Here is a 55,655-nt window from a genome sequence, read left to right as displayed (position 1 = left end):
GCTCGCTTAGCGCGGCTTTGAGCTGTTCAAACCGCCAGAAATCCTCGGCCAGGCCGAACTGCGCCTGCGTCCAGGGCAGTGCCTGGTGCTGCAGCCAGTCGAGCACCTGCGGCACCAGCTCATACAGGCGCATCAGCTGGCGACCGAGCATGGGCACCAGCACCAGCAAGAGAATCAGCAACAGCAGGCTGAACAGGCTAAATACCAGCACCACGGCCCAGGTCCGCGACAGTTTGTGCCGTTCCAGACGATCGACCAGCGGGTCGCCGAGGTAGGCCAGCAGCATGGCCACCAGGAACGGCGAGAGAATCGGTGTCAGCAGATACAGCAGCCAGCAGAACAACACCAGCCCAGCCAGCCACATCCAGCGGCGTGAATCGGTCATATCAGGCTCTCCGCCTTGATTTAGCAGTTAACTGGGAGCTGGCAGCGAACTACCAGCGAAAGCGCAACAGGTTGACCGCTGCTGATGTCGGTGTAGCCCCAGCTGCAGCGCTGGCATCCAGCGGCGCGGCATCTGCCGGAACTTCCTGCAAGCCGGCCAGGCCCAGCTGGGCGCGCAGCTGTTCGGCGCTGGCGTTGACCTGCCAGGTCAGTTGGTCGCCCTTGACCTTGCTCAGCCGCGCAGCGAAGGGTTCGAGCAGTCGCGCCAACTCGGCATAGCGGGACAGATCGGCGCCCTGTACCTCGACGACCATTGCACCAGCGGCACCTGGCTTGACCACGAAACGCGGTGCCAGGCGCTCGCTGACAGCCAGCAGCACGGCATCGGCCAGGGCTTTCTGGTCGATACCCTGAGCCTTGCCCTGCTCGCGGCTATCGCCCAGCCACAGGCGCCATTCGGCTTGCCATTGACCGTCGGCCTCGCGTGCCTGCACAGCGAGCAGGGCATCCGCGGAGTAGCGCTCGGAAGCTGGCTGCAGCGCGTCGGGCTGGCTGGCGCTAAGGTTTTCCGCGGTCGCCACCAGTTGTTCCTGCAGATCCGCCAGTGGCAGGCGCAGCGGCAAGCCACGATTCTGCGCGGCCTGTTGCAATGGCGCGGCGGCTTCCTGGCCGTCACCGACCAGGTTGGCGCCCTCGACGCCAGCATTCAGCCACCAGGCCAGGATCGATGGCCGGTTAGCCCCCCACAGGGCCAACCCAGCTTGGCGCAGCTTGTTGTCGGTGGTCAGCGGATCGAAGTCCACCACCAGGGTTTCGCCTTCGTAGACATAGCGGCTGACCAGCTGCTGCGGGTCCTTGCGCACCCCTTCCAGGGCTGGCGATTGCAGCGCCTTGGCATCGCCAGTGAGGCGCAGCACAAGGGTTTCCAGGGCTTTGCCCAGGGCCAGCGTGCGCTCTTCCGGCTGCTGGCTGGTGACCGCTTCGCGCACCTGATAGAGGCCGCTGACCGGCTCGGCGAAGGACGGCAGGCTGAGCAGCGCGCAGCACAGGGCAAACAGACGAACGAACAGGCGCATGGTGAGTCTCGAAGGCTGGGGGTTGTGCGACAGGCGCACGTGAAGGGCTATACCTTAAACAGCCGCCGGCCACCCGGCAACCGTCGGGGCCGGTGGCCGCTGGCGGGCAAGCCTGATAAAATCGCGCGCCTTCGCAGACCGGCATGCCTGTGGGCACCACCCAGGGCCGGTCGCCACTCGAACTTCCCCCTTTAAAGGCCTGAACCCATGAGCAAGCAACCCTCCATCAGCTACAAGGACGCCGGTGTAGACATCGACGCCGGTGAAGCCCTGGTCGAACGCATCAAAGGCGTCGCCAAGCGCACCGCGCGCCCGGAAGTCATGGGTGGCCTGGGTGGTTTCGGCGCTCTGTGTGAAATTCCCGCCGGCTACAAGCAGCCGGTACTGGTCAGCGGCACCGACGGCGTCGGCACCAAGCTGCGCCTGGCGCTGAACCTGAACAAACACGACAGCATCGGCCAGGATCTGGTTGCCATGTGTGTCAACGACCTGGTGGTGTGCGGCGCCGAGCCGCTGTTCTTCCTCGACTACTACGCCACCGGCAAGCTCAACGTCGACGTAGCCGCCACCGTGGTCACCGGCATCGGCGCCGGCTGCGAACTGGCAGGCTGCTCCCTGGTAGGTGGTGAGACCGCCGAAATGCCGGGCATGTACGAAGGCGAAGACTACGACCTGGCCGGCTTCTGCGTCGGCGTGGTGGAAAAGGCCGAGATCATCGACGGCTCGAAAGTCGCCACGGGTGACGCACTGATCGCCCTGCCTTCCTCCGGCCCGCACTCCAATGGCTACTCGCTGATCCGCAAGATCATCGAAGTAGCTGGCGTCGATATCGCAACCACCCAGGTGGCTGGCAAGCCGCTGACCGACCTGCTGATGGCGCCGACCCGTATCTACGTCAAGCCGCTGCTCAAGCTGATCAAGGAAACCGGCGCGGTCAAGGCCATGGCCCACATCACCGGTGGCGGCCTGCTCGACAACATCCCGCGCGTGCTGCCGCAAGGCGCCCAGGCAGTGGTCGACGTGGCCAGCTGGACCCGCCCGGCGGTGTTCGACTGGCTGCAGGAAAAAGGCAACGTCGACGAACACGAGATGCACCGCGTGCTCAACTGCGGCGTCGGCATGGTCATCTGCGTCGCCCAGGACCAGGTCGAAGCGACCCTGGCCAGCCTGCGCGCGTCCGGTGAAGCTCCGTGGGTGATCGGCCAGATCGGCGTAGCAGCCGAAGGCGCTGCTCAGGTCGTGCTGAACAACCTGAAAGCCCACTAATGGCCGACTGCAATGTCGTGGTGCTGATTTCCGGGTCTGGCAGCAACCTGCAGGCCCTGATCGACAGCATCGCCAAGGGTGACAGCCCGGCCCGCATCCGCGCGGTGATTTCCAATCGCGCCGATGCCTACGGACTGGAACGCGCCAAGCAGGCCGGCATCGACACCCTGGTCCTCGACCACAAGCAGTTCGACGGCCGCGAAGCCTTCGATGCCGCGCTGGTCGAGGCCATCGACGGCTTCGATCCGCAACTGGTGGTGCTCGCCGGTTTCATGCGCATCCTCAGTGGCGGCTTCGTCCGTCACTACGAAGGTCGCCTGCTGAATATCCATCCCTCGCTGCTGCCCAAGTACAAGGGCCTGCACACCCACCAGCGCGCGCTGGAAGCCGGTGATCGCGAGCATGGCTGCAGCGTGCACTTCGTGACCGAGGAACTCGATGGCGGCCCACTGGTCGTACAAGCGGTAGTCCCGGTACAGGCTGACGACACGCCAGAGAGCCTGGCGCAACGCGTGCACGCCGAAGAACACCGCATCTATCCCCTGGCGGTCAGCTGGTTTGCCAGTGGTCGTCTGCGCCATGCTGCTGATGGCGCCCTGCTCGATGGCCAGGCCCTGCCAGCCAGCGGCCATATCATTCGCAACTAGGAGACTCCATGCCCCGCGTCCTGTTGTTGCTACTCGCCTTATTGACCCTGCCGGTGCAGGCCCTCGAACTGAAACCGTTTGCCGCGAGCTACACCGCCGACTGGAAACAGGTACCGATCAGTGGCACCGCCGAACGCAGCCTGAAAGCCCTGGACAATGGGCGCTGGGAGCTGACGTTCGAAGCGGCCATGCTGGTCGCCAGCCTCAGCGAAGTCAGCACCTTCCGCGTCGAGAGCGACACCTTCCTGCCGCTGACCTACCGCTTCGAACGCAGCGGCCTGGGCAAGGCCAAGCAGGTCGAGCATGACTTCGACTGGACCGAGAAGCAGGTGCTCGGCAGCGATCGTGGTGAGCCGGTGCGTTTCGCCCTCAACCGTGGCATGCAGGACAAATCGACCTACCAGCTGGTGCTGCAGAAAGACGTCGCCGCCGGTAAGCAGAGCATGAGTTACCAGGTGGTCGACGGCGACGAGATCGAGGTCTACGACTTCCGCGTGCTGGGCGAGGAGCGCGTGCGCACTCAGGCCGGACTGATCGACGCAGTCAAGGTCGAGCGCGTGCGCGATCCGACCCAGAGCAGCCGCAAGACCGTGCTGTGGTTCGCCAAGGACTGGGACTACCTGCTGGTGCGCCTGCACCAGGTGGAAAAGGACGGCAAGGAATACCAGATCATGCTCAAGGACGGCACGGTGGGTGGCCGCACCGTCGAAGGCATCAAGAAGTAAGCACTCCTGCGGCAAACGAGCCGGGCAATGCCCGGCTTTTTTCTGCCTGGCGAAAATACCCTAGGCTGGTCAGTGAGCCATCAGGGGAAAGCGCCATGAACGACAGCTACCAGCCCATCGCTTGCGATCTCTATGACTACCTGGAGATCGCCTGCCTGCACCATTACCACCTGCGCATCGAGCTGACCGATGGCAGCGAGCTGCAAGCCGAGGCAGTGACCACGGAGATTAATGCGAGCAAGGAGGAGTTCTTCATCGTGCGCGGCGCTGCGGGCGAGCAGCGCCTGCGCATGGATCGCCTGCTGGCCATCACGCCGCTGGATGCGGGTGCCAGTTTCGGTCGGGTGCTCTTGGGTAGTACGCGCTGCTAACAACGCAACCCGGCAAACACCCTACGCGAGGCCCAGTTGTAGCCCGGATGCAATCCGGGAGTGCCATGGCCTGTTTCCCGGATTGCTCCGGGCTACGGCTACTCACTTAAGCGTTTTGCGCCCCTCTCCCTAACCCTCTCCCACAAGTGGGAGAGGGGACTGTCCGTGTTGCCAGAAAGCCATGATCCCATTGCCGGGCCACTGCATGTGCCGCAAAGAAAAACGCCGCCTTCCAGGAGATAGAAGGCGGCGCTTTCCTTAAGTGAACAGCGTTAGGGCATTGCCCGGCTTTTTCACCTATTCGGCATCACCACATCAGGTCGTCCGGCACCTGGTAGGCGGCGTACGGGTCGTCGGCATCCGGCGCTTCGGTCTGGGTGTTGAGCAGCAACACGCGCTGCGGGTCGCGCTCCTGGATCTTCAGCGCGGCTTCGCGCGGGATGATCTCGTAGCCGCCGGCATGCCGGACGATGGCCAGCGAGCCACGACTGAGCTTGTCACGCAGCATGCCGTTGACCGCGATGCGCTTGACCTTCTTGTCGTCGACGAAGTTGTAGTAGTCCTCGCTGGTCATCTTCGGCAGGCGCGAGGTCTCGATCAGTTGCTTGATCTGCGCGGCGAGGGCCTTCTGAGCAGCCTTCTCCTGCTGCTGGCGGTTCAGCTCCTGGTCACGCGCGACCTTCTCGGCCATGGCCTGCAGGGCGGCCTGCTTCTGCGAGTCATCGACTTCGACCTGGTTCTTCTTCTCCAGGCGCTGCTGCTTCTGCTTCTGCTTGCCGGCCTGTTTGGCCTGCTTTTCATTGACCAGACCGGCTTTCAACAGCTGATCGCGGAGGGAAAGGCTCATAAGGCATTCAATCTCGACAGTTAACAGCCAGGCAGGCGTTTTTCCTGCTTCTTGGCTTCGCCCCACAGGGCATCCAGTTGTTCCAGGCTGCAATTCTCAATGGCCTGGCCGGCTGCGCGCAAGGTTTGTTCGATAAAGCGGAAGCGCCGCTCGAACTTGCCGTTGGCGCTACGCAGGGCAGTTTCCGGATCGACCTTGAGATGGCGCGCCAGGTTGGTGACCACGAACAGCAGGTCGCCGATTTCCTCGGCGATGGCCTGCGGGTCGTTCTCGCTCATGGCCTCCAGCACTTCGTCCAGCTCCTCGCGCACCTTGTCCACCACCGGCAGGGCTTCCGGCCAGTCGAAACCGACCTGGGCCGCGCGCTTCTGCAGCTTGACCGCGCGACTCAGAGCCGGCAGCGCGTTGGGCAAATCATCCAGCAGCGACAGCTGCTCGGGGACGGCGGCCTTTTCTGCACGTTCCTCGGCCTTCAATTCTTCCCAGCGCTGCTTGACCGCTGCTTCCTCGAGTTTCGCCGCATCCGGCGCGCCATACAGGTCGCCATCGACGAACACGTGGGGATGGCGGCGAATCAGCTTGCGGGTAATGCCATCGACCACCTGGGCGAACTCGAAACGCCCCTCCTCGCGGGCCAGCTGGCTGTAGTAGACCACCTGGAACAGCAGGTCGCCGAGCTCGCCTGGCAGGTGCTCGAAGTCGCTGCGCTCGATGGCGTCGGCCACCTCGTAGGCTTCCTCGATGGTGTGGGGGACGATGGTCGCGTAGCTCTGTTTGAGGTCCCACGGGCAGCCGTGCTGCGGGTCGCGCAGGCGGGCCATCAGGTGCAGCAGGTCGTCGAGTTGGTACATGACAAGCCCTGGATAGGTAATTAGCGGGTAGCCCGGATAGGTAACGGTCAGGGTTGAGCGTCGCGAGCGAAGGGCTGGCTAGGCGAAGTGGCGCCGGAAAAGCGGAGTTGGCTGTGGCCAATGAGCATTTTCCGGCGCCACTTCAACAACGCCAGACCGAGCGCAGCAGCTCAACTGCTGCGGCTGCGGCGGGCCTCGATAATATTGGGCAACTGCGAGATGCGCCCGAGCAAACGCGCCAGCGCATCCAGCCCGGGAATCTCGACGGTAATCGACATCGACGCGGTGTTGTCTTCCTTGTTCGAGCGGGTGTTCACCGCCAGCACGTTGAGCCGTTCGTTGAGCAGCAGCTGGGAGACGTCGCGCAGCAGGCCGGAGCGGTCGTAGGCCTTGATCACGATATCCACCGGGTAGGTCTGCACCGGCACCGGGCCCCAGCTGACCTGGATGATCCGCTCCGGCTCGCGCCCGGCCAGCTGCAACACCGAGGCGCAGTCCTGGCGGTGGATGGAAACCCCGCGGCCAACGGTGATGTAGCCGACGATCGGGTCGCCCGGCAGCGGCTGGCAGCAGCCGGCCATCTGCGTCAGCAGGTTGCCGACGCCCTGGATCTGGATATCGCCGCGTTTGCCCGGTTTGAAGCCGGTGCTGGCACGCCGCGGGATCAGCTCCAGCTGCTCGTTGCCACGCTCCGGCTCGACCAGTTGCTGCGCCATATTGACCGCGTGGGCCAGGCGCAGGTCGCCGGCGCCGAGGGCGGCATGCATGTCCTCGGCGGTCTTCATGTTGCACTTGTCGGCCAGCTTGTCGAAGTCCACGTGCGGCAACGCCAGACGCGCCAATTCGCGCTCGAGCATGGTCTTGCCGGCGGCGACGTTCTGGTCGCGGTCCTGCAGCTTGAACCAGTGGACGATCTTCGCCCGGGCCCGTGAGGTGGTTATGTAGCCTAGGTTGGAGTTCAGCCAGTCGCGGCTCGGCGAGCCGTTCTTGCCGGTGATGATCTCCACCTGCTCGCCGGTCTGCAGGCTGTAGCTGAGCGGCACGATGCGCCCGTTGATCTTGGCGCCACGGCAGTTGTGGCCGATCTCGGTATGTACGCGGTAGGCGAAGTCCAGCGGCGTGGCGCCCTTGGGCAAGTCGATGGCGTGACCGTCCGGGGTAAACACGTAGACCCGGTCCGGCTCGATATCGACGCGCAGCTGTTCGGCCAGGCCGCCGATGTCGCCGAGTTCTTCGTGCCACTCAAGCACCTGGCGCAGCCAGGAGATCTTCTCCTCGTAGTGGTCGGAGTTGCCCTTGACGTCGGTGCCCTTGTACTTCCAGTGCGCGCACACGCCCAGCTCGGCTTCCTCGTGCATGGCCGAGGTGCGGATCTGTACTTCCAACACCTTGCCGTCCGGGCCGATCACCGCGGTGTGCAGGGAGCGGTAGCCATTCTCCTTGGGGTTGGCGATGTAGTCGTCGAACTCCTTGGGGATGTGCCGCCACAGGCTGTGCACGATGCCCAGCGCGGTGTAGCAGTCGCGCATTTCCGGCACCAGCACGCGCACCGCGCGCACGTCGTAGATCTGGCTGAACTGCAGGCCCTTGCGCTGCATCTTGCGCCAGATCGAATAGATGTGTTTTGCCCGCCCGCTGATGTCCGGCTTGATCCCGGCGGCAGTCAGCTCTTCGCGCAGCTGCTTCATCACATCGTTGATGTACTGCTCACGATCGAGGCGGCGCTCGTGCAGCAGCTTGGCGATCTGCTTGTACTGCTCAGGCTCCAGGTAGCGGAAGGACAGGTCCTCCAGCTCCCACTTGATGTGGCCAATCCCTAAGCGGTGAGCCAGCGGCGCGTAGATGTCGAAAACCTCGCGGGCCACGCGGTGGCGCTTCTCGTCGTCGGCATGCTTGACCGCACGAATCGCGCAGGTGCGCTCGGCCAGCTTGATCAGCGCCACGCGCACATCATCGACCATGGCTACCAGCATCTTGCGCAGGTTCTCCACCTGCGCCTGGGAGCCGAGCACCAGGGAGTCGCGCGGATTCAGCGAGGCGCTGATAGCCGCCATGCGCAGCACACCCTCGACCAGCTTGGCCACTACCGGGCCGAACTTTTCCTGCACCGTTTTGAGGGTGATCTTGCCTTCGCGCACGGCGCGGTAGATCACCGCGGCCACCAGCGAATCCTGGTCGAGCTTGAGGTCGGCGAGGATCTCGGCGATCTCCAGACCGGTACGGAAACTGGAGTTGCCCTCGGCCCACAGGTTCTGCGCGGCGTTGGCCTGCTGCTCGGCATCGCGGGCGAACTCGCAGGCGACTTGCAGCGCCGCGCGGTCCAGCGCCGGGTCGGCTTTCAGGGTGTGGTCCAGCCACGCTTGCAGGTTGATGCTGCCGTCATCGTTGATCGGCTGATGAGCCCTGACCTGTACCATCTCTTACCTTCCCTACGGCGAGCGCTCGACTCGCAGAAATATCGCCAGCCTCTCTGGGCCAGTCGGATTACGTGGACTTCCTAGTCCACCTCGAATAACGCCATTGCCTCGACATGTGCCGTCTGCGGAAACATGTCGAGAATGCCGGCCCGTTTCAGCCGATAACCCTGGCGCACCAGCTCGGCCGCATCGCGGGCCAGGGTCGCCGGATTGCACGATACATAGACCAGGCGCCGGGCGCCCAGCGCACCAATCTGCTTGACCACCTCGAACGCGCCATCACGCGGCGGATCGAGCAATACCGCGTCGAACGGTCGCCTGGCCCAGCTGGCCTCGGCCAGCGGTTTCGACAGGTCGGCACGGAAAAAGTGCAGGTTACCCAGGCCGTTTGCCGCGGCATTGCCACGCGCACGTTCGACCATCGCCTGCACCCCTTCCACCGCCACCACCTCGGCGACCTGCTGCGCCAACGGCAGGGCAAAGTTGCCCAGGCCGCAGAACAGATCCAGCACCCGTTCGCCAGTCTGCGCTGCCAACCAGTCTAGTGCCTGCTCGACCATCGCCTGATTGACCGGCTCGTTGACCTGGACGAAATCCCCCGGCCGGTACTGCAGCTCCAGGTTCCAGGGTTCAAGGCGGTAACCCAGGCTCAGCCCAGGCTGATCGGCCTCAGGCTCGCCGGCACCGTGCAGCCACAGCTGCGCCTGGTGCTCGCTACAGAAACTGCGCAGGCGCGCCAGGTCGGCCTCGCCCAGCGGCGCCGTGTGGCGCAACAGCAGGGCCGCCTGGGTGCCGTGGAACAGTTCGACGTGACCAAGCGCCTGGGGTTTTTCCAGGCTGCGCAGTAACAGCGGTAACGCGCGCAGCAAAGGCTGCAAGGGCTGTACCAGTACTGGGCAGTCGGCGATGGCAACGATGTCCTGGCTGGCGGCGGCGCGGAAGCCGACCTCAAGCTGCTTGTTCTTGACGTCCCAGCGCACGGCGATGCGCGCGCGACGGCGGTAAGCAAACTCGGGGCCGACCAGCGGCGCGGCCCACTGCTCGGGCTCAACTCCGCCCACGCGCTGCAGCTGTTCACTCAGGCTGCGCTGTTTCAGGGCAAGCTGCTCGGCGTGTGGCAGGTGCTGCAGGGTGCAGCCGCCACACGTGCCGGCATGCGCGCAAGGCGGCTGGCGACGCAGCTCCACCGCCTGCAGGATGCGCTCGGCGCGGGCCTCGACCACCTGGCTGCGCGCTGCCAGCACGCGCGCTTCGACCTCTTCGCCGGGCAGCGCGCCGGCGACGAACCAGCTGCGCCCCTCGACGAAAGCGATACCGCGGCCATCGTTGGCCAGCCGCTCGATGCTGAGCTTCTGCTTCTTGCCCACCGGCACCTGCGCCTTGCGCTCGCCGCCGCTGGGTTGGAAACGCAAGCCACTGCTGCGCTTGGCCATCTGGATTACCTGCTGATCGATACGCTGAGGCCGCAGCCTGGCTGCGGCCGTGGAGATTATTGCGGGTCGTCGTAGACGCCGGTGGACAGGTAGCGGTCGCCGCGGTCGCAGATGATCGCCACCATCACCGCGTTCTCCACTTCCTGCGACAGGCGCAGCATGGCCGCCACCGAACCGCCGGACGACACGCCACAGAAGATGCCTTCCTCGCGCGCCAGGCGCCGCATCACCTGCTCGGCTTCCAGCTGGCTCATGTCGATCACCCGGTCCACTCGCGTGGCGTCGAAGATCTTCGGCAGGTATTCCTCGGGCCAGCGGCGAATACCGGGAATCGCCGAACCTTCCTGCGGCTGCAGGCCGACGATCTGCACCGCCGGGTTTTGTTCCTTGAGGTAACGCGACACGCCCATGATGGTGCCGGTAGTGCCCATGGAGCTGATGAAGTGGGTGATGCTGCCCTGGGTCTGCTGCCAGATCTCCGGGCCGGTGCCGGTGTAGTGGGCCACCGGGTTGTCGCCGTTGGCGAACTGGTCGAGCACCTTGCCACGCCCATCGGCCTGCATCTGCAGGGCCAGGTCACGAGCACCTTCCATGCTGTCGACCAGGATCAGCTCGGCACCGTAGGCGGTCATCGCCGCCTTGCGTTCGGCGGTGGAGTTGTCCGGCATGATCAGCACCATCTGGTAACCCTTGATCGCCGCAGCCATGGCCAGGGCGATGCCGGTGTTGCCGCTGGTGGCCTCGATCAGCATGTCGCCGGGCTGTATGTCGCCACGTTGCTCGGCGCGACTGATCATCGACAGCGCCGGACGGTCCTTCACCGATCCGGCCGGGTTGTTACCCTCCAGCTTCACCAGCAAGGTGTTGGAGGTGTTGCCGGGCAGGCGTTGCAAGCGAACCAGCGGGGTGTTGCCGATGCAATCGGCGATGGTGGGAAACTGCAGGCTCATGGCGAACTGAATGATCCGAGTACAGAAAGGCGTCCATGATAACGGCAAACCGTCGCCCGCCATATCGCAGGAACTGCCCAGCTTGTTACCAATACTTATATAGAGACCTAAGCGGCTGTCAGCCATGCCGGTCAGCCGCTAAACTCGACGGACACTTACCTGCTGGAGAACCCCGTGTTCAAGGAACTCGGCATCAAGGGCCGCGTGCTGCTGCTCACCCTGCTGCCCACCAGCCTGCTAGCCCTGGTCCTGGGTGGCTATTTCACCTGGATGCAGCTGGCCGAATTGCGTGCCCAGCTGCAACAGCGCGGCGAACTGGTGGTGCAGCAACTGGCGCCTCTGGCCGCGCCGGCGCTGGGCCGCAACGACACCAAGCTGCTCGAACGCCTGGCCCAGGAAACCCTCAACCAGGCCGATGTGCGCGCCGTCAGCTTCCTCTCCAGCGAACGCCAACCCCTGGCCCAGGCAGGCCCGAGCATGCTCAGCCCACCGCCGCAGAGCGACGGCAGCCCACTGGTGCAGAGCAGCGGCCTGGATGCCACGCGCTTTCTGCTGCCGGTCTACGGCCGTCACCGCAGCCTGGTCAGCGAGCAGAGCGACGACGAAGCCAACCGCCTGATCGGCTGGGTCGAGCTGGAACTGTCACACCACCGCACCCTGCTGCAGGGCTATCGCAGCCTGTTCGCCAGCCTGCTGCTGATCGTCACCGGGCTGACCGTCACCGCCCTGCTCGCCCTGCGCATGAGCCGCAGCATCAATGAGCCGCTGCGCAGCATCAAACAGGGTGTGGCCCAGCTTAAGGACGGCAATCTGCAGACGCGCCTGCCAGCCCTCGGCAACCATGAACTGGACGAACTGGCCTCAGGCATCAACCGCATGGCCGAGTCGCTGCAGAATGCCCAGGAAGAACTGCAGCACAGCATCGACCAAGCCACCGAGGACGTACGACAGAACCTGGAGACCATCGAGATCCAGAACATCGAGCTGGACTTCGCGCGCAAGGAGGCCCTGGAGGCCAGCCGCATCAAGTCGGAGTTCCTCGCCAACATGAGCCACGAGATCCGCACACCGCTCAACGGCATCCTCGGTTTCACCAACCTGCTGCAGAAAAGCGACCTGACCCCGCGCCAGCAGGACTACCTGGGTACCATCGAAAAGTCCGCCGAGAGCCTGCTGGGAATCATCAACGAGATCCTCGACTTCTCCAAGATCGAGGCCGGCAAGCTGGTGCTGGAAAGCATTCCGTTCAACCTGCGCGACCTGTTGCAGGACACCCTGACCCTGCTCGCCCCCGCCGCCCACGAGAAACAGCTGGAGCTGGTCAGCCTGGTCTACCGCGACACCCCGCTGTCGCTGCAGGGCGACCCGCAACGGCTCAAGCAGGTACTGACCAACCTGGTCAGTAACGCCATCAAGTTCACCCGCGAAGGCACCATCGCCCTGCGCGCCATGGTCGAAGACGAAAGCGACGATCGAGCGCAACTGCGCATCAGCGTGCAGGACACTGGTGTCGGCCTGTCAGACGAAGATCAGCGCGCGCTGTTCCAGGCCTTCAGCCAGGCCGATAACTCGCTGTCGCGTCAAGCCGGCGGCACCGGCCTGGGCCTGGTGATTTCCAAGCGACTGATCGAACAGATGGGCGGCGAGATCGGCGTGGACAGCACGCCCGAGGAAGGTTCGGAGTTCTGGATCAGCCTGAGCCTGCCCAAGGCGCGCGACGACAGCGAAGACCTGCCGCGGGCGCCACTCAGCGGTCGCCGCGTGGCCATGCTGGAATCCCATGCGCTGGTCCACCAGGCACTGATTCATCAGCTGGAAGATTGCGGCCTGCAGGTACTGCCGTTCACTAGCCTCGACGCCCTGCTGGAAGGTGTGGCGCAGCACCAGCAAAGCCAGCAGCCGATCGAGCTGGCCGTGCTCGGCGTGCGCGTGCAAGAGCTGCCGCCGGAACAGCTTAGCCAGCGCATCTGGGACCTCGACCGCCTCGGCTGCAAGAGTTTGGTGCTGTGCCCGACCACCGAGCAGGCGCTGTACCACGAGAGCCTGCCGGACGCCCACAGCCAGCTGCAGGCCAAGCCCGCCTGCACGCGCAAGCTGCAGCGTGCCCTGTCCGACCTGATCCACCCGCGCCAGCACAGAAGCGAAAGCCGCCAGCCGCTGACCAGCCGCGCACCGCGCCTGCTGTGTGTCGACGACAACCCGGCCAACTTACTGCTGGTGCAGACCCTGCTCGGCGACATGGGCGCCGAGGTGATTGCCGTGGACAGCGGCTATGCCGCCCTGGACAGCGTGCAGCAGCACAACTTCGATCTGGTCTTCATGGATGTGCAGATGCCAGGTATGGACGGTCGGCAGGCCACCGAGGCGATCCGCCAGTGGGAACAGGAGCGCGAGCGCAGCCCGATGCCGATCGTCGCCCTCACCGCCCATGCCCTCGCCAACGAGAAGCGCGCCCTGCTGCAGAGCGGCATGGACGACTACCTGACCAAGCCGATCAACGAGCGCCAGCTGGCCCAGGTGGTACTCAAGTGGACCGGCCTCGACCTGCGTGGCCAGGTCGTCGCCAGTGCCGCCGACAGCGCGCCGGCCAACAGTTCGCTGCAGGTGCTGGATGCCGAGGAAGGCCTGCGCCTGGCGGCCGGCAAGGCCGATCTGGCCGCCGACATGCTGAGCATGCTCTTGGCTTCGCTGGCTGCCGACCGCCAGACCATTCGCCAGGCCCGCGAAAGCGGTGACCGCAACGCCTTGCTCGAACGGGTACACCGTCTGCACGGCGCCACCCGCTACTGCGGCGTGCCGCAATTACGCGCGGCCTGCCAACGCAGCGAAACCCTGCTGAAACAGGAGAGCCCCGCCGCCCAGGGCGCCCTCGACGAACTCGACGCAGCCATCGCCCGCCTGGCCGAGGAGGCCGCAGTCAGCGCCTGAAACCAGCCCACGCCGGGCCTCTCTATTCACCTATGGGATGCGGGCTGGCAACCTGCATCCCGCCCCAGGAAACCGCCATGCGCATCATCCTGTTCAGCAGCAAGCCCTACGACCGCGACAGTTTCCTCGCCGCCAGCGCACCCGCCGACTGGCAACTGCAATTCCAGGAAGCCCACCTCAACCTGCACACCGCGGCGCTGGCCGCCGGCTACCCGGTGGTCTGCGCCTTTATCAACGACGATCTATCGGCCGCCGTGCTTGAGCGCCTGGCCGCGGGTGGCACACGCCTGATTGCCCTGCGCTCAGCCGGCTACAACCATGTCGACCTCGATGCCGCGCAGCAGCTCGGCCTGGTCGTGGTGCGCGTGCCGGCCTACTCGCCCTTTGCCGTGGCCGAGCATGCGGTCGCGCTGATCATGGCGCTCAACCGGCGCATCCACCGCGCCTTCAACCGCACCCGCGAAGGCGATTTCAGCCTGCACGGGCTGACCGGCTTCGACCTGCATGGCAAATGCGTCGGGGTGATCGGTGCCGGCAAGATCGGCCAGGCCTTCGCCCGCATCATGGCCGGCTTCGGCTGCACGGTGCAGCTGTATGACCCCTACCCGGTGAGCAACCTGAGCGAACTCGGCGCCCGCCAGGTCAGCCTCGACGAACTGATCGCCAGTAGCGACATCATCAGCCTGCACTGCCCGCTGAACGACAGCAGCCGCCACCTGATCGATGGCCCGCGCCTGGCGCAGATGAAACGCGGCGCCATGCTGATCAATACCGGTCGCGGCGCCCTAGTCGACACCCCGGCGCTCATCGGCGCGCTGAAAAGCGGTCAGCTCGGCTATCTCGGTATCGACGTCTACGAAGAAGAAGCCGAGCTATTCTTCGAGGATCGCTCCGACCAGCCGCTGCAGGACGACGTGCTGGCACGCCTGCTGACCTTTCCCAACGTCATCGTCACCGCCCACCAGGCCTTCCTCACCCGCGAGGCGCTGGCGGCGATTGCCCGCACTACCCTGGACAACATCGCCGCCTGGAGCGCGGGCCAGCCGGTCAATCGGGTAAGCGCAACCCCGTGATAGCATTCGCGCTGACTTGGAGGACTCATGGCTCTACACGACTTTCGCTACACCCTGCTCAGCCCGCAACACACCCTGACCGAATGCCGCGCCCTGGTGCCCGGTCGTTACCAGGTCACCGGCAATGGCGGCGCCATCCAGAATGGTGACACCCTGCTGGTGACCCTCAAGGGCAGTCGCGAACTGACCCTGCGCCTGGAAGTGGAAAAGGTCCGCCGCCTGATCAATCCGCCAGGCCAGTGGGTAGCCGTAGCTACCGGTCCGGTCTTCCGCGAACTGGCTATCCTCAACTGGCAGGTGACCTGCGACGGTTGCGCCGCCCAGCTGGACTTCGAGTTCGCGGTAGACGCCGCGCTCGGTGAAAAGGCCCGCCCGGCCGCCGCCGAAGCGCGCATCCAGGAACTCGGCTGGCACAGCCGTAATGGCCAGCACCTTTGCCCCCGCTGCATGGAGAAAAGCGCATGAAACCAGCCCTCGCCCTGCTCGCCGCCAGCCTGGCCGGCTGCGCCGCCGACCCGGTGCAACTGGAAAGCGACAAGACCTACCGGGTCGAGTGGATTGGCGAGCGTCCGCTGATTGATCGCAGCCACCTGACCGTGACCCTCGGCGAAGATGGCCGCGCCTATGGCACTGCCGGCTGCAACCACTGGTTCGCCGCCTACACCCGCGAGGGTGACAAGCTGCACTTCGAGACTGCCGGCAGCACCCGCAAGATGTGCGCTCCCGCGCTGATGGAACAGGAACAACGCTTCCTCGAAGCCCTGGGTCAGGTGCAGCGCTGGGATGTCTCGGGGATTGGTCAGCTGCGTCTGTGGCCGGCAGCGGGCAAGCCAATCCGTCTGTGGCCGGATGAAGGCTGAGTAGCGCCATTCCCTCTCCCCCGGCCCCTCTCCCACAAGTGGGAGAGGGGAGTTGCCGAGGTTCGAATCAGGCTCTGCGCCCATCCGCCGAATCGGTCACGCGCAGGCCCTGCCAGAGCCCATTCACGCCCACCCTACTCAATCCCCACGCGACTTGTTGCGCTGCTCGGCCAGGCGCTCGGCCAGCGCATCCAGCTCGGGAATGGCTGCATCCGGCAGCTTGCGCAACACCCCCTGGGTGACCTTCATCTGGCGGATGAAGCGCCGGCAGTGGCGACACATGGCCAGATGCGCACGCACACCCAGACGCTCGCGCAGGTTCAGCTGGCCATCGAGATAATCGCTGGAATGGGCTACCAGTTCCTTACAGCTCAGCATTGGCCGGTCTCCTCGAAATGCTCCAGGGTGGCGAACACCTTGAGCCGCGCGCGGTGCAACAGCACCCGCACATTGGAGAGAGAAAGCTCGAGAAGATTACAGATCTCCTCCAATTCCAGACCCTGACGCTCACGCAGCAGCAATACGCTGGCCTGCATCTCGGAGAGGCTGGCCAGGGTTTTTTCCAGGCACTGGCGCAACTCTTCCTCGCTCAGCAGGGCTTCGGGCGAGTCCTCGTGCCAGGCATTGGGTGGTGTCTGCCAGTGGCCATCCGCGGCGAAACGCTCGCCGCCAACACTACCGTGGGGCCCGGGCAGGTCATCCAGCAGCACTTCGCGGCGATTTTGCTTGAGGCGGGTCTTGGCGGTGTTGGCGGTGATGGTCAGCAGCCAGGTCTTCAGGCTGGAGCGCTGCTGGAAGCCCTCCAGGTTGCGCACCACGGCCAACCAGGCATCCTGCACCACTTCGTCGGCATTGCGACTGCCGACAATGGCGTAGGCCACCGCGCGCATGGCGCCCTGGTAGGTGGCGACCAGCTCGCGGAAAGCCTGTTGCTCACCAGCCAGCAGGCGGGTGAGCAGCTCGACGTCGTTCCCTGACATGCTCGCCGTGAGCCTCTATCAGTGCTTGCGCAGGATCACGCTGCCGATGGAGTACCCCGCGCCGAAGGAGCTGAGCACCCCCAGCGCGCCACTCGGCAGGTCGTCCTGGTGCTTGTGGAAGGCAATCACCGAGCCGGCCGAGCTGGTGTTGGCGTAGGTATCGAGAATCACCGGCGCTTCACCTTCCTCAGCATCACGACCGAGCAACTTGCGGGCAATCAGCAGATTCATGTTGAGGTTGGCCTGGTGCAGCCAGAAGCGCTTCACGTCGCTGACGTTGAGCTGGTTCTCGTCCAGGTGGGCGGCGATCAGCTCGGCGACCATCGGGCAGACTTCCTTGAACACCTTGCGGCCTTCCTGGACGAACAGCTTGTCCGGCGCGCCGATGCCCTCTTCCGCTGCGCGGTTGAGGAAGCCGAAGTTGTTGCGGATATTGTTGGAGAACTGGGTCAGCAGCTTGGTGCCGACGATGTCCCACTGGTACTGCGAGGTGGCCAGATCGGCACGTTCGACGATCACCGCGGTGGCCGCATCGCCGAAGATGAAGTGGCTGTCGCGATCACGAAAGTTCAGGTGACCGGTGCAGATTTCCGGGTTGACCATCAGCACTGCGCGGGCCTGGCCAGTCTGGATTGCGGTGGTGGCGGCCTGGATGCCGAAGGTGGCCGAGGAGCAGGCCACGTTCATGTCGTAGCCCCAGCCGTTGATGCCGAGGGCGGCCTGCACTTCGATGGCCACAGCCGGGTAGGCGCGTTGCAGGTTCGAGCAGGCAACGATGACCCCGTCGATATCGGCGACGGTCTTGCCAGCGCGCTGCAGGGCTTCCTTGGCGGCGCCAACGGCCATCTCGCAGAGAATGCCCCACTCCTCGTTACTGCGCTCAGGAATACGCGGGATCATGCGCTGCGGGTCGAGAATGCCAGCCTTGTCGATCACGAAGCGGCTCTTGATGCCCGATGCCTTCTCGATGAAGGCTGCGTTGGACTCGGTCAGCGCCGTAATTTCACCGCGCTCGATGGCCTCAGCATTGTCGGCGTTGAACTGCTGCACATAGGCATTGAAGGAAACCACCAGCTCCTCGTTGGAGATGCTGTTAGCTGGGGTATGCAGGCCAGTGCCACTGATTACGGCTTTGTGCACGGGGCGTTCCTCTTGTTCTGGGTCGTCGTCGCGACCAGTTGTGCGATAAGCCTGCGGCCAGCCGCAGGCAGAAATTCTTGGTCAGGCGAGGCGTCAGCGCCAGGCAGTGGCACGCCCCGCTTGAAAACATCGAGTTTGCCACAGCCGGGCGCTGGCTGCTGCTTCGGCACGTCAGTGCCAGACTGGCGGCGCCTAACCCTGAGCAAAGAGAGATGCTGTTTTAGCGACACAAGGCACAGATAAAATGCGGCGATTTTCGCCAATCTAGCGACTATTCCTGCAAGGTCGCTCAGGCTCTGTTAGCGCTTGCCTAACGTCCCAGCCAAGCCAAAGCACTTTGACCCATCAATCAGGAACGGCGCAAAATCGAACCTGGCCGCGGCAGAACAGCGCAAGGCCCCCGACATGCTGTGCGGCCGGCATCAATCCGCCGACACACCTCACCCTTATGGATAGATCGAGGCTCCCGACATGGCTCTGCATACGTGGCTCATCTATCTGCTCGCCGTTATCGGCCTGGCTCTGACCCCAGGCCCCAACAGTTTGCTGGCCCTGACCCATGGTGCCCTGCACGGTCATCGCAAAGCCCTGTGGACCGTCTGTGGTGGCGTGCTCGGCTTTGTGCTGCTGATGGCCCTGTCGATGTTCGGCCTGGCGGCTCTGCTGCAGGCCTCGGTCGACGCACTGATCCTGCTCAAATGGCTGGGTGGTGCCTATCTGATCTGGCTGGGCGTGCAACTCTGGCGCTCGCTGCCGCTACAGTTGCAGAGCCTTGCAGCAAGCACAGACCGACCAGCCATGGCTTTGCTGCGCCAGGGATTGCTGGCTGCACTATCCAACCCCAAGGTGATTCTGTTCTACGGCGCCTTCCTGCCACAGTTCATCGACCCGGCCCATGAACTCTGGCTACAGTTCGCCGTTATGGCATTGACCTTTGCCTTGGTCGAAGGCTTGGTGGAGTATGGACTGGCCCGCCTGGCGCAGCGTATCCGCCCCTGGCTGGAGCGTTCTGGACAGTTGTTCAACCGAATCTGCGGAGGTTTGTTCACCACGCTAGGAATCGCCTTGCCCCTGAGCCGTTGAAACAACCAACCCGAAGCGCCACTCAACCCGGTACTCGCATGCGTCTGCTGCTCCTCTCCCTGCTGCTGTGCAGCGCCAGCCTCAGCGCCGAACCGCGCCCGCTGCGCTTCCCGATCAGCGAGAGCTGGGCCATGCCGATGGTCGAGATCGACGAAGGCCGCCCCACCCGGGGCATCCTCTATGATCTGCAGCTACGCCTGGCGCAAAAGGTCGGGCGGCGCGCCGAGATGCAGGTCATGCCGCGTCTGCGCGTGCAGCAAATGCTCGTGCGCGGCGAAATAGACGTGCGTTGCTACGTCAACCCGGCCTGGCTAGAGGAATCCCATCACCAGTACATCTGGAGCGTGCCCTTCATGGTGCAGCGCGACCTGCTGGTCGGCCGCCCCGGCGACAGGCTGGCCCCGCTGCCAGGTGAGACCATCGGCACTGTACTGGGCTTCAGTTATCCGCAACTGCAAAGCGACTTCAATGCCGGACAGTTAGTGCGCGAAGATGCACGCACCCAGGAGCTGGCCCTGGCCAAGCTGGTCGCCGAACGTTATCGCTTCACGGTCAGTAATGAGCTGGCGCTACAGTGGTTCAACCGCCAGCAACCAGCCAACCGCAAGCTGCAGGTAGTCCGCGAAATTGCCAGCGACATCGTCGCCTGCATTGTCCGTGACGAGCCGGACGTGCCGACCATGCAACTGCTACGCGCCCTGGTGCAGATGAGCAACGATGGCGAATTCGAAGCGATCCTCGCCCGCTATCGCTGACACCCGCAGCCTCTACAAAGCACTTGCCAGCCGACCGCCCCAAGCCTAACTTGTACAACTCATGTACAAGAATACAAAGCCATGCTCACGCCCTCTTTACCCTTGACCCTGTATGTCGACGCCAGCTGCCCGCTATGCGCCAGGGAAATCCACCTACTGCAACGCCGGGCCGATCCGCAGCGCCTGCATCTGGTGGATATCAGCGCCGCAAACTTCGACGCCACAGCGGCCGGACGCAGCCGAGAGCAGCTAGGGCAGCTGCTGCATGCCCGCAGCGCCGATGGTCACTGGCTGACTGGCATAGATGCCACTTACTGGAGCTGGCACTGCGTTGGTCTGGGTAGCTGGGTCGCGCCACTGCGCTGGCGACCGATGCGTCCCTTCTGGCTGGTCGCCTACCGTATCTTCGCGCTGCTACGGCCACACCTTGACTGGTTGCCCCACCCGGATGGCGCAGCTCGCTGCCGTGACCGTTGCAGCGTGGAAAAGCCCGATGATGAGCAGCAAAAGCTGCGCTAGGCAGAGAAAACCCTTGCCACACACGCACATCATGTATAGGTTTTGTACAGGATCAGTTGGCGGCGTGTCACAAGCACTGGTCAGGTACCCGGCACGCCGCCACTGAGCCTGTTCAACGCCCCCGGCCAGTACTGGCTGACAGCCTACAAACCCGACTTCAACTTGCTGAACGCCCGCGTCAATGCCCGGTTGAACGCCTGACTGTTGTCGTTCTTGGTGTACAACTTGGCGCGCAGTGCCTGCGGCGGGTAGGTGCCGGGGTCGGCGAGGATGGCCGGATCGACCGTGGCATTCGCTGCCGGCACCGCATTGGCGTAGTAGATGCTGTTGCTGATGGCGCCGATTACCTCGGGCGTCATCAGGTGATCCATCAGCGCTAGCGCTTCCTGCGGGTGCGGCGCATCCGCCGGGATCACCATAGCATCGAACCAGATCAACGTGCCCTCGCGCGGGATGCTGTAGTGCAGGCTGTACGGCTTGCCCGCCTGCTGCGCCTGGCCGGCGGCGATCGATACGTTGCCATTCCACGACATCGCTAGACAGGTGTCGCCGTTGGCCAGGTCGGCGATATTGCGGTCGTTGTCGAAGTAACGAATAGATGGTCGCACCTTGGCCAGGTGCGCTTCGGCCAGTTTCAGGTCATCCAGGCTCTGCTTGTTTATATCCAGGCCCAGGTAGCGAAAGGTCGCGGCGAACACCTCGTTGGGATCGTTGAGGAAGCTCACCCCGCAGTCGGCGAATTTAGCGACCACCTGCGGATCGAGCAATATGGCCCAGCTATCGCTCGGCGCGTCGGCCATACGCTTGGCGATGGCCTCCTTCTGGTAGCCGACACCGGTGGTACCCCAGACGTATAACCCTGCGTAGCGGTTGCCCGGATCGAAGGCCGCCATGTGCCCGGTGAACTCCGCATCGAGCCCGGCGAAGTGCGGCAGCGCGGCCTTGTCCAGCGGCTGTAGCGCGCCGCTCTGGATCGCCCGTTGCAGGTGCTGGCCAGCGGTCAGCACCAGGTCGTAGCCGCTGCGGCCGGTGAGCAGCTTGGTCTCCACTGTCTCCAGCGAGTCGAAGTGGTCGGCCACCACCCTGATCCCAGTCTTCTGCTCGAAGGAAGACAGGGTGTCCGGGGCCAGGTATTCGTTCCAGATATACAGGTTGACCTGCTTGGGCGCTTCGGCCTCGGCCGCCTGCGCACTCGCGCAGACGGCCAGGCCCAGGGCTAACAGAGTGACGTGCAGTTTCATCGAAACCTCCTCAGCGCTTGGGCGCGGCATATTGCGGCATGGTGATGCAGGCGACGTTGCCGCCACCGAGGAGAATCTCCCGCGAGTTTTCGATGCCGAGGATCCGGTGCTGGGGGAATAGCTCGGCCAGGGTGGCCTGGGCCACGCGGTCACAGGGGTCGTTGAACAGCGGCACGACGATGGCCGAGTTGCCGGCGTAGTAGTTGATGTAGGAGGCGCAGATCTGCGTGCCGGCCTGGCGCGTGTGGGTGGCGTCGTCCTGATCCAGACCCTCTGCCTCTTCCGCCGTCCACTCCAGCACGCGCGGCTGCGGCAGCTTGTGCACTTGCAGCTCACGGCCCTGAGCGTCGCGGGTGCTGCGCAGGATGTCGTAGGCCTCCTGGTAGATTTCCCACTGCGGATCGCTGCGATCGTCAGTCCATTGCTGCACCACCACGCCCGGCCGGACGAAGCAGGCCAGGTCGTCGATATGGCCGTCGGTTTCATCGAACTTGCAGCCGCGCGGCAGCCAGATCACCTGTTCGGCACCGAGGTAATCCTGCAGGCGGCGGGTCATCTCGTCCTTGCCCAGGTGGGCGTTGCGGTTGCGGTTGAGCAGGCACTGCTCGGTGGTCAGCAGGGTGCGCTGGCCATCGGTCTGGATGCCGCCCATCTCAGCGATGAAGGGCGCGCGGTAGCGGTCGTAGCCTTCGATCTCGAGGATCTTCTGCGCGATCTGGTCGTCCTTGTCCCACGGGTAGTAGAGGCCGCCGTCGAGGCCGCCGTAGGCATTGAACTCGAAGTCCACGCCGCGTACTTCACCCGTGTCGTCATTGACCAGGAAGGCCGGGCCACTGTCGCGGAACCAGGTGTCGTTGCAGGTCATTTCCACCACCCGCACATGGGCCGGCAGCTGGCGACGGGCGTTGGCGTACTGGCTGGCCGAGGCGCACACGGTGACCGGCTCGCTGCTGGCGATGGCCGTGACGATATCCACCCAGACTTTCTGTGCCGGCTTGGCGCCATTGCGCCATACGTCGGTACGCTCCGGCCAGCCGAGCCAGCAACGGGCCTTGGGTTCGAATTCACCGGGCAGGCGGAAGCCGTCGGCTTTGGGCAGGGAGGTCAGGGAACGTGCCATTGCTAGGTACTCGTCGGTGGCTGTTGGATAGCTCGACAGTACCCGCGGCAGAGCGCCTGCGACCAATGACCATTATCGCGGGATAGCTGAATCTAATTCACAGGTCGACCAGCTGATCGGTGAACCATTCGACGAACTGCGCTACCGCCGGCTTGTCCAGGCGCAGGCGTTCGCAGACCAGCGCGTATTGCCCGAGCGAAGCCACGCTGGCGGCGAACGGGCGCACCAGGCGGCCGCTGGCGAGGTCCTCGGCGCTGGTCAGGTTGTCGCCGATGGCCACGCCCTGGCCGCGCGCGGCGGCCTCCATGGTCAGCCCGGCATGGCCTAGGTAGAGGTGGCGCTGCGGCTGGATATCGCCAGCGTGGGTGGTCAGCCAGGCGGTCCAGGTCTTGCCGTCCTGGTCGTCGTGCAGCAGGCAGTGGCGCGCCAGGTCGCGCGGGTGCTTAAGCGGCAATTGGTTGAACAGGCCGGGACTGCATACCGGGAAAAACAGCAACGTCGGCAGCGGCCGCACGAAGTAGGCGCTGCCATCGGCCGGACCGGTGCCGTAGGTGATCGCCAGGTCGACTTCCTCGCCGGGCTGGCTCGCCTCCAGCGGCTGCTCGTAAAGGTGCAGGGTGATCTGCGGATAGCGCTCGCTGAAATCGGCCAGGCGCCCGACCAGCCACTTCTGCGCCAGCTCGGCGGTCACCGCGATGCGCAGTTGCGCCTGGGAGCCGGGGTCGCGCAGCTCGTCGCAGGCCTCGCCGATCAACTCGAAGGCTTGCTGCAGGCTGCGCAACAGGCGCTTGGCCTGCGGTGTGGGGCGCACCTGGCGGCCGTCACGCTGGAACAGCGGCGTGCCGAGTTGCTCTTCGAGCTGGCGAATCTGGTGGCTGACCGCGCTGTCGGTGACACACAGCTCGGCAGCAGCACGACCGAAGTGCGCATGCCGCGCAGCACACTCGAAGGTGCGCAGGGCGGTAAGAGATGGCAGGCGACGCATGGCAACAGGCTTCCCGGCAAAAGCCGGCATGCCTGTTCAGCAGGCATGTCGGCATCCAGTAGATATCCGCTGGATATCAGGGTTTTGGCATATCCGGGCGGATATCGAAGCCACCCTGGTTCTCACTGACGATGCGGAAGGCGTAGGTCTCACCGGCCGTCACCGGCACGGCCAGCTCGCGCAACAAGCGGCCCATGCTGCACAGGGTATCGTCCTGCTTGTCCAGGGTGATGCCCACCACCCGCGTGCCCGCCGGCACCTGGAAGGTCGCCACTTCGCCGACGCCGATGCGCGCCGCTACCTGGCGATCCACCTCGATGGCCACATAGCAGCCGCCGCCCATCATGCCCAGGTCACGGTTGACCACGATCTGCCCAGCGCCTTCACGCATCTCTTGGAAAGCCAGCAGGCGGTCGGCCGGCACCTGTTTAACATGCTCCGGATCGGCGCGAAAGGACGAACAACCAGCCAGCAACAGCAACGGCAGAACTGCAGAGATCAAGCGCATGGAAGCCCTCCTTGGGCGATCTGGGATGCGCCCCAGTATTGGCGCTTTCGGCGGTGGGACTCAAGTAGCGACCACTCAGCAGAAGCAGAACCAGCATCCCTGTCCGGCAAACCACTGCAGCACTCTTCACCTTACTCCATGGGTATCGAGTTCCAGGGCCTGCTGCCGGTCACATACCTGCCGGCTCGATTGCTTGTGTGGGCTGCAACAAATTGGCTAAGGTCGCAAACGTTGCACGGGCGCCCAACACCCGTGCAATCGAGCATGGATGTCACCCACAGCATGAAGGATGGAACCTGATGCGCCTTGCCCAACGCGCCATTTTCGCCGCCCTCGTTGGCTTGCCTCTGCTGAGCAGCCTCACGGCCCTGGCAGCCGAGCCCATCGAGTGCACGCTCAAGGTCGAGGAGCTGGAGCCACCACGCGCTGTAGAGCCGGATGGTCCCCAGAGCGACGGCGATGCCTGCGCCGATTTCAATATCGCCCACCACTTCCACCGCCTGGGCTACTACCAGCAGGCCGAGCAGTGGTACATCAGCGCCGCCGGCAAGGGCTATAACCGCGCCTCCTTCGAAATTGCCAAGCTCTATCGGGATGGATTGCTGCCCGAAGACGACCAACAGCGCCGCGCCTGGTTGGCCCAGGCCGCCCACGACGGGCTGGATCTGGCGCAGATCGAGCTCGGTCTAGAGCACCTGAAAGACCGGGAAATTTCCGGCCAGCTATTCATCGCCATGTACTGGTTCGAGAAAGCTGCGGTCCAGGGCAATCCACAGGCGCAGTACCTGCTCGGCCAACACTACTGGAGCGATCCGGCGCAAGCGCAGGAGCTCGACATGAGCAGCGGCGACGAGCTGGCCGAGCGTTACTCCAGTAACGACGGCAAAGCCCTGCATTGGCTGTGCAAGGCCGCGCAGAACAACGAGCCACGCGCCCAGTTCAGCCTAAGCCAGGCCTACAGCCTGGGTCGCGGCACGCCAGTCAATCAGACCCAGCGCCAGCTCTGGCTGGAAAAAGCCGCCGCCAATGGCGATGAAAGCGCGCTGTCGCAGCTCAATGAGAATGGCAACAGCTGGTATACCCAGGCCGAGCAGTGGCTTAAACGCCAGCTGGCCGACGAAACCGCGCAGTGCCCGGTGGAGGCACTGCCGCTGGAGTCCTGAGCCAAGCTCGCAACCGGCCTGAAAGCGGCTTTAACCGACCGGGGCCTGCCGGCCAGGTATACTCCCGCTCCATCCCTTCTGGCTCGCCGTGAACCGTCATGACTTCCAAACTCTCGCCTGACCAAGCCCCCGCTGCCATTCAGAGCGAAGCAACGCTCGACGCCGACTGTGCCGCCAGCCCAGCCGAACCCTCCGACAAGCCCGTGATTCCGGCCTTCAGCTTCCCTTTTGCGCCAGCCACCTTCGCGCCGGGCAAGGGCGATAACCAGCCCTGGCACCAGAAGGGCAACAAGTCCGCGCACGAAAAGAAGATCGGCGCCGCACCGCCCGGCACTCGCCGCTCGATGGGCAAGCGCTAAGTACCTGCTGAAGCGGCCTGACTGCCAGCAGCGGGTAGGCAGCGCCTGGGCTTTGCACTAGCCTTGGCGCCGCCATTCGATGCCAGCCCAGCGGACACTCCCATGTTCAAACGCAGCTTCAATTCGCTTCTCACCACCTGGCTGGCCGGCCTGCTGGCGCTGTTGCCGCTCGCCCTGAGCCTGGCTCTGCTGGGCTGGCTGGTGAGCCTGCTCAACCAGCTGATCGGCCCCACCAGTTTTGTCGGCAAGCTTTTCGCCGGGCTGGGTCAGCCCTTCGTCAGCAGTCCATTGCTGGCCTGGTTGCTGGGTACCCTGGCGCTGCTGGTGGCGCTCTATCCGCTCGGCCTGGCCGTGCAGCTCGGCCTCAAGGGTCCGTTGCGCCGCCTGTTCGACCGCACCCTGCGGCGCATCCCGCTGCTCGGCAACCTGTATGGCCTGGCTGACCGCTTGGTCGGCTTGCTCGACCAGCAGGAAGGCGCCGACCTGGCGGCCATGCGTCCGGTCTGGTGTTTCTTCGGCGGCGATGGCACGGCGGTGCTGGCCCTGCTGCCCAACCCGCAGCCCATCGAGATCGACGGCCGCGCCTACCACGCCATCCTGGTGCCGACCGCGCCCGTACCGGTCGGCGGTGGCCTGCTGTATGTGCCGGTGGAGTGGGTCAAGCCGGCGGAGATGGGCATGGACCGCTTCACCAGCATTTATGTATCCATGGGCATCACCCCGCCCAAGGCCTGAGGCTGCCGATCCCCGCCGGACCGCCCTGCACGAGGCCCGCGGCAGAGCCGAGCAGACTCACGGATTTGCCTGGCTCGCTTTCCGTGTGGGGCAAGCTGGGCCAGACTGAGCGCTTCGCCCATCTCTGGAGATCTCTGCCATGCGCCCTCTTCTGCTGAGTCTTTTGCTGTGCTGCAGCACCTTCGCCCAGGCTGCCATCCAGACCCGCGAGATGTCCTATACCGGCCCCGATGGTACCCAGCTGATCGGCTACCTGGCCTGGGATGACGCCATCGCCGGTGCCCGCCCCGGTGTGGTCGTGGTACATGAGTGGTGGGGCCTGAACGACTACGCCAAGCGCCGCGCCCGTGACCTCGCCGCCCTCGGCTACAGCGCCCTGGCCATCGACATGTACGGCGGTGGCAAGAACACCCAGCACCCGGACGATGCCAAGGCCTTCATGAGTGCCGCCCTGGCCAGCAGCGAGGCGGCCAAGGCACGTTTCAATGCTGGCCTCGAACTGCTCAAGGCCCAGCCGCAAACTGATCCGGCACGCCTGGCCGCGATCGGTTACTGCTTCGGCGGCAAGGTGGTGCTGGACATGGCTCGCCAGGGCGTGCCGCTGGCAGCGGTGGTCAGCTTCCACGGTGCGCTGGCCACCGCCACTCCGGCCACACCAGGCAGCGTCAAGGCCAAGGTGCTGGTCGAACATGGCGCCGCCGACAGCTTCATCACGCCGCAGCAGATCAGCGACTTCAAGACGGAAATGGACAAGGCCGGCGCCGACTACCGTTTCGTCGAACTGCCCGGTGCCAAGCATGGTTTCAGCAACCCGGATGCCGATGCGCACAAGGGCCACAGCCTCGATCTCGGCTACCAGAAGGAGGCCGACGAGCGCTCCTGGGCCGATATGCAAGCGCTGTTGCAAGATGTATTTGCCAAATAGCCGGCAAAAAAAACGGGAGCCCAATGGGCTCCCGCACTCAATCAGTAGAGTAAAACCACAACGACAAATTGCCGGATGTGGCTACAACCTCACCAGCGCTCACTTGGAACGCATGTCCCATATTGGCAAAAACCAAGCGTTTGCTCTGTAGCGCTTCGTTACACCAGTGCAAAGAAATGTAAACGGCTGGCCCGCCCCTGCGCTGCACGGCAGAATGCCGGCATGAATCACTTCCCGCCCTTCTGCAGCCTGCAGCCCTGCGCCTGGCCTGCGCCCCTGGAATTGCCGGGGGCGCAACTGGTGCGCGCCCAGTTCGACCCCGCGCTATTGCACGCCGAGGACTTCCAGCGCTGCGGCATTGCCGCGATCAACGGCGTGGCCAAGCGCCAGGGCGAATACCTGGCCGGTCGCCTGTGTGCCCGCGAGGCGCTGCGCCAATTGCACGGCAAACCCAGCGTGCCGGGGCGCGGTGAGGATGGCGCGCCGCAGTGGCCGTCCGGTGTGGTCGGCTCCATCACCCACGGCGCCGGCCAGGCCGCCGCGCTGGTGGCCCACGCCCGCGATTGGCAAGGCCTGGGCCTGGATGTGGAGCAGCAGCTCAGCGCCACCCGCGCCGCCAAACTGGCCGGCGAGATCCTTACCCCGGCCGAGCTGGAACGTGCCAGCGGGCTGGAGGCCGAGGCCTTCGCCCGCCTGGTGACCCTGACCTTTTCCCTCAAGGAAAGCCTGTTCAAGGCGCTCTATCCGCTGGTGCGCCAGCGCTTCTACTTCCACGACGCCGAGCTGTTGCACTGGGGCGAGGATGGCCGTGCGCGACTGCGCCTGCTGATCGACCTGGGTAGTGGCTGGTCGAGTGGCAGCGAGCTGGATGGCCAGTTCGCCGAGTTCGATGGCTATTTGCTGAGTTTGATTGGGGTAGCGGCGTAGAGCGGCAACGCCCCCACCTGAGGAGAGAGGGCTACTCAGAGCCCTAGCATCTCTCCCAGCCTTCGGCTCTGGCTTCCTGCGTCGCGCTACCTCCTGCATCCATGCACTCGTCTCCCATCGATGGCAGAGGGAGCAGTCCGTAGCTTCGAGAAAACTCGGGAAACCCGGTAAGCCTTGAACTCGTCGTCAGTTCAGCGGCGCTAACCACTGCGGCGATGCAAAGGTTTTGACCAACGCCATAGATCTGCTTCCTTGCCCATCAAGGGCGCCATTCTCGACACCTGATGGAACATGAGACAAACTCAACATATTTGCAGCAATCAGCAGTTTTACTCACGATCATTGTAGAGTGGGTAATGCTTCGCTTATCCACCGTTGAAAACCGCACAGCCCCATTGCTGGATGAACAGAGCGTCATCCGCCCTACATAACGAGGCCGCCATGCTGGAAATCCGCCACCTGAAAACCCTGCACGCCCTGCGCGAGGCCGACAGCCTGGTGGAAGCCGCCGAGCGCCTGCACCTGACCCAGTCGGCGCTGTCACACCAGTTCAAGGAGCTGGAGAGCCAGCTCGGCCTGTCGCTGTTCATCCGCAAGACCAAGCCGGTGCGTTTCACCAGCGCCGGCCTGCGCCTGCTGCAACTGGCCGACAGCCTGCTGCCGCAGATGCGCGCCGCCGAACGCGATCTCACGCGCCTGGCCGGTGGCACTGCCGGGCGTCTGCATATGGCCATCGAATGCCACAGCTGTTTCCAGTGGCTGATGCCGACCATCGACCAGTTCCGCGACGCCTGGCCGGAAGTCGAGCTGGACCTGGCCTCCGGTTTCTCCTTCGCCCCGCTGCCGGCCCTGGCCCGTGGCGACCTCGACCTGGTGGTGACCTCCGATCCGGTGGAACTGGCCGGCATCACCTACGTGCCGCTGTTCACCTACGAAGCCATGCTCGCCGTGGGCAACCAGCACCCGCTGGCCGGCAAGCCCTACATAGTTCCCGAAGACCTGGCCAAGGAAATCCTCATCACCTACCCGGTAGAGCGTGACCGCCTGGACATCTTCACCCGCTTCTTAGAGCCGGCCGACGTCGAACCGGCGCAGGTGCGCACTTCGGAACTCACGGTGATGATGATGCAGCTGGTGGCCAGCGGCCGCGGCGTATGCGGCCTGCCCAACTGGGCGCTGCACGAATACAGCTCGCGCGGCTACGTCACGGCCAAGCGCCTGGGCGATAAGGGCCTGTTCGCCACCCTCTACGCCGGCATCCGCGCCGACATGCTCGACGCCCCGTTCATGCGCGACTTCCTGCTCACCGCCAAGGACACCTCTTTCGCCACCCTGGAAGGCGTCAGCGCCGCGCGCAACTGACCCCGCGCCGCAGCGGATGGCGCGACATGGACAGGGCCTAGACAAAACGGTAGCGTCCGAACTCAGCCACCGAGCCCATCGGTGGCCTGGGCTTGCCGTATGATCGCATGACTCAGCGAGCGCTATCGCTAGCGGAGCAGGCAAGGCCTTTACAGACCACAAGGAAGATTGCGCCACATAGCCGTCACGTTTAAATACGGCCGTTATGTCGCCTGACAACAACCAGGGAAATCCGCGGTGAAAACAAACGCATTACAACTGACCAGCTTCTTGCTGACAGCATTGTTATCCTGCGCTTCTTTTAGCCAGGAAATGTATAAATACAAGGACAGTAATGGGAAGTGGGTGTTTAGCGACAAGCGCCCTGCAGATACACATGAAGTAGAAAGCATTGAGTATAAAGACAACAAAACAACACTGCCCAAGCCAGCAATATATACGCGCCATCAGGATGGCTGGTATTACCTGATCGCCGACAACCCCTTGCATGCGCCTGTTGAATTCCGAGTAATCTCTACCGCTTTTGAAACAGGCACCCACAGCTACGTCGCACCCAGCACCAAACAAGAAGTCATCTATAAGAGCCGCACGAATATTCCGCCCTTTCGTTATGGCTGGCAACTGGGCGATCCGGCGGCCCAGGCAATAAATTATTTATATAAAACTCCCGTATCGTCATTGACCACACATAGAATAACCCAGTCATTCAACGGTGCATTTTCCCATACCGATGCCGCCAACATGTACGCGGTCGACATCGCCATGCCTGTTGGCACCAACATCAGTGCGGCCCGAGAGGGGACGGTAGTCTGGGCAAAAGATGATTACCATATGAGCGGCAAAACGGGATACTTCCTCGACAAGGCCAACTATGTAAAAATCCTGCATGACGATGGCACATACGCCGTCTATGCCCATCTATTGATGGGCAGTGCCAAAGTCCAGCCCGGCGACAGGGTTAGAGTAGGCGATATACTGGCTCGTTCCGGCTCATCGGGGTATTCAACGGGCCCACACTTGCATTTTGTAGTACGTAGAAATGCAGGCTTAACGACCGTCTCAATACCCTTTAAATTTGTAGATCAGAACGGAACGCCCTTTATCCCACAAAGAGGCATGAAACTGGCCGGGGTCGCAAACAGTTTCTAACAGCGTAGCAATCGCCCATGGCGTTTAGTCGGCAGCGTATGCCGTATCCGCTCACCGAATCAGCCTGTATTAAACCATGTACACACTGCTCGACTTCAAAGATAAAAACCTCGCCGACTACCTGAATTCAGCACTGAGAAGGCACGGCCTGGATTCTTATGTTTTGCCCAGCGGATTAGGCCCGGATGGCGAGGAGATATTCTCTATCAGTTGCCTGCAGTCCAGCGAACTCAAACAGGGCCGGCACCTCATCTACAGCAGCCGCTATTTTCTGAACGACATAGCGCCCGAGGCAGCCAGTGAACTACGGGAAATACGCAACCAACATGCTCAGGGGATTTTAAAACTACTCACATCGAAACCGGCCATCATCGCCTCAGCCCTGGCCATGACCGCCGCTGCACTGGGCTACATCTTTGACCTGTGATGCACACAACGCGCTGAGTCACGAGTTCTAGGGTTAAAGCTTCACACACACGAAAATAGCGTTACCGGACTGGCCATCCCAAGGCACGATCCGCGCGTAGTCATGCTCAAATACCTGCACTGCAAAATAGGGTTCCAGCAGCGTTTGCAGCTCAGCAAAACTCACCGCCACCATGGGATGTTCGTCCTGCCAGGACTGCGTCACGCCTTGCGTGGTCTTTTCGATACTGAGCCGCAGTGCTTGCTGTTCGCCCTGGCCGCCGTAGTGCCAGCCGGAGCTGAAGGTAAAGTGGCTGCCGTCATGCTCAACCGTATGCCGTGCGCATGACTGGTTGTTGATCTGGCCCTTGTCGACTGCATTGAAGCAGAACACTCCATTCTCCCTGAGTGCGCCATGCACACGGGCAATGCACTGTTGCAGCCGCTCCACTGTGCCGCTGTAGTGGATGGAGTAGAGGAAGCAGGTGATCAGGTCCACGGGGGCGGCGACCGTGAAGCCACACATATCCTGCAAGCTGAAGTGCGCTTCGGGGCAGCGTAGTTGAGCGATATCCAGCATGGGTTGGTTGATATCCAGCCCTGCACTGTTGAAACCCGCATCGATGAAGTGCCGCACATGCGGTCCGGTGCCGCAGGCCAGGTCGAGGTGGTCGCTGCCGTTATTGCCGAACAACTGATTCAGCCGGCGCACGCCATTGCTTTGTGCCGGGTAGTCAATGTCGGCACACATCAGGTCGTAGTAGCCGGACAGATCGGTATACAAAGCAGTGGATGACATAATGCTCCGGCCATTCGAGCGAAAAATTCAGAGCGCGCATGGTATAGACAAGCAGCCCCGCGCGCATGCAGAGCACTCAAGGTAGGTTCGTTCAACAAGCCACGACCGGTACGCCAGGCGAAAGGCGCGCAATGAGCGGAAGCCTGGTGCGCAAGGTGCTTGAATAACGCCTGCCAGGTATCTCGCTCGGATAAACTCAATCGCCACACAACAAGGACGTGAACATCCCGTGACTACCCCGTGGCTGTGTAGATATCTGTTGTGGATCGATGGGCTGGCGGCCGCCAGCGCCGGAGTGCTGATGCTCGCCATCGGTGACCGCTTGAGCGACTGGTATCAGCTCTCCCCAGCGTTGCTGCACCTCATCGGCCTGGTGAGCCTGGGCTACGCCACCTATTCCCTCTCGCTGGCCATGCGGGCCAGGCGCCCACCCACACTCATCGTACTGCTGGTGATAGCCAACTCGCTGTGGGCGGCGGCGTGCTTACGCTGGGCTGTGGTTTTCGCCCCCACGGCCAGCCCCTGGGGGCTGGCACATTTACTCGGGGAGGGTGCTTTTGTCGGTGGCCTGGCGTTGCTGGAGTGGCGCTGGCGGGCACGCCTGGCAAGGCCTGTAGAGGCGGCAGCGTGAGCGGGCCAGGCAAAGAACCGCGCTACATCGCACCGACCGGCTGATTGGATTGGCACCACGCTCCTGTTGCTGGAGCGGCACGACAAGGACTCCGTGATGCGGCTACTCGCTGTCAAACTCCTGCTGACCCTGCTGGTTGCCGCTGCGCTGGCCTACCCCCTGCTGCAGCCCGAGGCCGACGCCGGTATTTTCCGGGAACTCGAGATGCTTGGGCCGCTGGCTGCCATCAGCCTCACGCTGCTGTTCCTGCTCGCGGTTTTTCTCTACTGCCGGGACCTGCAATGCGCGCTGTCACTGGTCCGCCCCGAGTGTCGTGCCGCCGCGCCACGCAGCGTCTGGCTGATGTTCCTGCTGCCGTACAACTTCATCGAAGACTTCTTCATCGTCGCCCATGTCACCCAGTCACTGCGCCGGGAAGCCCAGGCCAATGACGCGCTACGCCCCTTCTCGCACTTCGGCATGCTGTCTGGCATCGGCTGGTGCAGTGCGCAGATTCTCTCGCTGATTCCTCACGCCATCGGCTCACTGGCGGGCCTGCTGGCCTTGCCGCTATGGCTTGCACATTGGCACCTGATCCGCAGGATCAACCGCGCCCTGCGCGCAGCGCCGCCCGCTATAGTTGGGCAGGGCCAATCACAGCCCTGATGACAGCCCCTCCTGCGCTGCGCCAGGCCAGATGGTGCGGATCGTGGTGTACACCATGTTCAACGCCTTTCAACAACCCGTTCCCTCTAACCGGCAAGGAATCCCCATGAGCCTGTCGCTGCTCAATCGCTATGCCTTCTTCGCCTTCTGCGTGTTGTTCACCCTGCTCAGCCTGCCTTTTCTCGGTGCTCATGAATGGCTGTGGGCGCTGACCCTACTGACTGGCGTACTGAGCCTGGTGGGTATCAACGACTTGCTGCAGACGCGCCAGGCGGTGCGGCGCAACTACCCGATCCTGGGCAATATCCGCTACCTGGTGGAAGGCCTGCGCCCGGAGATCCGCCAGTACCTGCTGGAGGCCGATGGCGACAAGCTGCCGTTCTCCCGCGCGCAGCGTTCGCTGGTGTATGCGCGGGCGAAGAACCAGAGCGCGGACAAGGCCTTCGGTACCCTCAGCGATGTGTACCAGAGCGGCTTCGAGTTCATCAGCCACTCCATGCTGCCGGCCGCGCACTGCGACCCGAGCACCTTCCGCGTCACGGTCGGCGGGCCGCAGTGCACCCAGCCCTACTCGGCCTCGGTGTTCAATATCTCGGCAATGAGCTTCGGTTCACTCAGCGCCAACGCCATCCGCGCGCTGAACCAGGGCGCCCAGCGCGGCGGTTTCTACCACGACACCGGCGAGGGCAGCATCAGCCCCTACCACCGCGAGCATGGCGGCGATCTGGTATGGGAGCTGGGCAGCGGTTACTTCGGTTGCCGCACGGAGGATGGCCACTTCGACCCGGCACGCTTCGCCGAGCAGGCGCGTAACCCGCAGGTGAAGATGATCGAGATCAAGCTCAGCCAGGGCGCCAAGCCGGGTCATGGCGGCATCCTGCCCAAGCACAAGGTCACCGCGGAAATCTCCCTAACCCGTGGCGTACCGATGAGCCAGGACTGCATCTCGCCGGCACGCCACAGTGCCTTCGCCACGCCGCTAGAACTGCTGCAGTTCATCGCCCAGCTGCGTCAGCTGGCGGATGGCAAACCGATCGGCTTCAAGTTCTGCCTGGGCCATCCGTGGGAGTTCATGGGTATCGCCAAGGCCATGCTGGAGAGCGGCATCCTTCCCGACTTCATCGTGGTCGACGGCAAGGAAGGTGGCACCGGCGCGGCGCCGCTGGAGTTCACCGACCATATCGGCGTACCGCTGCGCGAAGGCCTGCTGTTCGTGCACAACACCCTGGTCGGCTGCGGCCTACGCGATAAGATCCGCCTCGGCGCCAGCGGCAAGATCGTCAGCGCCTTCGACATCGCCAGCGTCATGGCCCTCGGTGCCGACTGGGCCAACTCGGCACGCGGCTTCATGTTCGCCATCGGCTGCATCCAGTCGCAGAGCTGCCACACCAACAAGTGCCCGACAGGCGTGGCGACCCAGGACCCGCTGCGCCAGCGCGCCCTGGTGGTGCCGGACAAGGCCGAGCGGGTGCACAACTTCCATCGCAACACCCTCAAGGCCCTGGCCGAGATGCTCGCCGCCGCCGGCCTCAGCCACCCGTCGCAGGTCGAGGCCAAGCATCTGGTGCGACGCATGTCGGCCAGCGAGATCAAGCTGTACTCGCAACTGCATGTGTTCCTCAAACCGGGCGAGTTGCTAAGTGGCGAGCTGTCCGGCGAGTTCTACCCACGCATGTGGAGCATGGCGCGGGCCGACAGCTTTGAGGCGGCGCAGGCCTGAAGGCCTACTGAGATTCCCCGGATTGCATCCGGGCTACGGACTGCTCCCTCTTCCATTGATGGGAGACAATTGCATGGATGCAGAAGGTAGAAAACCAAGGGCTAGATGACTCATCCCCTCTCTCCCAACCCCTCTCCCACTATTGGGGGAGGGGCGTTTCCGAGGTCCGGGTCAGTTACGGGGTGCGGCCATACGGTTGTGCAGGCTGTTCGAGACACTGGAACTGACCGCGAGACTAGGTAGTCAGCTAAGTGTCCTTTACACTCCGCACAAAATTTATGGCACAAGGCCACCACTCCATGCGCACCCTGTACCAGTTCCCGATTTCCCACTACTGCGAAAAGACCCGCTGGCACCTCGACCACAAGGGCCTCGACTACCAGGTCGCCAACCTGTTTCCCGGCCTGCATCGTTTCAAGAGCAAGCGCCTGGCCGGCATCGCCACCCTGCCGATCCTGCAGGATGGTGCCACCCGCATTGGCGACTCCACCGCTATCGCCCTGCATCTGGAACAGGCCTACCCGGAGCTGCCGCTGCTGCCGGAAGATGCCACCCAGCGCGCGGCAATCCTCGAACTGGAGGAACGCTTCGACCGCCTCGGCGTGCATGTACGGCGCTGGCTGTATGGCCAGATCAAGGACTGGAGCTCGGTGATGCACGCCATGCTCAAGGTCTACCGCCCCTGGTTCGGCCTGCGCGATCTGCTGCAGCCGTTGCTGATCAATGGTGTGCAGAAGCTCTACGGGGTTACCCCCGAGCGCGTGGCCAAGTCCCAGGCCGAGCTGCTGGCCGGCCTCGACCTGATCGAGCAACGGATCGGCAATGATCCGGCGCGCTATCTGGTCGGCGAGCGCCTGAGCCTGGCCGATGTCAGCGCCGCGGCCCTCTATGCCCCGCTGTTCACCCCAACTGGCACACCCTGGGATGGCATCGCCGGGCATGACGCCGAGACCCAGCGCTTCCTCGACCAGCTCTACGCCCGTCCAGCCGGGCAGTGGGTGCTGCGTCGCTACGCCGAGGACCGGCAGCGCAACAGCTGACGTGGTGCTCGCAGGCTGATTAAAAACGGCCTGCCAGTCGCTACAACGGGCGCGGCAGCCTAGGGACAGTGCCGCCGCCCGTCGCCGACGATTAAAGACCACTGGCCCGGCAGCCGGCGACTAAGCTTTGAACAAGAGCAAGCATCGCGTGAGGCCAAGCCGATCCCTATGGGCGCTTTATGGCAATCAGACGCACCGCAAACAGCGCTCCCCGTGAGCGGCCCAGAGCCGCTTTTGTTGCCCGAAAAACCGCCCCCCCGCCGGCGTCTGAAAACGCTGTTCTGGCTGATCTTGCTGGCCGTACTGATCGCCCTTGGCCTGGGCGTTGCCCATGAACTGAAAACCGCCCAGCTACAGGCCCGCGAATTCAGCCGCTACGCCGCCAGCCTGAGCTACGCGGTGCAACCGGGGCCAAGCAAAGCCATCCAGTTTCCGGCAGACGGCCCGTTCGACAAGCGCCTTGGCTACGCGCACCTGCCGCTGTTGCTGGAACGCCTGCAGCAACGCAACTTCCTCATCAGCGAGCAGGCACAGTTCTCCCCCGCCCTGCTCGACTACAGCCAGCGCGGTTTCTTTCCACCCTTCGCGGAAAAACTGCAGACCGGCCTGACTATCAGCGACTGCCGCGGCCTGCCGCTCTACCAGTTCCGCTACCCGCAGCAGCTCTATGCGCGTTTCGAGGACATCCCGCCGCTGGTGGCCGGCAGCCTGCTGTTCATCGAGAACCGCCACCTGCTCGACAGCGAGCAGGCCCAGGCCAATCCGGCGGTGGACTGGCCGCGGTTCGCCAAGGCGGCGCTGTCGCAACTGGGCAAGAACTTCGCCATCCAGGAACAGTCGGCCGGTGGCAGCACCCTGGCCACCCAGCTGGAGAAATACCGCCACTCGCCGGACGGCCTGACCCTGTCGGCCATGGAGAAACTGCGGCAGATGGTTTCCGCCAGCGTGCGCGCCTACCAGCAGGGCCCGGACAGCTTCGCCGCGCGCCAGGCCATCGTGCGTGACTACCTGAACAGCGTGCCGCTCTCCGCCGCTCCCGGGCATGGCGAAGTGCACGGCCTGGCCGACGGCTTGCGGGTGTGGTTCGGTGCCGATTTCGCGCGGGTCAACGCCCTGCTCGACCCCGTGCGCACGCCCATGGCCAGCAGCGCCGAGCGCGGCCTGGCGCTACGCCAGGTGCTGGCCCTGATGATCGCCCAGCGGCGCCCCTCCTATTACCTGGCCCAGGGTCGCAAGGAGCTGGAAAAACTGACCGACAGCCACATCCGCGTGCTGGCCAGCGGCGGCGTGATCGGCTGGACCCTGCGCGATGCGGCGCTGGCGCAGAAGCTGCAATTCCGCGACCTGGCCCAGCACCCAGCCATCCAGCCGGTGCAGAGCAACAAGGGCATCAGCGTGGCGCGCACGCGGCTGTCCAACCTGCTCAACCAGCCGCTATACGACCTCGACCGCCTCGACCTGTCCGCCAGCAGCACGCTCAACGCCGAACTACAGCAACAGGTCAGTGCCTACCTGCACCAGTTGGCCGACCCCGAGTTCGCCGGGCAGATCGGCCTGTATGGCGAACGCCTGCTGTCACCGGAGAAAACCGCCGAGGTGCGCTACAGCTTCACCCTGTTCGAACGCACCCCAGCCGGCGCGCGGGTGCGGGTGCAGACCGACAACACCGACCAGCCCTTCGACATCAACGAAGGTAGCAAGCTGGAACTGGGCTCCACCGCCAAGCTGCGCGTACTCACCACCTACCTGGAAGTGATGGCCGAGCTGTACGCTCGCTACGCCGGGCAAAGCCCCGAAGCGCTGCGCCAGATCGAAGTGGCGGCGCAGGACCACCTGACCCGCTGGGCCATCGACCAGCTGATCACCCAGCCCGGCTTGTCCCTGCGCGACCTGCTCGATGCGGCCCTGGAGCGCAAGTATTCGGCCAGCCCCTACGAGGGCTTCTTCACCGGTGGCGGGCGGCACACCTTCAGCAACTTCAAGCGCGAGGACAACGGCCGCATCCCCACCCTGCGCGAGGCCCTGCGCGAGTCGATCAACCTGCCGTTCATCCGCCTGCTGCGCGACCTAGTGCGCTACAGCACCTACCACGGTGCCAACAACAGCGCCGAGCTGCTCAAGGACGACCAGCACCCGCAACGCGCCGACTACCTCAAGCGCTTCGCCGACCGCGAAGGCACCACCTTCCTCCTGCGCTTCTGGCGCAAGTACGAGGGCAAGAACGCCCAGGAGCGCCTGGATACTTTCCTCGATGGCCTGCGCCATACCTCGACACGCCTGGCTGCCGTGCACCGCTACCTGATGCCGGAAGTGGACGAGGCGACCTTCGCCGCCTTCCTGCGGGCGCACCTGCCACAGGAAAAGAGCAAGCTCACCGACAAGCGCATCCACAGCCTCTACCTGGACTACGGCCCGGGCGCCTGGAGCCTGCCGGACCAGGGCTACATCGCCCGCGTGCACCCACTAGAACTGTGGCTGCTGGGTTACCTGATCGAACAGCCGCAAGCCACCTTCAGGGATGCCGTGGCCGCCAGCGCCGAAGAGCGCCAGGTGGTCTACGGCTGGCTGTTCAAGTCGCGGCACAAGAGCGCCCGCGACAGCCGCATCCGCACCATGCTGGAAGTGGAAGCCTTCCTCGATATCCACCAGCGCTGGCAGCGCGTGGGCTATCCGTTCGATCACCTGGTGCCGTCGCTGGCCACCGCCATCGGCAGCTCCGGCGACCGCCCGGCGGCGCTGGCCGAACTGATGGGCATCATCCAGAACGACGGCATCCGCCAGCCCAGCGTGCGTATCGACAGCCTGCACTTCGCCGCCGCCACGCCCTATGACACCGAGTTGGTCTACGACGTGCGGCGTGGTGAACGGGTGCTGCCAACGGAGGTCGCCGCGGCCCTGCGCGAGGCACTGTCACAGGTGGTGGAAGCCGGCACCGCACGGCGCCTGCATGGCAGTTTCAGCCTGGCCGATGGCACGCCGCTGGTGCTTGGCGGCAAGACCGGTACCGGCGACAACCGGGTGGAAAACGTCACCCGCGGCGGGCATGTGCTCAGCTCACGGGCCATCAACCGCACCGCCACCTTCGTCTTCTACCTCGGCCCACGCCACTTCGGCACCCTCACCGCTTTCGTGCCGGGCGAGGCCGCGGATAAATTCCGCTTCACCTCGGCACTGCCGGTGCAGGTACTCAAGGGCATGGCGCCGATCCTCACCCCGCACCTGCAGCCAGACAGCCAGACCGGCTGCGCCATACCGGCCAGCGCCGCGCAGGTGCGCAATCTCTAAACGTTGGTGTAGTTCGGCGCACCCTAAGGGATCGAGGGCAGGCACTGCTCGTTGAGTGGGAGCACCTGGCGCTGCGCACAACTGCTTAGCCCGGCCGAGCTGCATTGGCGCCCCAGCACGAGGCTGTCGCCCTCCAGCGCCCAGCTGGCTTCTGGCAACTCCAGGCGCGCCAACTCGGCACAAGTGCGGGTGTCGTAGACCAGCAGTTCGCCACTGGAACCACTGAACGACTGCACCAGCAGGCGCTGCTCACTGCGATCGAGAAACACTGCGCGGCGCAGCCAGATGCCGCCCTCCACGGTGCAACTGGCCGTGCCCTGGCGCAGGACCATGGGCGGCTCGGGGAAGCTGTCGACCTCACCGTCGCGCTTGAAGTTGTGGAACTCCACCTGCACCCGTTCGCCGGCACCGCCATACAGCGCCGCGTACTCGCCACCGCGCGGCTCGATGGCCAGCGCCCGGTAGGCGCAATCGGCCAGGGCCAGGGGCGTCGCCAGCCACAACAGGGCTAAATACAGGGCTTTGTTCATCCATGAAACCTCGTTGAAGAGTTAGCCTTTGCTGCGCATCTGTACGAACAGCGTTTCGACCTTCTCGCGCGCCCAGGGCGTCTTGCGCAGGAAGGTCAGACTCGACTTGATGCTCGGATCGACCTTGAAGCAGCGGATATCGATGCGTTTGGCCAGGCCATCCCAGCCGTACTTGGCGACCAGCTCGCCCAGCAGTTTTTCCAGGGTGATGCCATGCAGGGGGTTATTCGCTTGTTCGCTCACGATGGGCCTGTGTGAAGTGCAATTGCCGGGCGCCAAGTTAACCACAACTCGGCGTTGCTGCCGCAGGCGGCCGTCGTCAAGCTCACTCCAGCAGCGACTGCAGCAGCGCCCGGCCCTCGGCCCAGTCGCCCAGGCCGCTGTCGCCGTTGATATGCCCGGCCGCGCCGATATTGGCCCAACGACTGCCCCAGCGGATGGCCGAGCTGTGCGCATGTTCCAGGCTGGAAAACGGGTCGTTGCTGCTGGCCACCAGCAGGCTGGGGAAGGCCAGTGGCAGTTCCGGCACCGGTACGAAACCTTCGATGCCCAGCTCGGCAGCCGGCCCTTCCGGGTCCGGCGGGGCTACCAGCATGGCGGCGCGTACCGACAGGCGCGTCTGCGCCGCCCAGTGCGCCACCAGCCCGCAACCCAGACTGTGGGCCACCAGTACGGTTTGCGGGCCGCTGGCGGCCACCGCCTGTTCCAGCTGCGCCACCCACTCGCTACAGACCGGGCGCCACCAGTCACGCTGTTCGACCCGGCGAAAACGCGGATCGGCCTGTTGCCACAGGCTCTGCCAATGCTCGGGACCTGAGCCGCCGTAGCCGGGGATGATCAGAAATGGCGTGGTCATAAACCGTGACCTCCGTAGGGGAATGCTGGCGCCAGGCTCAGGCCGCGCCGTCACGGGCAGCCTTGGCGCTGCCCCAGCCTCACTCGCGAATGATGAACAGCTTGGTCACGAACCACGCTGTGCCTTTGTACAGGTAACCCAGCGGGCCGTAGATGGTGGGCGGCTTTTCCGCTTCCTGCTGGCGCAATTCGACGCGCAGGGTGGACATCTGGATCTGGTCCGTGAGGATGCGCATGCGCGCTTCCATGGAGTCGATCTCGGACTGGATGCGGTTCAGCTCGCTCTCGATCTGCAGGATGTCCTTGATGTCCTTGGCCTTGCCGAGCAGGTCGCGGAGGCGGTCACGCAGGGCGATGTTGTTGCGCAGGCGGGTTTCCACGTCGACGTACTGCTCGGTGACATCCTCACCCTTGACGTGGCGCGACAGCACTTTGCCACTCTGCTCGACATCACCCAGGGCCGCGGCGAAGGCATCCTTGGGCACGCGATAGACAAGGCTCTGGCTGTAGCTGCCGTAGTCGCTCTTTTCCTCGACATAGCCACCCAGCGCCAGCATGCGCTCGGTGAGCTGGGCCTGAGCCTTGGTTAGGTCGGCCACTTCCAGGGAGAAGTTGGCGGTCCACACCAGCAGGCGCCCGGAGGCCTTGCCCTGCTCCGCTGAACTGTACCCCGCAGTGGCAGGCGCAGCCGCTTCACCCACCATCTCCCCGCCTTTGGACGCGCAGCCGGCAAGGCCGACAAGCATGCAGAACATGGCCAGCACGGCCGATTGACGCAGATAGTTTTTCATCCGTTGACGCCCTCTATGGCTTGTCCCTGTTGAACAGGCGCGGATCATACGGGGTTTTGCAGCCCTCTTTCACCCGCTGCGCTAGGCATAAGTCGCTACTGCGCGGCCGTTCACGACAACAGCCGAGTAAGCGCGGATGGTGGGCTTATCAGATGCGTCCGCAAAGCGTCATCATTTCGTCACCTGCCACAGCGAGACTCTCCAGCCATTCGTCCTGGGGAGGTAATTTGATGTCCGCAAAATCCATGTTCAAACCTGTATCCATCGCCCTGCTGGCTGCGGCCATGGCAGCCTGCAGCAACCACGCGCCGGCTCCGAAGGCCGAAAGCCTGAACAACGAAGACTGGTATCAGGTGCGCACCGAAGAGAACCTGTACCTGTTCGATGACGCCAAGGTTTATCGTGACTTCGTCGCCAGCGGCAAGGCGCCCTACCTGAAAGACCTGCAAGAGAAAGACAAGTATGGCCAGAGCATTGTGCTGGCCCTGCGCGCCGAGGATCAGGGCAAGGATCTCAAGAAGATCGCCGCCTACCAGTTCCTCAAGCAGAGCCTGCCACCGGCCAGCAACTTCTACGGCGAAATCCGCCAGGAAGGCGTCATCTTCGTCAGCCGGCGCTACGGCGACATGGTCGACGTGAACAACCTCGGCGAGCCGATCTTCCGCCACACCGAAATAGCCAGCGGGCCGAACGGCGAGCGCGTGGTCTATCTGCTGCAGAAGGAAGAGAAGAAGCCGGAGAAGCTGATCAAGCAGTTCCAGGTCAACAACGGCATCACCCCCACCAAGGGCTGATCGCAACCGCTGCAACAACCCGGCGCGGAGCAATTCCTGGCCGGGTTTCGGCCGTTTTCGGCGGCCCTAGTCAACCACACCGATACGGCAAGACGGCCTGCGCCTGCGCCAGGTAGGCGTGGATATGCCCGTGCTCTTCCTGCAGAAAATCCCTCACCGCCGCCCGTAGACCGGGATGACACAGGTAGTGCCAGGACTGCGTCAGCACCGGCTCGAAACCCCGCACCAGCTTGTGTTCGCCCTGGGCACCGGCATCGAAACGTCGCAGCCCCTGGGCAATGCTGTAGTCAAGACCCTGATAGAAGCAGGTCTCAAAGTGCAGGCGATCGAAGTCGCCCAGGCAACCCCAGTAACGACCGTAGAAGGTATCCCCATCTACCAGGCTGAAGGCCATAGCCACCGGCCGCGCCCCCTGGCGGGCGATGACCACGCGGATGACTGCCGGCATGCGCTCGGCCAGCAGGCTGAAGAAGCTGCGCGTCAGGTATGGCGCACGGCCGCGCACATGGTAGGTATTGGCGTAACAGGCATAGACGAAATCCCACTCGACCTCGCTCAGTTCGTGCCCTGCGCGCCAATCGAAAGCGATACCCTGCCCCGCCACCTGCTCACGCTCCTTGCGCATCTGCTTGCGCTTGCGCGAAGTCAGCGCATCGAGGAAATCCTGGAAGTCGCGATAGTCGCGATTGAACCAGTGATACTGACAGCCGATACGCGGTAACCAGCCCTCGCGCCCGGCGAGCAGCGCATCGGCATCGGCCTGGGTGAAATTGATGTGCAGACTGGACAGCCCCTGGTGCGGCAGATCACGTTCCAGCTCGTCGAGCAGCGGTGCCACAGCCGACGCATCGCCCAGCAGGCGCTGGCCACCCACCGGACTGAACGGCACGGCGCCGAGCAGCTTGGGGTAATAGGCAATGCCAGCGCGCTGGCAGGCATCAGCCCAGCCCATATCGAACACATACTCGCCATAGGAGTGCGCCTTCACATAGGCGGGCAGCGCCGCCAGGAGTTTGCCGGTCGCATCGCAAAGCAGCCGGTGAGAGGCTTGCCAGCCGCTTCGCCCACCGATGCTGCCGCTGTCTTCCAGGGCCGAGAGAAAGGCATGCCGCAGAAACGGCTGCGCCCCGGATAGCAAGGCGTCCCAGGCCGCAGGCTGGAGGTCGTTGAGGCTGGTGAGGATACGAATCGGCATGCACGCAGTCTGGCCTGTCGTCCGGGCAAAAAAAAGCCCTGCGCAAGCAGGGCTTAGGAGAACAACTTCAGCGTCATACTGTAGAACCAGTGCAGAACCTGGCAGCGGAAGAGGGCCCGCCGCCAGCCTGCCGAACAGTCTTAGAACACGTACTGCGCGCGCATCACGAAGCCGTCGCCATCGTCGTCGCCCGCGGAGTTCTTGGCGTTGTCGACCGAGGAGGAAACATACACGCCGCTGATCTTCACGGATTCATTGGCGTACCAGTTCAGACCGACGTTGTGTACCTTGCCTTCGATATCGTCGACATCGCTGAAGTCCTTGCCGGACTTGCCGTCGCCATTGACGAAGGCAGCGTAGTCGTTGTTGTCGTCGGCGCTGATGTGGTCGTAGCGGTAGAACACTTCCCAAGCACCGATCTGCTTGTTCGCTGGTTTGATCGAGTCGAACTTGCCCAGCTTGTAGCCGCGCGCCTCGCCGGTCAGGGTGTAGGCGAGTTGCACGTAGTAGCCGTCGGAATCGACATCGTCGAAGGTGTTGTCGTCAGCCTTCAGGGTGCGCGACACATACTCGCCCTGTACCGAGAACGGACCAGTGGCCCAGGCTGCTTCCAGACCCCAGGCGGCGTCATCATCGAAGGTGCCGGCGCTGGTGGCTTCGGCGCCGCCCAGTTGCAGACGGTTGCCGTTGTCGCCAGCATCCTGGCCACCATCAGTGCTCACGCCACGGATACCCAGACGGCTGCGGATACGGCTGTCGAACTCGCCGTCAGACACGTCGCGCTGGGCAAAGTTGACGCCCAAGTGCAGGACGTTGCCGGCATCGTGCATCGGTGCGAATACGCCGCGCAGGTTGAACTGCTTGGAGCTATTGCCGTCTTCGTCGGAGTTGCTGGCGTCCTTGGCGAACAGGCCGGCCGAACCATACAGGGAGGTGCCAGCGGTGCCGGATGCCTGGATGCCCATGCCGCCGTTGTGACCGTTGGCCCAGTCGACCAGGTCATAGGCAGCGTTACGCTCCTGGGCAGTTACCCACTTGGAGCTGGTGGCTTTTTCCAGGCCGAATTCCGGATCAAAGCGGCCGGCCTTGATCGATACCGGAGCGAAGCCGTTGTAGGCCAGCGAGGCCTCGTCGAAATAACCGTCTTCATCGCGGTTGTCGCCACCGGCGTTGTGCGAGAAGTCGTAGTTGATCTGGTAAGCCCAGTCGCTGTACATCACACCGCCCAGTTCGACGAAGGCACGACGGAAGTAACCGGCGTCAGCGTTGTCGCCATCCTTGGTGTAGAAGCCGTCGAAGGTGCTGTAGTCAGCCTGTACGCGGCCGCCCAGCTTGAAGCTGAATTCTTTGTCGGTGGTGCCTACTTCCAGACCGCCTTTGGTCTTGATCACGATATCGGTGCCGTCGGTGGTGACGGTACCGGCGAAAGCCTGGGCGGAAATGGCCAGAGCCAGGGCGCTGGCTGCAAAACCGGCGAAGTGCTTACGGATCATCGATGAATTCCCCTAATGGTCTTTGCGTTGGAAAACACGCGGGCAACTGCCCTTGGTGCTGGAGGGGAATCTTGGCGGGGGGTTATTTCAGCCCAGTTGCTGATAGATGAAAGTTCTATGACAGAGGAACTTTTTAGTTCCTTTGATAATAACAAACAGATTATCGGGCCAGGCCGCCTGTTCCGCGACCTGCTGCGTCCTGCCCGGCAGACCAGAGCAGCCTGCCGGGCGGGTCGGTTCAGCTCGCTTTGCGGCGCAGGGTGCGGGCCAGCCAGTAATCGACGCTGAGCGAGCTCCCGGCACCCGTGAAGAACAGTGCCACCAGCATCACCAGGTAGGTGGCGGCGAACTCGATGCCGTTGTTCAGCACCACCAGCTTGCCGCTGCTGGTCAGCCAGTCGTAGTTGCCGTGCTCCTTGAGCAGCGCCCGCGCCCGCTCGATCTTCTCGGCCGAAGCCAGCACACGCTCATTGGCGAACGGCGCCGAGGGGTCGGCAATCGCCTGCCACCCATAGGGCCAGTGCACACTGACAATCGCCACCAGCATGGTGATGATCAGCGGGATGCTCACCCAGCGAACGGCCAGGCCGAACAGCAGCAGGATCGCCCCGCCCGCCTCGGTAAGCGCCGCCAGCCAGGCCAGCAGTTCGGGAAAGGGCAGGCCCAGGCCCCAGTCGGGGTTGCCGAACCAGGCGATGGTCGCCGGCATGTCCGCCAGCTTCTGCGTACCGGCCATCCAGAAGATCGGCACCAGGTACAGGCGCAGCAGCAGCGGGCCGACAAAGTCGAGGCGACGAGTAGCGTCCAGGGCATCCTGGAGGCGATTGAGCAGGGTCAGCATGAGTGTCTCCGGTGGCTGGGCTGTGCGCCTGGCCGGTCAGATGGTCGGGGGGAACCAGATGTCCTGGCGCTGCCAGTCATCCAGCAACGCACGGGCATGGGTGAAGTAACTTTCGTCGGCGGCAAGACCGCTGGCCTCGGCCAAGGCCAGTAACGCCGCCGCACTCGCCTCGCCCGCCTGCAGACGCAAGGCCAGGTGATAGGCGAACGGCGAAAGCTGCTGGAAGCGCACCTTGTCCGCACGATCACGCCAGGCCAGCAGGCAGGTCGGCTCGGCCGGCGCGTGCAGTGGTCGGTACTCGGCACTCAGGCGTTGCACCGGCCAGGCATAGGCCAGCGGCCAGGCCAGGGGCGACCAGCCCTGCGCGGGTAATTCGACTGTGGCCACATCCAGCTCCAGCTCGACACGCTCGTAATGCGCCAGTTCGAGGAGGAACGGCGGATCATCCGCCTCAGCGACATAGCCCTGCTGCAACCAGCCGACAAACTCCGCGCCGATCTCCAGGAAATATGGCGTAGCGCAGCGGTGACCGGCGATAAAACTGCGCACCAGGCGCTGCCAGCGGGCGTCATCGAACAGCCGGCGCAGCACCGGAAAACCGCTGCTGAGAAAGCTCTCGATGTTGTTGAAGAACAGGCCTTCGTACACCGCCATGCGCTCGGCGGTGATGCCCGGCAACAAGGCCTCGCCCTGGGGCTGGCGAATGCGCGCGGCGAAGGCCAGCTGGTCGCGCTCGCTCATCGCCCGGCCTCCTGTTGCAGGGTACGGATCTGCGCCACCTCGGCATATAGCTCGCTCACCGGCGGGAAGTTGAAGTCGCGCTCAAGCAAAGTTGGACGCACGCCATGCAGCGCATAGGCCTGCTGGAGCAACGTCCATACCGGATCGCACACCGGTGCGCCGTGGGTGTCGATCTTCAGGTCGGCAGCCTCGTCGTAGTGCCCGGCCATGTGCAGGTAGGCGATGCGCTCGCCCGGCATGGCCTGGATATAGGCCAGCGGGTCGAAGCTGAAATTGGTCGCGTTGACGTAGACGTTATTGATGTCCAGCAGCAGCTGGCAATCCGCGTCATCCAGCACCGCGCGAATAAAACTGGTCTCGTCCAGCTCGCCGGGCAGGCGCGCATAGGCCGAGACGTTTTCGATGATCAATGGTCGTTCCAGCACATCCTGCACGGTGCGAATGCGCTCGGCGACCCGTTGCACGGTTTGCGCCGTGAACGGCAACGGCATCAGGTCGTACAGCTGGCCCTCGTCGGCACAGGCCGACAGGTGTTCGCTGTAACCGCGGATGCCGTGTTCGTCGAGAAAACCCTTGATGGCCTTGAGCAGCTCGATATCGAGCGGCGCCACGCCACCGAGGTTGAGGGACAGACCATGGCAGAGGAACGGCACGCGCTCGCTGAGGCCGCGCAGCTGGCGGGCAAAACGCCCGCCTACGCCGATCCAGTTTTCCGGGGCGATTTCGAGGAAATCCACCTGGCCCACGGCGCTGTCCGCCAGCGCCGTCAGCAGGCCGCGACGCAGGCCGAGGCCGGCGCCGCTGACGAAAGGCTGCATGGTCATGTCCGTGGCGACCTTACTCGGCCTTCTCGGCGCCGCACTTGCCTTCGCCACACTTGCCTTCTTTGGCGGCCTTGCCTTCTTCACCGCAGCTGCCTTCTTTGGCCGCCTTGTCGCCGCCACACTTGCCTTCGCCGCACTTGCCTTCTTCGGCTTTCATCTCGGCGCCGCACTTGCCCTCGCCACAGGAACCTTCGTGACCCTTCTCGTGGGCCGCCAGGCTGTAGCCGCTGCTCAGTTCCTGGGCAGCAAAGGGGTTGCCGGCCGCTTGGGCAGTTACAGCAACAGTGCTCAGCAGGGCAGCACCCAGGGTAGCGACAACGGTATTCAGCTGTTTCATGGAATCTCTCCGGTGGTGGTTGATGCTGGGAGGCCAGCATGGCCCCCTCGCCACACTAGACGCAGGGGTACGGCCGACGTTACAGCAGGCGTAGATTTTTTCTGCGATGGTTTGTGCGGCGCCATATTCAGGGCGCAAACAGCTCCAGCTGCTCATGCCGGCCGCGCATGTCCAGCAGCCGCACGCCAACGCCGAGCAGGCGCACCGGCTTGTTGCCCCGGGCAAAGGCGGCAGACAGCAGTTGCTGGTAGCTGTGCAGGTCACGGCGCGCCCCGGCCTGCTCCAGAGTGGTCTGGCTGAAGTCGTGGAACTTGATCTTGACGAAGGGCTTGTCCGGCTTATAGCTGCTGTCGAGGCGTGTCATGCGCGTTTCCAGTTGCTCGAGCAGCTCGGGCAAGCGCTTGAGGCACATCGCCAGATTGGGGATGTCCTCGTCGTAGGTGTTCTCCACACTGACTGACTGGCGCCGGCTATCGGTCTGCAGGGCGCGCTCGTCGATGCCACGGGCCAGGCTCCACAGGCGCTCACCGAAACTGCCGAATTCGCGCACCAGGGCCAGTTTGTTCCATTCGCGCAGATCGGCGCAGGTGCCGATGCCCAGACGCCCGAGCTTGTCCGCGGTGACCTTGCCCACGCCATGCAGCTTGCTCACCGGCAACGCGGCGACGAACTCGTCGACCTGGTCCGGGGTGATGACGAACAGGCCATCGGGTTTGCGCCAGTCGCTGGCGATCTTGGCCAGGAACTTGTTCGGCGCCACTCCAGCGGACACGGTGATATGCAACTCCTGCGACACCCGCCGGCGGATCTCCTTGGCGATGCGCGTGGCGCTGCCGGCAAAATGCGCGCTATCGGTCACGTCCAGGTAGGCCTCATCCAGCGACAGCGGCTCGATGATTTCGGTGAACTCGCGAAAGATACCGTGGATTTCCCGGGAGACCGCCTTGTAGGCATCCATCCGTGGTTTGACCACTTTCAGGTCGGGGCAGAGCTTGAGCGCCTGGCCCATGGGCATGGCCGAACGAATGCCCCAGGCCCGCGCCTCATAGTTGCAGGTGGCGACCACGCCGCGCCGATCGGCAGCGCCACCCACCGCCAACGGCTTGCCAGCCAGTTGCGGGTCGTCACGCATCTCGATCGCTGCATAAAAGCAGTCGCAATCCACATGAATAATCTTGCGCACGAAAGTCCGGAAAGCCCCAGCAGGCAAGCCCTGAAGCCCCTGAGTCTACCACTCGTCCATCGCTAAGCAGCTGATCGATCAGGATTTTTTCCACATCAAAGGTTGACAGCCGAGGATTTGACGATAGAATTGGCGCCGCGGGATGGAGCAGTCTGGTAGCTCGTCGGGCTCATAACCCGAAGGTCGTAGGTTCAAATCCTGCTCCCGCAACCAGTTTCGAAGAAAGGCCACTCAAACGAGTGGCCTTTTTCGTTTCTGCCTTTTTATTTAAGTAATTGATTAAAAAGCAGAAATCGATTGACAGAAACTTCTCCCGCAGTAGAATTGGCGCCGCGGGATGGAGCAGTCTGGTAGCTCGTCGGGCTCATAACCCGAAGGTCGTAGGTTCAAATCCTGCTCCCGCAACCAGTTTCGAAGAAAGGCCACTCAAACGAGTGGCCTTTTTCGTTTCCGCTTTCCGTTGACCTCCCTCAGTCTTTCTTAAGATTCACGGCGCTATGCTGTGCAACAACTGGCTAAGCGAGGACACACAATGAGCTGGAAGAACTCCGAACAGCGCTATGGCAGCCTGTCCATTGCCCTGCACTGGCTGATGCTGATCCTGATTGTCGGCGTCTATGCCTGCATCGAACTCAAAGGCAACTTCCCCAAGGGCAGCGACACCCGCGAGCTGCTCAAGCAATGGCACTTCATGCTCGGCCTGGCAGTATTCGCTCTGGTCTGGCTGCGCCTGCTGGCACGCCTGATCGCCCCCACACCGAAAATCATCCCGGCCCTACCCGCCTGGCAAGCCATCCCGGCCAAGCTCATGCACCTGGCGCTGTACCTGCTGATGATCGGCGCGCCACTGGCCGGCTGGCTGATCCTCAGCGCTGCCGGCAAGCCGATCCCGTTCTTCGGCCTGGAGCTGCCGCCACTGGTCGGCGAAGACAAACAACTGGCCGGACAGATCAAGGAACTGCATGAACTGGCCGGCACCGCCGGTTACTGGCTGATCGGCCTGCATGCCGTCGCCGGGCTGTTCCACCATTTCGTCAGCCGCGACAACACCCTGACGCGCATGCTGCCGGGGCGCGGCTAATCCCACCGCCGCCCACTTCCCGCAGGAACAGCCTCAGCCGCATGGGGCTGCTGCATGTCTGGAATCGGCGCCCACCTTTATATAAAAGGTGGCAAACGGCACCTCGTAACGCTGGTCAAGCCTCGCCTGCGCCGCTAGAATTGCGCACTTTTTGATCAGCGGCGCCACCCAGAGCGCCCGATGAGGTTAGCCCCGATGTCCACCGCCACCCCGAAAGTCGGCTTCGTCAGCCTTGGTTGCCCTAAAGCCACTGTCGACTCCGAACGCATCCTCACCCAGCTGCGCATGGAGGGCTACGAGATCGTGCCCACCTACGAGGATGCCGACGTGGTGGTGGTCAACACCTGCGGCTTCATCGACAGCGCCAAGGCCGAATCGCTGGAAGTGATCGGTGAAGCCATCGCCGAAAACGGCAAGGTCATTGTCACCGGCTGCATGGGCGTGGACGAAGGCAACATCCGCAACGTGCACCCCAGCGTGCTCTCGGTGACCGGCCCGCAGCAGTACGAGCAGGTGGTCAACGCCGTGCACGAGGTGATCCCGCCGAAGGCCGAGCACAACCCGCTGATCGACCTGGTGCCGCCGCAGGGCATCAAGCTGACCCCGCGTCACTACGCCTACCTGAAGATTTCCGAAGGCTGCAACCACCGCTGCAGCTTCTGCATCATCCCCTCCATGCGCGGCGACCTGGTCAGCCGCCCGGTCGGTGACGTGCTCAGCGAAGCCGAGCGCCTGGTCAAGGCCGGCGTCAAGGAACTGCTGGTGATCAGCCAGGACACCAGCGCCTACGGCGTCGACCTCAAGTACAAGATGGACTTCTGGAACGGCCAGCCGGTGAAAACCCGCATGCTGGAACTGTGCGAAGCGCTGTCGTCGATGGGCGTGTGGGTGCGCCTGCACTACGTCTACCCCTACCCCAACGTCGACCACGTCATCCCGCTGATGGCCGCCGGCAAGCTCCTGCCGTACCTGGACATTCCCTTCCAGCACGCCAGCCCGAAAGTGCTCAAGGCCATGAAGCGCCCGGCCTTCGAAGACAAGACCCTGGCACGCATCAAGCAGTGGCGCGAGATCTGTCCCGAACTGACCATTCGCTCGACCTTCATCGTCGGCTTCCCCGGCGAGACCGAAGAGGACTTCCAGTACCTGCTCGACTGGCTCACCGAAGCCCAGCTCGACCGCGTCGGCTGCTTCCAGTACTCGCCGGTGGAAGGCGCCCCGGCCAACGACATGGACCTGGAAGTCGTCCCCGACGACGTCAAACAAGACCGCTGGGAGCGCTTCATGGCCCACCAGCAGGCCATCAGCGCCGCCCGCCTGCAGCTGAAGATCGGCCAGGAAATCGAAGTGCTGATCGACGAAGTCGACGACCAGGGCGCCGTCGGCCGCTCCTACGCCGACGCCCCGGAAATCGATGGCAGCGTGTTCATCGACTCCACCAGCGTTAAGCCCGGTGACAAGGTCCGTGTGCGCGTGGTCGACGCCGACGAGTACGACCTCTGGGCCGAACTAGCCTGATCAACACCGCGCCATTAAATGAAAAAGCCCCGCCTGTGTGCGGGGCTTTTCATTTCAAGTGCGCTGAGTTTTGTGGGGGCGAATTCATTCGCTATCAAAGCTCCCCCCAATTACCTGCCCGTCACCCGCCCCACCAAACCCTCTCTACACCCGGTCCAGCGGACTGATGACCCCCAGTCCGCCACGATTGAGCACATGGGTATAGATCTGCGTGGTCTTCACATCCGCGTGCCCCAACAGCTCCTGCACCGTGCGGATATCTTGACCACTCTCCAACAGATGGGTAGCAAAGGAATGGCGAAAGGTATGCGGCGTAGCAGGTTTGTTCAGCCCCACACGACGCACCGCATTACGGATCGCACGTTGAATGGTCTTCTCGTGCAGATGGTGGCGGAAGATGCCACCCGAACGCGGATCCTCGGAGCGATTGATCGAAGGAAACACGAACTGCCAGCCCCACTCCGCCGCCGCATTCGGATACTTGCGCGCCAATGCATGCGGCAAATTCGCCCGCCCGAAACCCTCCAGCAGATCCTGCTCGTGCAATGCGCGAACCCGTTGCAGATGCAACTCCAAAGGTGCCGCCAACTTGCGTGGCAGCATGGTCACCCGATCCTTCTGCCCCTTACCATCGCGAATCAGAATCTCTAAACGAGAAAACTCTACATCCTTGACCCGCAGGCGCAGCACTTCCATCAAACGCATGCCCGAGCCATACAGCAGATTGGCTACCAACCACAGAGTGCCGTCCAACTGCGCCAGCACACTCGCCACCTCCTCACGAGTCAGTACCACCGGCAAACGCTGAGGCCGCCGCGCCCTAATCACCCCATCCATCCACGGCAACTCGATCCGCAATACCTGCTTATAGAGAAACAGAATCGCCGACAGCGCCTGATTCTGGGTGGACGCCGCCACATCCCGCCGCATCGCCAGATCGCTCAGAAAAGCCTCAACTTCTGCGACGCCCATCTCCTGCGGATGGCGATACTTGTGAAAGCGGATAAAGCGCTTCACCCACTCCAGATAGACAGCTTCGGTACGAATCGAATAGTGTCGAAGACGAATTTGCTCGCGAACCTGATCGAGCAGCTTGGGCTTGTCATCCATGTCGCTGTTGCTCCCTGACTGATGTCGCATCTCCTGATGCGATTTGCAGGCTAGACAAGGACTTGCCAGACGACAAGGAACGTTATCCGACACTAATGGCGCAACGCATTACGCCACTTGTGTCGTCTACTTATAGTTAGGCGCAAGAGCAAAGCCATGGTCGATGTCCGTGCCCAAGAACACAGCAGCCGCATCGCGGTGCCAGCACAGAATCGAGCGGCCGTCTGAAGATAGAGGCCGTTATTTGTGCTCAGCAAGGGAGTTGCTTTCAGGAAATGCGCACATCACAAATAACTTCCGGGGTCGAAACCGACACACCGTGCGCCCCGCCGGTTAAGCTCAGCGCTGGCAGTAAGTCCTGCGTCCGGCTCGAAGTCCGCTGCCTAACAACTGGTTCAAGTCACTCGCTTCGCTCGTTCGGGACCGCGTTCCGCGGCCCCTTAACCAAACGTTAGCGGTATATATGAATTTCCACGTATCCGAAAAATATAAAAGTAGCGGCAAACGAAAAACTATACTCGCCGCATTGCTAGTGGTCGGCATAATTGCAGGCGCCGCCTGGATGTTTATTGCCAGCGACAGCCTTTATCACAAAATATTAGCTGCAATTATTACCTTACTACTCATAAAACATTTACCCAGCGCGTATAAAAACATAAAAAATCATGACTCCTCCTACCCAATCGTATCCATCATTGAATCTGAAAACAAAATCGATATATCGCACAAAGGCGCTGTTGTGAGCATGCCGTTATCGGATATAGAAAGCCTCAGAATTCAGAGCGCGAAAGGAAATATTAAATCCCTTCTTCTAACCACTAAATCTTTCAGCAACTTACGCTTTGAAGGGTACGAAAATTTAGCAGAAATGGCTGAGCTCCTTAAAAAATACACGCCGGCAGGAAAAATCAAAAATGCCACGTGGTATCACCGCTAACAAATGGTTCAAGTCGTTCGCTTCGCTCACTCGGGACCGGCTAAAGCCGGCCCCTTAACCAAACGTTAGAGGCCCAGCGTGAAAATACTTATAACCATTTTCGCGTCAATGTTTTTTGCAAATATTGCCGAAGCCTGTAGATGTTCAACACCAGAACCTACAGAGGAAAATATAAGTAATTACCAAAATATAGCCAGAGTTGTGCTTTTCGAGTTAAAGATTGTAAATTTTATAGAGGCCACCAAAGAGGATATGACTGCAGAAGGAAAGATTAAAGTGCTAGAGATTTATAAAGGTAGCACGGAGCCCATGCTGTCTTTTAAAAGCTCTGAATTCCTGTCAAGCTGCGGAAAAAACTTAGAGCTCGGCAGAGATTACATACTCGCCTGGAATGAAGAAATTTCGCTAAATTCATGCTCAATAAATTGGATTAAGCTAAACCGTATTCGCTGGCCAGAGTTTAAAGGCAATCGCTCCCCCTTAGTAAATCGTCTAACCAGCGCAGAAATCATCCAAATGATCAGTGGTAAAAATGGCCTCTAACAACTGGTTCAAGTCGTTCGCTTCGCTCACTCGGGACCGGCTAAAGCCGGCCCCTTAACCAAACGTTATGAACCATCAAGGTTAAACCGTGCCGACTACTGAGATAGAAGAAGAGCTATCCAATTACGTTCATGATTTATTCTTGAACAGAGCATATATAAAGTGGAGAAAAGACATAAAGTCGGCTTCTGAAGGGAAGTGGCACTCCCTAGTTTCCAGTTTAGCAACGCATAGCGCACCCATTGATCAGGCGTTAAGCTTTGGAGAGGAAATTTCCTCAAAATTAGTTTTCAATTACACAAAAGCACCAGACTACAAGGCATCTCAGATGCTCATGGTGCAGTTCACCGTATCCGGCAGCATGTGGCATAGCGTTGTTTGGCACTGCCCCGAGCGCAATTAATGGCTCATAACTACTGGTTCAAGCCGTTCGCTTCGCTCACTCGGGACCGGCTAAAGCCGGCCCCTTAACCAAACGTTAGGTTACAGATCATGATCCATGCAGACATCGGAAGCTTCGACCTTGAAAACTCCCGAATTAACGATGTCCTTCGTGGTGATGGCGAAATAACTATCTCATTCAAGTCAATTCGCTTTAAATCTAATAAACATCAAGTAAACGAAGAGCTTAACGCCATAGTTCGGCTCTCTAACGTCACCAGCGAATCAGCAACACAACACTTAGGTGGTGGCGTGGAAAAATCTGCTGAGCTAAGCGGCTGTCCAATAGACACAGTAGAGTTAGCAAGCTTCGAAAACGGAACCCTGAACTTGCAGGGCTACAAAAAAAATACGCCTTGGTTCTGCTGGGAAATTTCGGCTCTCAGTATCACAATCGAATGGGGCGGAAATCGTGCAACTGCAACCTAACAACTGGTTCAAGTCGTTCGCTTCGCTCACTGCGGGACCGGCTAAAGCCGGCCCCTTAACCAAACGTTAGGTCGCCCCAGAGAGTTGCGGGCACATTAAAACCTTCAAGTGAGCATTCAATAAGTGTGGATATTTAAGATTATTCAATGGCTGTGGGTATTTGCTCTTGCGTTTTTAACGTGGGTTCTTGGGTATGAAATTTACTACAGTCACGTGAATAATTTAGCATTTGATCACCATGTAGGTCAGTTTATCCTGATGCTTTCAATGGTTATAAATTTCCCAACTGGATTGTTGGCGGCTCCGATAACAATATTCCTTGCGCCGGAATTGGATCGAGTGGCCGATTTGGTAGGCTGCAATCCATCTTTGTTCATTTCTTTGTTTTTCTATTTATCATTTTGCTTGTTTGGCTGGTTTCAATGGATTTACCTTACAAGAAAATTGAGAAAACTAATAAACAGATAACTTAAAATGCAAAAGAAAAATAGCACAAGCTTTGAATGCGCATAAAGCAACCTAACAATGCGCTCAAAGCGCTCACTTCGTTCGCTGGGACCGGCGAAGCCGGCCCCTTAGCCAAACGTTAGGCGCAAGAGCAAAGCCATGGTCGATGTCCGTGCCCAAGAACACAGCAGCCGCATCGCGGTGCCAGCACAGAATCGAGCGGCCGTCTGAAGATAGAGACCGTTATTTGTGCTCAGCAAG

Annotated in this window: 57 protein-coding genes and 2 tRNA genes (1 of these 59 running past the window's edge); 32 read left to right on the top strand and 27 right to left on the bottom strand. The window is 62.7% G+C overall.

Annotated features, from left to right (window positions below):
• Both H3H45_RS07895 and H3H45_RS07890 read right to left on the bottom strand, forming a co-directional pair.
• Positions 1-385 carry the 5' end (the start) of an AI-2E family transporter gene (locus tag H3H45_RS07895; protein WP_182833206.1) on the bottom strand. It extends 710 nt beyond the left edge of the window, so the window shows 385 of its 1,095 coding nt (coding positions 1-385); its start codon is at positions 383-385; its stop codon lies beyond the left edge, outside the window.
• Between the two features lie 49 nt (positions 386-434).
• Positions 435-1,460, bottom strand: a complete 1,026-nt coding sequence (locus H3H45_RS07890; RefSeq protein ID WP_182833205.1) for a DUF2066 domain-containing protein — start codon at positions 1,458-1,460, stop codon at positions 435-437.
• Positions 1,461-1,667: 207 nt separating this feature from the next.
• Between H3H45_RS07890 and purM the strand changes: the two genes are divergently transcribed.
• The 4 genes from purM (at position 1,668) to H3H45_RS07870 (ending at position 4,469) form a co-directional block, all read left to right on the top strand.
• On the top strand, positions 1,668-2,726 hold the full coding sequence (gene purM / locus H3H45_RS07885) for a phosphoribosylformylglycinamidine cyclo-ligase (RefSeq protein WP_182833204.1): 1,059 nt from the start codon (positions 1,668-1,670) through the stop codon (positions 2,724-2,726).
• Positions 2,726-3,373 (top strand): phosphoribosylglycinamide formyltransferase, encoded by a 648-nt coding sequence (gene purN / locus H3H45_RS07880; RefSeq protein WP_182833203.1) that lies wholly within the window; start codon positions 2,726-2,728, stop codon positions 3,371-3,373. Before purM ends, purN begins: the two co-directional genes overlap by 1 nt.
• 8 nt (positions 3,374-3,381) lie before the next feature.
• Positions 3,382-4,098 (top strand): DUF3108 domain-containing protein, encoded by a 717-nt coding sequence (locus tag H3H45_RS07875; RefSeq protein ID WP_182833202.1) that lies wholly within the window; start codon positions 3,382-3,384, stop codon positions 4,096-4,098.
• 95 nt (positions 4,099-4,193) lie between these two features.
• Positions 4,194-4,469: a Rho-binding antiterminator gene (locus H3H45_RS07870; protein WP_182833201.1), complete on the top strand. Its 276-nt coding sequence runs from the start codon at positions 4,194-4,196 to the stop codon at positions 4,467-4,469.
• Positions 4,470-4,776: 307 nt separating this feature from the next.
• On the opposite strand, the gene H3H45_RS07865 is transcribed toward H3H45_RS07870, so the two are convergent.
• From H3H45_RS07865 to cysM, 5 genes are all read right to left on the bottom strand, one after another.
• Positions 4,777-5,316: a DUF2058 domain-containing protein gene (locus tag H3H45_RS07865; RefSeq protein WP_182833200.1), complete on the bottom strand. Its 540-nt coding sequence runs from the start codon at positions 5,314-5,316 to the stop codon at positions 4,777-4,779.
• A gap of 20 nt (positions 5,317-5,336) precedes the next feature.
• Entirely contained in the window at positions 5,337-6,167 is an 831-nt protein-coding gene (gene mazG, locus H3H45_RS07860; RefSeq protein ID WP_182833199.1) for a nucleoside triphosphate pyrophosphohydrolase, read from the bottom strand.
• A gap of 170 nt (positions 6,168-6,337) precedes the next feature.
• Positions 6,338-8,584: a GTP diphosphokinase gene (relA, locus tag H3H45_RS07855; RefSeq protein WP_182833198.1), complete on the bottom strand. Its 2,247-nt coding sequence runs from the start codon at positions 8,582-8,584 to the stop codon at positions 6,338-6,340.
• A gap of 80 nt (positions 8,585-8,664) precedes the next feature.
• Complete coding sequence (gene rlmD, locus H3H45_RS07850; RefSeq protein WP_182833197.1) at positions 8,665-10,017, bottom strand: 23S rRNA (uracil(1939)-C(5))-methyltransferase RlmD; 1,353 nt, start codon at positions 10,015-10,017, stop codon at positions 8,665-8,667.
• Between the two features lie 56 nt (positions 10,018-10,073).
• Positions 10,074-10,967, bottom strand: coding sequence for a cysteine synthase CysM (gene cysM / locus H3H45_RS07845; RefSeq protein ID WP_182833196.1), 894 nt, complete (start codon positions 10,965-10,967; stop codon positions 10,074-10,076).
• Between the two features lie 174 nt (positions 10,968-11,141).
• On the opposite strand from cysM, the gene H3H45_RS07840 reads away from it, so the two are divergent.
• From H3H45_RS07840 to H3H45_RS07825, 4 genes are all read left to right on the top strand, one after another.
• Positions 11,142-13,895, top strand: coding sequence for a response regulator (locus tag H3H45_RS07840; protein ID WP_182833195.1), 2,754 nt, complete (start codon positions 11,142-11,144; stop codon positions 13,893-13,895).
• A gap of 77 nt (positions 13,896-13,972) precedes the next feature.
• Positions 13,973-14,968 (top strand): 2-hydroxyacid dehydrogenase, encoded by a 996-nt coding sequence (locus tag H3H45_RS07835; RefSeq protein WP_182833194.1) that lies wholly within the window; start codon positions 13,973-13,975, stop codon positions 14,966-14,968.
• Between the two features lie 27 nt (positions 14,969-14,995).
• Complete coding sequence (locus H3H45_RS07830) at positions 14,996-15,433, top strand: hypothetical protein (protein WP_182833193.1); 438 nt, start codon at positions 14,996-14,998, stop codon at positions 15,431-15,433.
• Positions 15,430-15,828 (top strand): META domain-containing protein, encoded by a 399-nt coding sequence (locus H3H45_RS07825; RefSeq protein ID WP_182833192.1) that lies wholly within the window; start codon positions 15,430-15,432, stop codon positions 15,826-15,828. Before H3H45_RS07830 ends, H3H45_RS07825 begins: the two co-directional genes overlap by 4 nt.
• Positions 15,829-15,966: 138 nt before the next feature.
• Here H3H45_RS07825 and H3H45_RS07820 read toward each other — a convergent pair whose 3' ends face one another.
• Genes H3H45_RS07820 through H3H45_RS07810 form a run of 3 tightly spaced genes read right to left on the bottom strand, consistent with a single transcriptional unit; the run spans position 15,967 to position 17,948 of the window.
• On the bottom strand, positions 15,967-16,206 hold the full coding sequence (locus H3H45_RS07820; RefSeq protein ID WP_182833191.1) for an anti-sigma factor family protein: 240 nt from the start codon (positions 16,204-16,206) through the stop codon (positions 15,967-15,969).
• Positions 16,200-16,808 (bottom strand): RNA polymerase sigma factor, encoded by a 609-nt coding sequence (locus H3H45_RS07815; RefSeq protein ID WP_182833190.1) that lies wholly within the window; start codon positions 16,806-16,808, stop codon positions 16,200-16,202. Before H3H45_RS07815 ends, H3H45_RS07820 begins: the two co-directional genes overlap by 7 nt.
• Positions 16,809-16,826: 18 nt before the next feature.
• On the bottom strand, positions 16,827-17,948 hold the full coding sequence (locus tag H3H45_RS07810) for a beta-ketoacyl-ACP synthase III (RefSeq protein WP_182833189.1): 1,122 nt from the start codon (positions 17,946-17,948) through the stop codon (positions 16,827-16,829).
• Between the two features lie 471 nt (positions 17,949-18,419).
• Here H3H45_RS07810 and H3H45_RS07805 point away from each other — a divergent pair, with 471 nt between their 5' ends.
• The 3 genes from H3H45_RS07805 to H3H45_RS07795 all read left to right on the top strand — a co-directional run bounded on the left by H3H45_RS07805 (position 18,420) and on the right by H3H45_RS07795 (position 20,305).
• Positions 18,420-19,031, top strand: coding sequence for a LysE family translocator (locus tag H3H45_RS07805; RefSeq protein WP_182833188.1), 612 nt, complete (start codon positions 18,420-18,422; stop codon positions 19,029-19,031).
• 38 nt (positions 19,032-19,069) lie between these two features.
• The gene (locus H3H45_RS07800) at positions 19,070-19,786 is read left to right on the top strand and encodes a substrate-binding periplasmic protein (protein ID WP_182833187.1); all 717 of its coding nucleotides are present in this window, start codon (positions 19,070-19,072) and stop codon (positions 19,784-19,786) included.
• An 81-nt stretch (positions 19,787-19,867) separates the two neighbouring features.
• Positions 19,868-20,305: a thiol-disulfide oxidoreductase DCC family protein gene (locus H3H45_RS07795; protein ID WP_182833186.1), complete on the top strand. Its 438-nt coding sequence runs from the start codon at positions 19,868-19,870 to the stop codon at positions 20,303-20,305.
• A 143-nt stretch (positions 20,306-20,448) separates the two neighbouring features.
• Here H3H45_RS07795 and H3H45_RS07790 read toward each other — a convergent pair whose 3' ends face one another.
• The 4 genes from H3H45_RS07790 to H3H45_RS07775 all read right to left on the bottom strand — a co-directional run bounded on the left by H3H45_RS07790 (position 20,449) and on the right by H3H45_RS07775 (position 24,159).
• Positions 20,449-21,546: an extracellular solute-binding protein gene (locus tag H3H45_RS07790; protein WP_182833185.1), complete on the bottom strand. Its 1,098-nt coding sequence runs from the start codon at positions 21,544-21,546 to the stop codon at positions 20,449-20,451.
• A gap of 10 nt (positions 21,547-21,556) precedes the next feature.
• The gene (aguA, locus tag H3H45_RS07785; protein WP_182833184.1) at positions 21,557-22,666 is read right to left on the bottom strand and encodes an agmatine deiminase; all 1,110 of its coding nucleotides are present in this window, start codon (positions 22,664-22,666) and stop codon (positions 21,557-21,559) included.
• A gap of 97 nt (positions 22,667-22,763) precedes the next feature.
• On the bottom strand, positions 22,764-23,651 hold the full coding sequence (locus H3H45_RS07780) for a LysR substrate-binding domain-containing protein (protein WP_182833183.1): 888 nt from the start codon (positions 23,649-23,651) through the stop codon (positions 22,764-22,766).
• A gap of 76 nt (positions 23,652-23,727) precedes the next feature.
• On the bottom strand, positions 23,728-24,159 hold the full coding sequence (locus tag H3H45_RS07775) for a 3-isopropylmalate dehydratase (protein ID WP_182833182.1): 432 nt from the start codon (positions 24,157-24,159) through the stop codon (positions 23,728-23,730).
• A 299-nt stretch (positions 24,160-24,458) separates the two neighbouring features.
• Here H3H45_RS07775 and H3H45_RS07770 point away from each other — a divergent pair, with 299 nt between their 5' ends.
• The 8 genes from H3H45_RS07770 (at position 24,459) to H3H45_RS07735 (ending at position 31,206) form a co-directional block, all read left to right on the top strand.
• Positions 24,459-25,322 (top strand): tetratricopeptide repeat protein, encoded by an 864-nt coding sequence (locus H3H45_RS07770; RefSeq protein WP_182833181.1) that lies wholly within the window; start codon positions 24,459-24,461, stop codon positions 25,320-25,322.
• Positions 25,323-25,420: 98 nt separating this feature from the next.
• Entirely contained in the window at positions 25,421-25,681 is a 261-nt protein-coding gene (locus H3H45_RS07765) for a hypothetical protein (protein ID WP_220494220.1), read from the top strand.
• 102 nt (positions 25,682-25,783) lie between these two features.
• A complete protein-coding gene (locus H3H45_RS07760) occupies positions 25,784-26,416 on the top strand; it encodes a DUF502 domain-containing protein (protein WP_182833180.1) in 633 nt (210 codons plus the stop codon).
• A 139-nt stretch (positions 26,417-26,555) separates the two neighbouring features.
• Positions 26,556-27,341, top strand: coding sequence for a dienelactone hydrolase family protein (locus tag H3H45_RS07755; protein ID WP_182833179.1), 786 nt, complete (start codon positions 26,556-26,558; stop codon positions 27,339-27,341).
• Between the two features lie 222 nt (positions 27,342-27,563).
• A complete protein-coding gene (locus H3H45_RS07750) occupies positions 27,564-28,268 on the top strand; it encodes a 4'-phosphopantetheinyl transferase family protein (protein WP_182833178.1) in 705 nt (234 codons plus the stop codon).
• Positions 28,269-28,709: 441 nt separating this feature from the next.
• Positions 28,710-29,630 (top strand): transcriptional regulator MetR, encoded by a 921-nt coding sequence (gene metR, locus H3H45_RS07745; protein WP_182833177.1) that lies wholly within the window; start codon positions 28,710-28,712, stop codon positions 29,628-29,630.
• 237 nt (positions 29,631-29,867) lie between these two features.
• Positions 29,868-30,779, top strand: coding sequence for a peptidoglycan DD-metalloendopeptidase family protein (locus H3H45_RS07740; protein ID WP_220494219.1), 912 nt, complete (start codon positions 29,868-29,870; stop codon positions 30,777-30,779).
• A 76-nt stretch (positions 30,780-30,855) separates the two neighbouring features.
• Positions 30,856-31,206, top strand: coding sequence for a hypothetical protein (locus H3H45_RS07735; protein WP_182833176.1), 351 nt, complete (start codon positions 30,856-30,858; stop codon positions 31,204-31,206).
• Between the two features lie 33 nt (positions 31,207-31,239).
• Here the strand turns inward: H3H45_RS07735 and H3H45_RS07730 are convergent, their stop codons facing one another.
• A complete protein-coding gene (locus tag H3H45_RS07730; protein WP_182833175.1) occupies positions 31,240-31,983 on the bottom strand; it encodes a class I SAM-dependent DNA methyltransferase in 744 nt (247 codons plus the stop codon).
• A gap of 229 nt (positions 31,984-32,212) precedes the next feature.
• Between H3H45_RS07730 and H3H45_RS07725 the strand changes: the two genes are divergently transcribed.
• The 5 genes from H3H45_RS07725 to H3H45_RS07705 all read left to right on the top strand — a co-directional run bounded on the left by H3H45_RS07725 (position 32,213) and on the right by H3H45_RS07705 (position 39,304).
• Entirely contained in the window at positions 32,213-32,614 is a 402-nt protein-coding gene (locus H3H45_RS07725) for a hypothetical protein (protein ID WP_328822279.1), read from the top strand.
• 96 nt (positions 32,615-32,710) lie between these two features.
• Positions 32,711-33,259, top strand: a complete 549-nt coding sequence (locus H3H45_RS07720) for a hypothetical protein (RefSeq protein ID WP_182833174.1) — start codon at positions 32,711-32,713, stop codon at positions 33,257-33,259.
• A gap of 106 nt (positions 33,260-33,365) precedes the next feature.
• Positions 33,366-34,979 carry an FMN-binding glutamate synthase family protein gene (locus H3H45_RS07715; protein ID WP_182833173.1) on the top strand — a complete coding sequence of 538 codons (1,614 nt, stop codon included), beginning with the start codon at positions 33,366-33,368 and terminating at the stop codon, positions 34,977-34,979.
• 299 nt (positions 34,980-35,278) lie between these two features.
• Positions 35,279-36,019, top strand: a complete 741-nt coding sequence (locus H3H45_RS07710) for a glutathione S-transferase family protein (protein WP_182833172.1) — start codon at positions 35,279-35,281, stop codon at positions 36,017-36,019.
• Between the two features lie 168 nt (positions 36,020-36,187).
• Positions 36,188-39,304: a transglycosylase domain-containing protein gene (locus H3H45_RS07705; protein ID WP_182833171.1), complete on the top strand. Its 3,117-nt coding sequence runs from the start codon at positions 36,188-36,190 to the stop codon at positions 39,302-39,304.
• 23 nt (positions 39,305-39,327) lie between these two features.
• On the opposite strand, the gene H3H45_RS07700 is transcribed toward H3H45_RS07705, so the two are convergent.
• The 4 genes from H3H45_RS07700 to H3H45_RS07685 all read right to left on the bottom strand — a co-directional run bounded on the left by H3H45_RS07700 (position 39,328) and on the right by H3H45_RS07685 (position 41,480).
• Positions 39,328-39,834 carry a hypothetical protein gene (locus H3H45_RS07700; RefSeq protein WP_182833170.1) on the bottom strand — a complete coding sequence of 169 codons (507 nt, stop codon included), beginning with the start codon at positions 39,832-39,834 and terminating at the stop codon, positions 39,328-39,330.
• A gap of 21 nt (positions 39,835-39,855) precedes the next feature.
• Positions 39,856-40,077, bottom strand: coding sequence for a VF530 family protein (locus H3H45_RS07695; protein ID WP_182833169.1), 222 nt, complete (start codon positions 40,075-40,077; stop codon positions 39,856-39,858).
• 82 nt (positions 40,078-40,159) lie between these two features.
• Entirely contained in the window at positions 40,160-40,690 is a 531-nt protein-coding gene (locus tag H3H45_RS07690) for an RBBP9/YdeN family alpha/beta hydrolase (protein WP_182833168.1), read from the bottom strand.
• Positions 40,691-40,769: 79 nt separating this feature from the next.
• Entirely contained in the window at positions 40,770-41,480 is a 711-nt protein-coding gene (locus H3H45_RS07685; RefSeq protein ID WP_182833167.1) for a DUF4349 domain-containing protein, read from the bottom strand.
• 230 nt (positions 41,481-41,710) lie between these two features.
• Here H3H45_RS07685 and H3H45_RS07680 point away from each other — a divergent pair, with 230 nt between their 5' ends.
• The gene (locus H3H45_RS07680) at positions 41,711-42,274 is read left to right on the top strand and encodes a hypothetical protein (protein ID WP_235983521.1); all 564 of its coding nucleotides are present in this window, start codon (positions 41,711-41,713) and stop codon (positions 42,272-42,274) included.
• 70 nt (positions 42,275-42,344) lie between these two features.
• On the opposite strand, the gene H3H45_RS07675 is transcribed toward H3H45_RS07680, so the two are convergent.
• The 7 genes from H3H45_RS07675 to dinB all read right to left on the bottom strand — a co-directional run bounded on the left by H3H45_RS07675 (position 42,345) and on the right by dinB (position 48,888).
• Entirely contained in the window at positions 42,345-43,469 is a 1,125-nt protein-coding gene (locus H3H45_RS07675; protein ID WP_182833165.1) for a GNAT family N-acetyltransferase, read from the bottom strand.
• A 140-nt stretch (positions 43,470-43,609) separates the two neighbouring features.
• Entirely contained in the window at positions 43,610-44,962 is a 1,353-nt protein-coding gene (locus H3H45_RS07670) for an OprO/OprP family phosphate-selective porin (RefSeq protein ID WP_182833164.1), read from the bottom strand.
• Positions 44,963-45,200: 238 nt separating this feature from the next.
• A complete protein-coding gene (locus H3H45_RS07665) occupies positions 45,201-45,803 on the bottom strand; it encodes an HvfX family Cu-binding RiPP maturation protein (protein WP_182833163.1) in 603 nt (200 codons plus the stop codon).
• A gap of 36 nt (positions 45,804-45,839) precedes the next feature.
• Entirely contained in the window at positions 45,840-46,544 is a 705-nt protein-coding gene (locus tag H3H45_RS07660; protein WP_182833162.1) for an HvfC family RiPP maturation protein, read from the bottom strand.
• A complete protein-coding gene (locus tag H3H45_RS07655; RefSeq protein ID WP_220494217.1) occupies positions 46,541-47,368 on the bottom strand; it encodes an HvfB family MNIO-type RiPP peptide maturase in 828 nt (275 codons plus the stop codon). Before H3H45_RS07655 ends, H3H45_RS07660 begins: the two co-directional genes overlap by 4 nt.
• Positions 47,369-47,381: 13 nt before the next feature.
• Complete coding sequence (locus H3H45_RS07650) at positions 47,382-47,705, bottom strand: HvfA family oxazolone/thioamide-modified RiPP metallophore (RefSeq protein ID WP_182833161.1); 324 nt, start codon at positions 47,703-47,705, stop codon at positions 47,382-47,384.
• Between the two features lie 127 nt (positions 47,706-47,832).
• Positions 47,833-48,888: a DNA polymerase IV gene (gene dinB / locus H3H45_RS07645; RefSeq protein WP_182833160.1), complete on the bottom strand. Its 1,056-nt coding sequence runs from the start codon at positions 48,886-48,888 to the stop codon at positions 47,833-47,835.
• Positions 48,889-49,024: 136 nt separating this feature from the next.
• Here dinB and H3H45_RS07640 point away from each other — a divergent pair.
• The 4 genes from H3H45_RS07640 to rimO all read left to right on the top strand — a co-directional run bounded on the left by H3H45_RS07640 (position 49,025) and on the right by rimO (position 51,487).
• Positions 49,025-49,101 (top strand) — tRNA-Met (locus H3H45_RS07640).
• Between the two features lie 118 nt (positions 49,102-49,219).
• A tRNA-Met gene (locus H3H45_RS07635) sits at positions 49,220-49,296 on the top strand.
• Positions 49,297-49,420: 124 nt separating this feature from the next.
• Positions 49,421-49,969: a cytochrome b gene (locus tag H3H45_RS07630; protein WP_182833159.1), complete on the top strand. Its 549-nt coding sequence runs from the start codon at positions 49,421-49,423 to the stop codon at positions 49,967-49,969.
• 195 nt (positions 49,970-50,164) lie between these two features.
• A complete protein-coding gene (gene rimO / locus H3H45_RS07625) occupies positions 50,165-51,487 on the top strand; it encodes a 30S ribosomal protein S12 methylthiotransferase RimO (protein ID WP_182833158.1) in 1,323 nt (440 codons plus the stop codon).
• Between the two features lie 144 nt (positions 51,488-51,631).
• Here rimO and H3H45_RS07620 read toward each other — a convergent pair whose 3' ends face one another.
• Positions 51,632-52,597 carry an integron integrase gene (locus H3H45_RS07620; protein WP_182833157.1) on the bottom strand — a complete coding sequence of 322 codons (966 nt, stop codon included), beginning with the start codon at positions 52,595-52,597 and terminating at the stop codon, positions 51,632-51,634.
• 463 nt (positions 52,598-53,060) lie between these two features.
• Here H3H45_RS07620 and H3H45_RS07615 point away from each other — a divergent pair, with 463 nt between their 5' ends.
• The 3 genes from H3H45_RS07615 to H3H45_RS07605 all read left to right on the top strand — a co-directional run bounded on the left by H3H45_RS07615 (position 53,061) and on the right by H3H45_RS07605 (position 54,947).
• Positions 53,061-53,534: a hypothetical protein gene (locus tag H3H45_RS07615; RefSeq protein ID WP_182833156.1), complete on the top strand. Its 474-nt coding sequence runs from the start codon at positions 53,061-53,063 to the stop codon at positions 53,532-53,534.
• Between the two features lie 78 nt (positions 53,535-53,612).
• A complete protein-coding gene (locus H3H45_RS07610; protein WP_182833155.1) occupies positions 53,613-54,077 on the top strand; it encodes a hypothetical protein in 465 nt (154 codons plus the stop codon).
• Positions 54,078-54,569: 492 nt separating this feature from the next.
• Positions 54,570-54,947 (top strand): hypothetical protein, encoded by a 378-nt coding sequence (locus tag H3H45_RS07605; RefSeq protein ID WP_182833154.1) that lies wholly within the window; start codon positions 54,570-54,572, stop codon positions 54,945-54,947.
• The last annotated feature ends 708 nt before the right edge of the window (positions 54,948-55,655 follow it).

Origin of the sequence: Aquipseudomonas guryensis, from assembly GCF_014164785.1 — a bacterium.
GTDB classification, from domain to species: domain Bacteria; phylum Pseudomonadota; class Gammaproteobacteria; order Pseudomonadales; family Pseudomonadaceae; genus Aquipseudomonas; species Aquipseudomonas guryensis.
This window is presented reverse-complemented; position numbering and strand designations above follow the sequence as displayed.

Coding starts and splice junctions, on each gene's coding strand:
- H3H45_RS07755 (WP_182833179.1), top strand. CDS start 26,556: ATGCGCCCTCTTCTGCTGAGTCTTTTGCTGTGCTGCAGCACCTTCGCC.
- H3H45_RS07805 (WP_182833188.1), top strand. CDS start 18,420: ATGGCTCTGCATACGTGGCTCATCTATCTGCTCGCCGTTATCGGCCTG.
- H3H45_RS07750 (WP_182833178.1), top strand. CDS start 27,564: ATGAATCACTTCCCGCCCTTCTGCAGCCTGCAGCCCTGCGCCTGGCCT.
- H3H45_RS07720 (WP_182833174.1), top strand. CDS start 32,711: ATGCGGCTACTCGCTGTCAAACTCCTGCTGACCCTGCTGGTTGCCGCT.
- H3H45_RS07700 (WP_182833170.1), bottom strand. CDS start 39,834: ATGAACAAAGCCCTGTATTTAGCCCTGTTGTGGCTGGCGACGCCCCTG.
- H3H45_RS07680 (WP_235983521.1), top strand. CDS start 41,711: ATGTCCGCAAAATCCATGTTCAAACCTGTATCCATCGCCCTGCTGGCT.
- H3H45_RS07660 (WP_182833162.1), bottom strand. CDS start 46,544: ATGAGCGAGCGCGACCAGCTGGCCTTCGCCGCGCGCATTCGCCAGCCC.
- H3H45_RS07715 (WP_182833173.1), top strand. CDS start 33,366: ATGAGCCTGTCGCTGCTCAATCGCTATGCCTTCTTCGCCTTCTGCGTG.
- H3H45_RS07605 (WP_182833154.1), top strand. CDS start 54,570: ATGATCCATGCAGACATCGGAAGCTTCGACCTTGAAAACTCCCGAATT.
- metR (WP_182833177.1), top strand. CDS start 28,710: ATGCTGGAAATCCGCCACCTGAAAACCCTGCACGCCCTGCGCGAGGCC.
- H3H45_RS07620 (WP_182833157.1), bottom strand. CDS start 52,597: ATGGATGACAAGCCCAAGCTGCTCGATCAGGTTCGCGAGCAAATTCGT.
- aguA (WP_182833184.1), bottom strand. CDS start 22,666: ATGGCACGTTCCCTGACCTCCCTGCCCAAAGCCGACGGCTTCCGCCTG.
- H3H45_RS07780 (WP_182833183.1), bottom strand. CDS start 23,651: ATGCGTCGCCTGCCATCTCTTACCGCCCTGCGCACCTTCGAGTGTGCT.
- H3H45_RS07615 (WP_182833156.1), top strand. CDS start 53,061: ATGAATTTCCACGTATCCGAAAAATATAAAAGTAGCGGCAAACGAAAA.
- H3H45_RS07705 (WP_182833171.1), top strand. CDS start 36,188: ATGGGCGCTTTATGGCAATCAGACGCACCGCAAACAGCGCTCCCCGTG.
- H3H45_RS07760 (WP_182833180.1), top strand. CDS start 25,784: ATGTTCAAACGCAGCTTCAATTCGCTTCTCACCACCTGGCTGGCCGGC.
- H3H45_RS07775 (WP_182833182.1), bottom strand. CDS start 24,159: ATGCGCTTGATCTCTGCAGTTCTGCCGTTGCTGTTGCTGGCTGGTTGT.
- H3H45_RS07830 (WP_182833193.1), top strand. CDS start 14,996: ATGGCTCTACACGACTTTCGCTACACCCTGCTCAGCCCGCAACACACC.
- H3H45_RS07670 (WP_182833164.1), bottom strand. CDS start 44,962: ATGATCCGTAAGCACTTCGCCGGTTTTGCAGCCAGCGCCCTGGCTCTG.
- H3H45_RS07650 (WP_182833161.1), bottom strand. CDS start 47,705: ATGAAACAGCTGAATACCGTTGTCGCTACCCTGGGTGCTGCCCTGCTG.
- H3H45_RS07655 (WP_220494217.1), bottom strand. CDS start 47,368: ATGACCATGCAGCCTTTCGTCAGCGGCGCCGGCCTCGGCCTGCGTCGC.
- H3H45_RS07870 (WP_182833201.1), top strand. CDS start 4,194: ATGAACGACAGCTACCAGCCCATCGCTTGCGATCTCTATGACTACCTG.
- H3H45_RS07815 (WP_182833190.1), bottom strand. CDS start 16,808: ATGTCAGGGAACGACGTCGAGCTGCTCACCCGCCTGCTGGCTGGTGAG.
- H3H45_RS07770 (WP_182833181.1), top strand. CDS start 24,459: ATGCGCCTTGCCCAACGCGCCATTTTCGCCGCCCTCGTTGGCTTGCCT.
- H3H45_RS07665 (WP_182833163.1), bottom strand. CDS start 45,803: ATGCTGACCCTGCTCAATCGCCTCCAGGATGCCCTGGACGCTACTCGT.
- purN (WP_182833203.1), top strand. CDS start 2,726: ATGGCCGACTGCAATGTCGTGGTGCTGATTTCCGGGTCTGGCAGCAAC.
- H3H45_RS07765 (WP_220494220.1), top strand. CDS start 25,421: ATGACTTCCAAACTCTCGCCTGACCAAGCCCCCGCTGCCATTCAGAGC.
- H3H45_RS07630 (WP_182833159.1), top strand. CDS start 49,421: ATGAGCTGGAAGAACTCCGAACAGCGCTATGGCAGCCTGTCCATTGCC.
- H3H45_RS07835 (WP_182833194.1), top strand. CDS start 13,973: ATGCGCATCATCCTGTTCAGCAGCAAGCCCTACGACCGCGACAGTTTC.
- relA (WP_182833198.1), bottom strand. CDS start 8,584: ATGGTACAGGTCAGGGCTCATCAGCCGATCAACGATGACGGCAGCATC.
- H3H45_RS07710 (WP_182833172.1), top strand. CDS start 35,279: ATGCGCACCCTGTACCAGTTCCCGATTTCCCACTACTGCGAAAAGACC.
- rlmD (WP_182833197.1), bottom strand. CDS start 10,017: ATGGCCAAGCGCAGCAGTGGCTTGCGTTTCCAACCCAGCGGCGGCGAG.
- H3H45_RS07730 (WP_182833175.1), bottom strand. CDS start 31,983: ATGTCATCCACTGCTTTGTATACCGATCTGTCCGGCTACTACGACCTG.
- H3H45_RS07825 (WP_182833192.1), top strand. CDS start 15,430: ATGAAACCAGCCCTCGCCCTGCTCGCCGCCAGCCTGGCCGGCTGCGCC.
- H3H45_RS07865 (WP_182833200.1), bottom strand. CDS start 5,316: ATGAGCCTTTCCCTCCGCGATCAGCTGTTGAAAGCCGGTCTGGTCAAT.
- H3H45_RS07890 (WP_182833205.1), bottom strand. CDS start 1,460: ATGCGCCTGTTCGTTCGTCTGTTTGCCCTGTGCTGCGCGCTGCTCAGC.
- H3H45_RS07800 (WP_182833187.1), top strand. CDS start 19,070: ATGCGTCTGCTGCTCCTCTCCCTGCTGCTGTGCAGCGCCAGCCTCAGC.
- H3H45_RS07875 (WP_182833202.1), top strand. CDS start 3,382: ATGCCCCGCGTCCTGTTGTTGCTACTCGCCTTATTGACCCTGCCGGTG.
- H3H45_RS07820 (WP_182833191.1), bottom strand. CDS start 16,206: ATGCTGAGCTGTAAGGAACTGGTAGCCCATTCCAGCGATTATCTCGAT.
- H3H45_RS07790 (WP_182833185.1), bottom strand. CDS start 21,546: ATGAAACTGCACGTCACTCTGTTAGCCCTGGGCCTGGCCGTCTGCGCG.
- H3H45_RS07795 (WP_182833186.1), top strand. CDS start 19,868: ATGCTCACGCCCTCTTTACCCTTGACCCTGTATGTCGACGCCAGCTGC.
- cysM (WP_182833196.1), bottom strand. CDS start 10,967: ATGAGCCTGCAGTTTCCCACCATCGCCGATTGCATCGGCAACACCCCG.
- H3H45_RS07690 (WP_182833168.1), bottom strand. CDS start 40,690: ATGACCACGCCATTTCTGATCATCCCCGGCTACGGCGGCTCAGGTCCC.
- purM (WP_182833204.1), top strand. CDS start 1,668: ATGAGCAAGCAACCCTCCATCAGCTACAAGGACGCCGGTGTAGACATC.
- rimO (WP_182833158.1), top strand. CDS start 50,165: ATGTCCACCGCCACCCCGAAAGTCGGCTTCGTCAGCCTTGGTTGCCCT.
- mazG (WP_182833199.1), bottom strand. CDS start 6,167: ATGTACCAACTCGACGACCTGCTGCACCTGATGGCCCGCCTGCGCGAC.
- H3H45_RS07685 (WP_182833167.1), bottom strand. CDS start 41,480: ATGAAAAACTATCTGCGTCAATCGGCCGTGCTGGCCATGTTCTGCATG.
- H3H45_RS07735 (WP_182833176.1), top strand. CDS start 30,856: ATGTACACACTGCTCGACTTCAAAGATAAAAACCTCGCCGACTACCTG.
- H3H45_RS07675 (WP_182833165.1), bottom strand. CDS start 43,469: ATGCCGATTCGTATCCTCACCAGCCTCAACGACCTCCAGCCTGCGGCC.